Here is a 43,886-nt window from a genome sequence, read left to right as displayed (position 1 = left end):
CGAGCATGGGCTCGGCTCTACAAGGACAAGTTCCCATGACCCGCAACGTGCTCTTCCTCTGCAGCCAGAACCGCCTGCGCAGCCCGACGGCCGAGCAGGTGTTCGCCGACTGGCCGGGGATTGAAACCGCCTCGGCCGGGTTGCTGGCCGACGCGGATGAAGTGCTCAGCCCCGAGTTGCTGCAGATGGATGAACGGCAAGCGGGTGATCTGCCTGGATATTCCTGATGACTACGACTACATGGACCCGGCGCTGGTGGAGCTGCTGAAGCGCAAGGTTCCGCTGTTCCTGCGCTGAGCACGGGTGTTGTAGAGCCGAGCCCATGCTCGGCTGCTTCTGGCGGGAAAAACAGCCGAGCATGGCTATGCCGGTCGTCCTGACCGGCACCCTTCGGGCCGTCGCAAGCGACGTTGGCAGCGGCTCCTGCCGCTACCTTCGGCTCTACAATAGAAGCCACATCTTCCAGGAACGCCCCCATGACCGATCCGACCTTCAACGTCACCGTGAAGTTGAATGCGAAGCTGCAGCCGGAGCATCGCCACGAGCTGTTCGAGGATCCGCTCGATGCGCTGCTGCAGGCAGCCCAGCTCGGTGAGCTCACCGGTGGTGGCACGGCGATCTCTGACCTGGGCGAAGTCGAGTACGGCGATATCGAAGTGGCGCTGGTTGATGCGGACGGCGTGCCGAAGCTGATCGACCTGCTGGAGCAGCTGGGTGCGCCGAAGGGTTCGCAGGTGCAGCGCGCGGACGAGGCTGATCGCGCCTTCGGCGTGACCGAGGGCCTGGGCATCTACCTGGATGGCCTGAACCTGCCGGACGAGGTCTACGAACAGTGCGACTCCAACCACGTGTTCGAGCAGCTGTCCGACAACATCGATGGCCTGGGCGAGATCTGCAGCTGGTGGCAGGGGCCGACCGAGACCGCGCTGTACATGTACGGCGAATCGTTCGAGAAGATGCGTGATGCGATCGCGGAGTTCGTGGCCAGCTACCCGCTGTGCCAGAACGCGCGAATCGTGCAGATCGCCTGAGCAGGCGTAACTCGCATGTTCCGGCAGGTGCCAACCTTGGTTGGCACGATGCTGCTGGTCGCGGAGAGCAGCCGAGCATGGCTCGGCTCTACAGAAGGGCGTCAGCGGCTTGCGGCCTGCTGCGCGTTCTCGCGCAGGGCCAGCTGCTTACCCACCTGGTAGCCGCTGTAGAACAGAACGAACGCGGCGGCCACGGTCAGCAGAATGTTCCGTGGGGTGATCCATGACGTCGGCTTGCGGTCCTGCATGTGCGTGCTCCCCGCGGGCGGCGGCATGCCGCGCCACCAGCATGCGCCACCCTGGGTAACCGGGCAAGCGTGCCCCTACGCGTCGGCCTGGCGGCGCACCAGCTCCCAGTCCAGACGGAATTTCGCCAGGTACTTGCGCAGGCGGTCGGCATCGTTGGTGCTGGCGCGCTGGGTGCGCGACACCGCGAACAGCTCACGGCCCGGCGCTGACAGCGACTTCGAGCGCGCGCAGACCTGCCACGTCATCAGCGACCACCTGGCCAGCAACGCGCACCTGATCGAGAAGTTCCTGCCGGTGGAGTTCGATTGGCAACCGCACGAGGGGGGCTGGCGGGTGACCGTCGAGGCCTGAACGCGCTGCCGGCATGGCCCGGCGCTACCCGTAGGCACGGATTGATCCTGCTCAAGGCGCGGCCTGCACATCGGGTGTGCAATGGTGGTGTTCCCAACTGGCACCCCGCCAAGGAGGCCCACCATGTACACCCGCATCCTGATCGCCACCGACGGCTCCGAGCTGTCCGACAAGGGCCTGGCCAAGGGCCTGGAGCTGGCGAAGGATCTCAATGCCGAGGTCGATATCGTCACGGTCTCCGAGCCTTGGGCGGTGGGCATGTATGACGCCATGGGCTGGAGCGTGGGCTACATGAACAGCCCGGAGTACAAGGCCGACCGCGAAGAGGGCGCGCAGAAGGTGCTGCAGCCGGCGCTGGCCAAGGCCGCCGAGCAGGGCATCCGTGCCAATCCCATCCATGTGCTGGACCGCTACGCCGCCGACGGCATCATCGAGACGGCCGGCGAGCGTAACAGCGATCTAATCGTGATGACCTCGCATGGCCGCCGTGGCGTGACCCGCGTGCTGCTGGGCAGCCAGACCGCCGAAGTGCTGGCGCGCAGCACCCTGCCGGTGCTGGTCATCCGCTGATCGATACCTGCGGGCTCAAGCGTTCCCGGGGAGGGGACCCGGCGCCGGCACGCAGGACGCGTGCCGGCGCCACCTTCCCGCCCCGCCGATGGCGGCAACATGCCCGCTCAGGACAGCAGCGCCCCCCGTGCGCGCTGCCTGCAGGCGAGCCGCCAATCGGCCGGCGACATGCCGAACTGCGCCAGGAACGCGCGCTGGAACTGGCGCTCTGACGCGAATCCGACTTCATACAGCAACCAGGTGAGGCGGCAGCCCGGATCCCGGGCCAGATGGCGGTGCGCCAGCCAGGCCCGGCACTCGCGGATGTAGCGCGCGACCCCGCCGTGGGCCTGGAACAGCCGGTAGACCGTGGAGCGGGACATCCCGAAGGCCTCGCAGATCATCTGCTCGCCCAGTTCGCTCTCACCCAGGTGGTCGTCGATGTAATCAAGGATGCGCAGCAGGCGCGGGTCAGCCGTACCGTTGCGGGTGATGCGCGCGCGGGCGTTGCTGCGGCGCAGGTCGGCGGCGAGGGATGCCACCAGCGATGGGGTTGCCGGTTCAAGGTTCATGGCAGCGCGATCCCGGCCCACCTGCGGGGCCTGTCATGGGATCAACCGGAAGATCCGGCGCGGACCTATCACCTGCCTGTGGGGGTCGGCTTCCTCTCCGCGGGAAAGGGCGCCGCCCCGGGGCTGCATCACCAGCTGTACAGCTTCCAGTAGACCGGCGAGACGCCGTCCTTGTCGTTGTCCATGCGGCCATCGCCGTTCTTGTCGTACATGTAGAACGGTGCACCGCGCGACGGGGTCACCTTGACCATGCGCAGCTGGCCGGACACGCGGTACTCCTCGATGACATCGCCGTTGTCCATGGTGCGGCTGGACACTTCGGCGCCCTTCACGTCCACCGGGGGAGCGCCTGCACCACCCATGCTGGCGCAGCCAGCAAGCAGCAGCAGGGAAGCCAGCATCAGGGTCTTCATCGGCAGGGCCTTCGTATCGATCGGAGCCTGATTATGCCCCACGGATGCGTCGCCGCCGTGTCGCCGCGGTGCAGGCAGGGGCGCGTAGAATCGTCGCATGAGCAGATTAGTCCTGATCGACGGGTCCAGTTACCTGTACCGCGCGTTCCACGCGCTGCCGCCCCTGTCCAATGCACAGGGTGAGCCCACCGGCGCGCTGTTCGGCGTGGTCAACATGCTGCGCTCGACGCTGAAGGAGCGACCGGCCTACGTCGCCTTCGTCGTCGACGCACCGGGCAAGACCTTCCGCGACGACCTGTACGACCAGTACAAGGCCAACCGCCCGCCGATGCCCGATGACCTGCGCAGCCAGGTCGAGCCGATGTGCCGCATCGTCGAAGCGCTGGGCATCAGCATCCTGCGCATCCCCGGCGTGGAAGCCGACGATGTGATCGGCACGCTGGCCCTGCAGGGCGTGGCGCAGGACCTGAAGGTGACCATTTCCACCGGTGACAAGGACTTCGCCCAGCTGGTACGTCCGGGCATCGAGCTGGTCAACACCATGACCGGCAGCCGCATGGATTCCGACGCGGCGGTGATGGACAAGTTCGGCGTGCGCGCCGACCAGATCATCGACCTGCTGGCGCTGATGGGCGACACCGTGGACAACGTGCCCGGCGTGGAGAAGTGCGGCCCGAAGACCGCCGCCAAGTGGCTGGCCGAATACCAGCACCTGGATGGCGTCATCGCCGCCGCGCCGACCATGAAGGGCAAGATCGGCGAGAACCTGCGCGGGGCGCTGGAACGTCTGCCACTGAACCGCGAGCTGGTGACCATCCGCACCGATCTCGAGCTGGACGCCTCGCCGACCACCCTGGCCCTGCGCGAGCAGGACGTGCCGGCGCTGACCGAGCTGTACGCGCGCTACGGCTTCACCCAGGCGCTGAAGGAGCTTGGCGGCCCGCTGCCGGCCCCGGCCGCCGCCAGTGACGCCACACCGAGCCTGCGCGGCACCGCCGCCGGCTTCGCCCGTGGCAGCGCCGAAGCGCCGGCCGCCGGTGCTCTGGACCCGGCGCTGTCCGCGCCCGGCGAATACGAAACCGTGCTGACCAGCGAACAGCTGCAGGCGTGGGTCGAGCGTGTGCGGCAGGCCGACCTGATCAGCTTCGATACCGAGACCGATGCGCTGGACGCGATGCGTGCACGCTTGGTCGGCGTCAGCCTGGCGGTGGAGTCGGGCAAGGCGGCCTACATCCCGGTCGGCCACGATTACCCCGGCGCGCCGGCGCAGCTGCCACTGCAGCAGGTGCTGGACGCGCTGCGCCCGGTGCTGCAGGACCCGGCGAAGAAGAAGCTGGGCCAGCACGGCAAGTACGACCTGCATGTGCTGCGCCGCCATGGCGTGGACGTGCAGGGCTACCACGACGACACCATGCTCGAGAGCTTCGTGCTCAATTCCACCGCGACCCGCCACGACATGGATTCGCTGGCCCTGCGGTACCTGGGCTACACCACCATCAAATTCGAGGACGTGGCCGGCAAGGGCACCAAGCAGATTCCGTTCTCGCAGGTGGGCATCGACGAAGCCAGCCGCTATGCGGCCGAGGACGCCGACATCACCCTGCGCCTGCACCACGCGCTGCAGCCGCAGCTGCTGGCCGAGCCGGCGCTGGACAGCGTGTACCGCGACATCGAGATGCCGCTGGTGCCGGTGCTGACCCGCATCGAAGCCAACGGCGTGCGCATCGACACCGATGAGCTGCGCCGGCAGAGCCACGACCTGTCCTCGCGCATGCTGGCCGCGCAGCAGAAGGCCACCGAGCTGGCCGGGCGCAGCTTCAACCTGGATTCGCCCAAGCAGCTGCAGGCCGTGCTGTTCGACGAACTGAATCTGCCGGCGGTGGTGAAGACCCCGAAGGGCCAGCCCAGCACGAATGAAGAAGCGCTGGAGGCGATCGCCGACCAGCACGAGCTGCCACGGGTGATCCTCGAGTACCGCGGCCTGGCCAAGCTGCGCAGCACCTACACCGACAAGCTGCCGGAGATGGTCAACCCGGATACCGGCCGGGTGCACACCAGCTACCACCAGTCCGGCGCGGCCACCGGCCGGCTGTCCTCGTCCGACCCGAACCTGCAGAACATCCCGATCCGCACCGAGGATGGCCGCCGCATCCGCCGCGCCTTCGTGGCGCCGGAAGGTTTCCAGCTGCTGGCGGCCGACTATTCGCAGATCGAGCTGCGGATCATGGCCCACCTGTCCGAGGACCCGGGCCTGGTGCGCGCCTTCGAGCAGGGCGCCGACGTCCACCGTGCCACCGCCGCCGAAGTGTTCGGGCGCACGCTGGAAGAGGTGACGCCCAACGAGCGCCGCGCCGCCAAGGCCATCAACTTCGGCCTGATGTACGGCATGAGTGCCTTCGGCCTGGCCCGCAACCTGGGCATCGACCGTGGCCAGGCGCAGGATTATGTCGCGCTGTATTTCAGCCGTTATCCCGGCGTGCGCGACTTCATGGAGCGGATGCGCCAGCAGGCACGTGACCAGGGCTACGTGGAAACCCTGTTCGGCCGCCGCCTGTATCTGAATGACATCCACGCCCGCAACCAGGGCCTGCGTGCCGGTGCCGAGCGCGCGGCGATCAATGCGCCGATGCAGGGCACCGCGGCGGACATCATCAAGCGGGCGATGGTCTCGGTGGACCAGTGGCTGCATGACAGCGGCGCCCCGGCGCGGATGATCCTGCAGGTGCACGATGAACTGGTGTTCGAAAGCGAGGCCGGTTTCACCGAGGAACTGCGTAAAAACGTAATCGAGCGCATGTCGCAAGCGGCCCAATTGCGGGTGCCGCTGGAGGTCGATACCGGCATTGGGGTGAACTGGGACGAGGCGCATTGATTCGTATTCAGGCTAAAAACGGCATGAATCGTTCATTTGTGCGATTTTTCTGACTCGAACATGAATGTTTCCGGCAGGTACCTACAATTAATTGGGCCCCTTCACGAACCGTTAGTGTTCGGGGTGTTTCTATAACTCTCGACAGGCGCAACGCCTGTTGTGGATCTCTCCCATCCCCTGGAGCAGATCTCGGAACGGGGGCTCCTCCCCAAGCGCCCGTTCCCCGGCCCCGTTGACCTCCCCCTGGTCAGCGGGGCTTTTTATTTGTGCGCCGCTGCGCCACGCTGGGCCAATGCTCCGCAGGGGAAACCGCAATGCCCGATCTGTTCGCACTGGCGATGCCGTGGTGGGAATTCGTCCTTCGCGCGGTGGTGGTCTATGTCGTCGTGCTGGGCATGGTCAGGCTGGGCGGCAAGCGCGCGCTGGGGCAGATCACCCCGTTCGATGTGCTGCTGATCGTGCTGCTGGGCAACGCGGTGCAGAACGCACTGCTGGGCACCGACACGTCGCTGGGTGGCGGCCTGCTGCTGGCCGCCACGCTGATCCTGCTGAACTACGGCGTGGGCTGGCTGACCACGCGCAGCCGGCGCATGGAACGCATGATCGAAGGCGAGCCGGTGGTGATCGCCCGCGACGGGCGCCTGCTGGCGGCAGTGTTGCGTCGTGAGCTGGTCAGCACCGCGGACTTCGACGCCGCGCTGCGCCAGCAGGGCTGCCTGCGGGTGGAGGATGTCGAACTGGCGCTGCTGGAAACCACCGGCCACATCACCATCATTCCGCGGCAGAAATCCGCGTAGCGCCGAAAGCAGCCGAGCGTGGGCTCGGCTCTACGCGTGCGTAGGCTCACACCCAGTCGCGCGGTACCAGATAGTCGGCCAGGCGCGCTTCGGCGCTGCCGGCTTCCGGGCTGAACCCATACTCCCAGCGCACCCGCGGCGGCAGGCTCATCAGAATGCTCTCGCTGCGGCCGCCACTCTGCAGGCCGAACAGCGTGCCGCGGTCGTAGACCAGGTTGAACTCCACGTAGCGGCCGCGACGGTACAGCTGGAACTCGCGCTCGCGTTCGCCATGCACCGTGTCCTTGCGCTGCTGCACGATCGGCAGGTAGGCCTCGAGGAAGCCGTCGCCGACCGCGCGCAGATAGTCGAAGTCGCGCTCGAAATCGCCGTGCAGGTCATCGAAGAACAGGCCGCCGACGCCGCGCGTTTCGTTGCGGTGGCGCAGGAAGAAATACTCGTCGCACCAGCGCTTGTGCGCGGCGTAGCGCTCCTCGCCGAACGGCGCACACAGGTCATGGGCCACCTGGTGCCAGTGCTGCACGTCCTCATCGAAGGGATAGAACGGGGTCAGGTCGAAGCCACCGCCGAACCAGCTGGCCACCACTTCGCCATCGCGCTGTGCCTGGAAGAAGCGCACGTTGGCGTGGGTGGTCGGCACGTAGGGGTTGAGCGGGTGGAACACCAGCGACACGCCGGTGGCGCGCCAGGAGGCGCCGGCCAGCTCGGGCCGGTTGGCCGAAGCCGACGGCGGCAGGCGGCTGCCGGACACATCGGAAAAGCCGATGCCGGCCTGCTCGAACACCGCACCGTCGCGCAGCACGCGGGTACGCCCGCCACCGCCCTCGGCCCGCTGCCACAGGTCTTCCTGGAAGCGGGCCTGGCCGTCGGCGGCTTCAATGGCCGCACAGATACGGTCCTGCAGGTCGCTGAGGTAGGCGCGTACGCGCTCGAAATCGTTCATGGCGCGTACTTTACCGCAGCGCCCGTGTTGTTCCGCAGCACGGCGGCCGCGGCGGCCGCGCTGCTCAGCGAAAGCGCGCGCGGATGTCCGGTCGCAGCAGGCGCCAGGCCAGCCAACCCTGCAGGCCAGCAAATAGTACCGAGCTTCCCAGCAGGGTGAGGGTCAACACCCATCGCTGTGCGGTCAGTTCCTGGGCCATCGCTGGATCGTCAGCGATCAGTGCGACGACCTGCTGCAGCACCCGGTCGATCCACCACGTGATCAGGAAGTTGGCAAGGGCGCTCCACAGCAGGGCCAGGACAAACGTCCACAGGCCCCAGCGGCGCTCCTTCCACAGCCCCCAGCTGGCCAATGTCGAGGTCAGGCAGAGCAGGGCAGCCAGCGCTGATGTGGCGACCGGGTGCGCCAGCATCCAGTGCAGGCTGCGATCGAGCTGGTGCTCCCAGGCGAGCATCACCAGATGGCGCCAGATCCCGGATGAGGCCAACGGCCAGGCGAGCAGTGCCTGCAGCAGGAAATACACCGTCATCAGCAGGCACAGCCAGAACGAGCCCTGCGCCAACGGCGCTACCCAGCGGTTGCTGGACGGCAGCGGTGTGCTCGGAAGGGGGGGCACTGACATCGGGCGTCCTTTGCAGGCAAAGCCCGCCTTTTCAGCAGGCCGTCGCCAGAGCGGCGACCGCCGGCAGGATATGGTGTTCGCTCAGGGGTGCCAAGCACAGGCCGTGCGGTCGCCGCAGCGGCACCCAGGCCAGTTCGGCGATCTCGGCGCGTGCGGTCGGTGTGCCCGCGACCTGCACCCACCACGCCTGCGCCTGCACGCGGTGGCCGGGTTCGTTCACCGCCCAGTCCTCGAAACGGCCCAGGGCGACCGCGCTGGCGGCATCGAGCTGCACGCCCAGTTCCTCGTCCAGCTCGCGGGCCAGGGCCTGCAGTGGCGCTTCGCCCGTCTCGGGCTTGCCGCCTGGCTGGATGAAGCGGCCGGCACCGTGCTTGCGCACCACCAGCGCCCGGCCGCGGTCATCCAGGATGACCGCGGCCACGATCTGGATCGTGGCCGCGGCGTTGCTCACTTCAGGTTCTGCTCGAACAGCTTGAGGATGCGCTTGTACTGGTCCAGCCAGGAATCGGCACGGATGTAGCCGTGGCGTTCCAGCGGGTACGGGGCGATCGACCAGTTGTCCTTGTGCAGCTCGATCAGGCGCTGGGTCAGGTGCACCGAGTCCTGGAAGAACACGTTGTCATCCATCATGCCGTGGGCGATCAGCAGGTTGTCCTGCAGGTTCTGCGCGTACTCGATGGGCGAGGACGTGCGGTACGCCTCCGGGTCGATGTCCGGGGTGTTGAGGATGTTGCTGGTGTAGGCGTGGTTGTAGTTCTGCCAATCCAGCACCGGGCGCAGTGCGGCACCGGCCTTGAACGTGCCCGGCGAACGGAACAGCGCCATGAAGGTCATGAAGCCGCCGTAGGAACCGCCGTAGATGCCGGCGTGGTCGCGGTCACCCTGCTGGGTGTCGACCAGCCAGTCCAGGCCGTCCTTGTAGTCTTCCAGTTCCGGGTGGCCCATGTTGCGGTAGATCGCCGTACGCCAGTCGCGGCCGTAGCCCTCGCTGCCGCGGTAATCCATGTCCAGCACGATGTAGCCCTTTTCCACCAGCAGGTTGTGGAACATCTGCTCGCGGAAGTAGGCCGGGTAGCGCTGGTGCACGTTCTGCAGGTAGCCGGCTCCGTGCACGAACATCACGATCGGGTACTTCCTGCCCGGTTCCTTGTGCTCGGGCTCGTAGTACTTGGCCCAGACCACGCCGGCACCGTGCTTGGACGGCACCGCCACCAGCTTCGGCTGGATCCACTCGCGCGCCTTGTACTCGGCGGTGCGGGTGTCGGTCAGCACGCGTGCCTGGCCACCGGCGCTCGGCACCACGGCCAGCTGGGTCGGCAGGTAGGCGGCCGAATAGCGCACCAGCAGCTGCTGGCCATCGGGCGACAGCGAGAAGTCTTCCACGCCGTTGAGGCTGGTCAGCTCGCGCACCTGGCGGTTGCCGGTGTCGACCGCGCAGACTTCATAGTCGTGCGGCGCCTGCTGGTTGCACAGGAAGTAGAAGCCCTTGCCGTCGGCCGACAGCACCGGCGCGGAGGTTTCCCACTTGCCACTGGTCAGCGCCTGCGGCTTGGCCGAACCGGCCTGGGTGTACAGGTGCGAGAAGCCGGACTCTTCGGACAGCAGCCACAGGGTGCGGCCATCGGCCATCCAGCCGAAATCGTTGAAGCCCCAGTTGATCCAGGCGTTGTCGGTCAGGCGGTGGCGGTTCTGCACACGGCCGTCGCTGCCGATGCTGACGATCCAGCGGTCCTTGTTGTCGTTGGCGCGCAGCATCACCGCGGCCTGCTGGCCATCGGCGCTCCAGCGCATGCCGCCGCCCATGAAGTCGCTCATCACCTGCACGCTGCGGTCGCCCTTCAGCGGGTCCTTGCCGGCCTTGCGGCGCAGCTCGGCCAGCGGGTCGGTGCCGATGCCCGGCAGGCCCGACAGCGAGAGCTTCTCGGCCTGGCCGGTGCGCACGTCCACGTACCACAGGGTGTGCGGCTCGAAGCCGTTGCGGCCGACGCGGGTGCGGGTGTCCTCGCTTTCTTCGTAGCCGGATTCGGTCACGTACAGCGGCATCTTGCTGGTGCGGCCGTCGTCGAAGTCCTTCGGCTTGGTCACCACGATCAGGTGGCCAAGGTCCGGCGACAGCAGGCTGTCGGCGATCTCCACGTCGGCGCCCAGGTAGATCGGGGCAGCCGCGCGGGTAGGGTCGGCCTGGCGCCAGCGCTGGTCCTGGTCCTTCAGCGCTTCACGCTGGTCGCGGTCGCGGCGCAGGGTTTCCAGGGTACGCAGCTGCTGGTCGCGCAGCAGGTCGTCCTTGGGCTTGCTGGCCGGATCCTTTTCGGCCTTCAGGCTGGCCACCTGCTGCACGCCGCTGGCGGCGGTCCAGTGGAACCAGTTCTGGCCCACGCGCCAGATCACGCCGTTGTCGGCGGCGAAGTTCACGCCGGCGGCGCGCTCGTTGCTGCGGGTCAGCTGGGTCAGCGCGCCGCTGCGCAGGTCGCGCACGAACACATCACCGTTGCGGACGAAGGCGCTGCGGCTGCGGCTGCGGTCGTAGACCGGCTCGGCCACGTCCAGGGTGCCGCGCTGGTCATCGGCCACCTGCGCGGCGGCGCCACCGGCCAGCGGCTGGCGGAAGGTGTCGCGCACCGGGCTGCCGCTGCGCTTGAGCTGGTACTCGACCTGCTGGCTGTTCCAGGACCACCAGGCCTTCTCGACCGGCGGACCGATCCAGTCCGGGTCGGCCATGGCCTGTTCGATGGTGATCGGCGTCGGCGCAGCATGCGCGGCCGGTGCGGCCAGCACGGCCGACAGCAGGAGGGACAGGGGCAGCACTCGGGACATGGGCTCACGGCACCAGATGAGGAAACCGGGCAAGGGTAGCAGCCGCCCGGGCCGGGGGAGGGGGCCACAGGTCATGCAGACCGCTTGGGCAAAGGCGCTGCAGGGCCTCGCGTGGCGCATGATGGGCGCCTGATTCGGACGGAACCGACCATGTACAGCTACGACTACCGCATTTCCCTGGGGGTGCAGCACCCTGTGGTCTCCAGCGCCGACATCTCCGCCCGGCTGGGGTTGGAACGCGGGTTCTTCCGCGATGTGGGCACGGACCTGCGTGGCGCCGATGGCAGGCTGATCCGCGTACATGCATACACCTGGGTGCTGTTCGAGCTGGCCGAGGGCAAGGACGGCTGGCTGATGGACGCCTGGCCGGAGGTCGTCGGCACACTGCAGGCGCGGGCGGCCGTGATCGAGGAACTGACCAAGGAAGGGGCCGAAATCGGCCTGCGCATCGGCCTGTTCGGCAAGCAGGCCTGGGCCGGGTTCGTGCTGGACGACGCGCTGGTAAGGCTGATGGCCGACCTGCGCCTGGGCTTCCATGTGGAAACCTATTTCCCCGATCCGCCGGCCGACCCCGGGACCGACGACGACGCCTGAAATCTGCACTGCAACCGGTGGCCGGCCTCGCGCATCCAATCTCCTGAACCCGCATCATTCACCGGACAGGAGCACGACCATGCAGGAACTCATCCCCATCACCTTCTTCATCTGCATCGCCTACGCGATCCATGCCATCGCCGATGCGCGTGCGCGCAGCAAGCTGGTCGCCCCGCACGTGCCCGAGGAAGTGATCCGCTCGTTGGCGGTGCTGGAGGAAGAGCGCCGCCGCCAGGGCGCCCTGCGCTGGGGCATCAGCCTGGTCAGCCTGGCCGTGGCGCTTGGCCTGCTGGAAGCGATGGGCGCGCGCGATCTGACCTTCGGCGCCGCTGCCGCCATGGCCGGCAGTGCCGGTCTGGGCCAGCTGCTGGCATGGTTCCTCACCCGCCCCGCCGTGCGCAAGGGCTGAGCGGCGGCATGCCTGCGGCACAGGGAGCGCGCCACGCATGAGCCTGCTGGGGGGAGCACTGGCCGCACTGCGCGGGCGTCAACGCGACGCCCCCGCCGAGCCCGCAGCGGACGACGACCGTGCCTTGGTCCGGGCCATCATCGATGGCTCGCAACCGGCCTTCGCACAGCTGGTGCAGGCCCATCAACGCACCTGCGCGCACGTGATCGGGCGCATGGTCAATGACCGCGACCAGGTAGCCGACCTGCTGCAGGAAACCTTCCTGGCGGTGTTCCGCCAGCTGCATCGGTTCCGTTTCGAATCCTCGCTGCGCACCTGGGTTTCGCGGGTGGCCTATACGACGGCGCTGCAGCATCTGCGCCGCAAGCGGCTGGAAATGCAGTGGATGGTGGCGGTGGAGGTGCCGGAGGAACTGGGCATCGGCGATGAAGGCCCGGGCCCGGCCGAACTGAGCGAGGCGCTGCAGGCCGGCCGCCAGCTGGGCGCGGCGCTGGAGCGGCTCACCCCGCCGCAGCGCCTGATCGTGGGCCTGCACTACCTGGAGGATTTCGATCTGGTCGAGATTGAACAGGTGACCGGGCTGGCGCGCGGTACCATCAAGAGCCACCTGTTCCGCGCGCGGCAGATCCTGAAGCAGGAGCTGACCCGACGCGCCACCGCCGGAGAGCTGCTGTGAGCGAAGCCAACGACCCCCGCGATGCCGATGCGCGCGCGCTGTCGCAGGCGCTGCGCGAGCAGGAACAGCAGGCGCCGGCGCCGGATGTGAGCGACGCGCTTCAGCAGCGGCTGCAGGCGGAAACGCGCGACAGTGGCGCGCTGTATGTGGTGGTGCAGGTGCTGTTGTTTGGCGCGCTGCTGGCTGCGGCAGCCTGGTATTTCTGGCACTGACACCTCCCGCCGGGCATGGGGCGCGCCAATCGCTGTTGGTAGATGCCGACCTCGGTCGGCGCCTGGACGCGTGCCAACCAAGGTTGGCAGCTACCAGAGCGGTTGACCCCTGCGACATAGTGAAGCAGCGCGTCACCCGGTCGCATCCCGGCTTAACCAAATCCTCCTAAAGTGGTCCGGTATCCCACCCGTACCCGGCAGGAGGCGTCCCTTGGACGCGTTGTTGTTGTCGCGGATCCAGTTCGGATTCGTCATCAGTTTCCACGTGCTGTTCCCCGCCTTCACCATCGGCACGGCCAGCTGGCTGGCCTTCATCGAATGGCGCTGGCTGCGCACGAAACTGCCCGTGTGGCGCGACCTGTATTTCTTCTGGCAGAAGATCTTCGCCGTGTCCTTCGGCATGGGCGTGGTCAGCGGCATCGTCATGGCCTTCCAGTTCGGCACCAACTGGCCGCGGCTGAGCGAAGTGGCCGGCACGGTCATCGGCCCGCTGCTGACCTACGAAGTGCTGACCGCGTTCTTCCTCGAAGCCAGCTTCCTCGGCGTGATGATGTTCGGCTGGGGCCGGGTGTCGCCGCGCCTGCATTTCCTGTCCACCTGCATGGTGGCGCTGGGCACGCTGTTTTCCACCTTCTGGATCCTGTCGTCCAACAGCTGGCTGCACACGCCGGCCGGCTACGAAATGATCAACGGCATCGTGCAGCCGGTGGACTGGTGGCAGGTGGTGTTCAACCCGTCCTTCCCATACCGGTTGGCGCACATGGCGCTGGGTTCGTTCATCACCACCTGTTTCGTGATCGGTGGCGTCGGCGCGTGGTACCTGCGCAAGGGCACGCACGTCGAAGCGGGCCGGCGCATGCTGATCGCGGCGGTGGCGTTTGCCGCGCTGACCGTGCCGGTGCAGATCTTCGTCGGCGACATGCATGGCCTGAACACGCTGAAGCACCAGCCGATGAAGATCGCGGCGGTGGAAGCGCACTGGCATGAAAGCAAGGCCGGCGAGGGCGTGCCGCTGGTGGTGTTCGCGCTGCCCAACGAGAAGGAACAGCGCAACGATTTCGAAGTGGCCATTCCAAAGCTGGGCAGCGTGATTCTGACCCATTCGCTGGATGGCACCTTCGATCCGCTCACGTCCGTGCCGGCCAGCGAACGGCCACCGGTGACGCCGGTGTTCTTCGCCTTCCGCATCATGGTCGGGCTGGGCACGCTGATGCTGCTGCTGGCCTGGGTCTCGGCGGTGCAGCTGTGGCGGAAGAAGCTGCTCGATTCGCCGTGGCTGCTGCGTGGCTGGAACTGGATGCTGCCCAGCGGTTTCATCGCGCTGGTGTCGGGCTGGTTCGTCACCGAGATGGGGCGCCAGCCGTGGGTGGTCTACGGCGTGCTGCGCACCGCCGATGCGGTGGGCCCGCAGAGTGCGTGGATGACCGCGCTGTCGCTGGCGGTGTACGCGGTCGGCTACGCCTTCGTGTTCGGCTGGGGCATCTGGTACCTGGTGAAGATCCTGCGCCACGGCCCGCAGCCGTATGAAGAGGGGCCCTCGCTGGACCATGGCAGCCACACCCCGGCGCGGCCGCTGTCGGCCGCCGACGAACCGCTGGAGGAGCGCTGACATGGACCTGATGACCTGGCTGCCGGTGGCATGGTTCGCGGTGATCGGCTTCGGCGTGCTGATGTACGTGGTGCTGGATGGTTTCGTGCTCGGGATCGGCATCCTCGCCCCGTTCGCCGAGGACGAGGAACAGCTGGACCTGATGATGAACACCGCCGCGCCCATCTGGGACGGCAACGAGACCTGGCTGGTGCTGGGCGGTGCCGGCCTGCTGGCCGCGTTCCCCAAGGCCTATGCGGTGCTGCTGTCGGCGCTGTACCTGCCGGTGCTGCTGCTGGTGGTGGCGCTGGTGTTCCGTGGCGTGGCCTTCGAGTTCCGCTTCAAGGCGCACCGCTCGCGCCGGCTGTGGAGCGTGGCCTTCGGCCTGGGCTCGCTGCTGGCGACCTTCGCCCAGGGCGTCATCCTGGGCACGCTGGTGCAGGGCATTCCGCTGGTGGATGGCCGCTTCAGCGGCGGCGCGTTCACCTGGTTCAGCCCGTTCGCGATGCTGACCGGTGCGGCGCTGGTGGCAGGCTATGCGCTGCTGGGCAGCACCTGGCTGATCCTGAAGACCGAGGGCCGCGTTCAAGCGCTGGCGCGGCAGATGACGCGGCCGCTGGTGGCAGCGGTGATCGCGGCGATGGGTCTGGTCAGCAGCTGGCTGCCGTTCCTCGATTCGCGGTTGATGGATCGCTGGTTCAGCGACGGCAACTTCTGGTGGCTGTCGCCGGTGCCGCTGTTGACCCTGGCGGTGGCCGCCGCGCTGTGGCGAAGCGCCACCCATCCGCGCCGCGATCTGCCGCCGTTCCTGCTCAGCCTGGCTCTGTTCGTGCTCGGCTTCGCCGGCCTGGTGCTGGGCATGTGGCCGTACCTGCTGCCGCCGTCGATGACGCTGTGGCAGGCCGCGGCACCGGCCTCGTCGCTGGGCTTCACCTTGGTGGGCCTGGTGGTGCTGCTGCCGGTCATCCTTGGCTACACCGCGTGGTCGTACCGGGTGTTCCGCGGCAAGGTGCGCGCCGACGCCGGCTACCACTGACCTGGGCACCGGCGGGCCAGCAGGGGCCCGCGCCCCGCTCGACAGGCATGCTTCGCAGCGCTGGACGTGGTAGCGTTCGGACCTTCCGGCCGGCCGGAGCGCTGCCTGTGACCGCCGCGCAGGTCCGCGCCGCCGCTCGCCCCTGCAGATGTACTAGCTGATGATTGAACTGTCCATTGTCGACTGGGCCGCCTGGGCACCAGGGCTGACAGAGCGCAGCCACTGGCAGGCCTGGGCTGCGCTGCCCGTTTTGCCGCAGGGTGATGGCGCGCCTGCCCTGGTGGAAATTCCGGCCATGCAGCGTCGGCGGATCGAGCGACTCGGCCGGATGGCCATCCAGGTCGCGTGCTGGTGCGAAGAAGCGGGCGGCGTCGACAGCGAGGTTCCGCTGGTCTTCGCCAGCCGGCACGGGGACGTGGCGAGGTCCATGGAACTGCTCAACATGCTGACCGCCGATGAGCCGCTTTCGCCAACCGGCTTTGGGCTGTCCGTGCACAACGCCATCGGCGCGCTGTATTCCATCGCGCGCGGCCATCGCGGCAACTACCTGGCGCTGGCCGCGCGGCAATCCACCGTGGAAGCCGCGTGGCTGGAGGCTGCCGCGCTGCTGGCCGATGGCGCGCGTGAAGTGCGGGTAGTGATGTACGAGTCACCGATGCCGGCCGTTTTCAGCGAATTTGCCGATGAACCGGCCCCCTTTTTCGCTTGGTGCTGGCGTCTTGCCGCGCCGGGCTCCCGGGGTGCCAGCCTGCAACTGGCCTGGGAGCCGGCCGACGCCGCGGCCGACACCCCGGCGGGCGTGCTGCCGCACACGCTGGACCTGCACCGGTTCCTGTTGTCTGACGTAGCGGTGCTGGAACACGTGGCCGACGGCATGCGCTGGCGCTGGAGCCGGGGTGGTTGACCCTGTGCGCGGCTGGGACCGCCTGTGGCGGGTTGCCGCGACCGGCCTGTGCTTTGCTGTTTTTGGGCTGGGCGGCCTGCTGCTGGGCCTGTGCCTGCTGCCGCTGCTGCTGATGCGGGATGCTGCCGCCCGCCAGCAAAGCGCGCGGCGGCTGGTGCAGCGCGGTTTTGCCCTGCACCTGTGGCTGATGCAACGGCTCGGGGTCATGACTCTGCAGGTGGAAGGGCGGGAGCGGCTCCAGCGGGACGGCCTGCTGGTCCTGGCCAATCATCCCACTCTGATCGATGTGGTGTGCCTGGTAGCACTGCTGCCCAACGCTGACTGCGTCGTCAAACACGCGGTTGCGCGCAATCCGTTCATGCGCGGGCCGGTGCGCGTGGCGGGCTACCTCTCCAATCAGGAGGGCGCGGCGCTGATCGACGACTGCGTGGCAGCGATACGGGCGGGCGGCTGCCTGGTGATTTTTCCTGAAGGAACCCGTACCGTGCCGGGCCAGCGGCTGCGTCTTCAGCGAGGCGCCGCCAATATTGCCGTCAGGGGGCGGGTGGACATCACACCGGTCCGCATCACCTGCTCACCGCCCACTTTGGGCAAGGGCCAGAAGTGGTATCGTGTGCCCTCACGTCGTTTCCACGTTCGGCTGCAGGTAGGCGAGGATATCGCCATTGCACCGTTTCTCGTCGAAAATGATGCGCTGATCGGGGATGCCCTGGCAGCCCGTCGCGTGACCGACCATCTCACCCGCTATTTCGACCCGTCTGGAGACCCGACCCGTGCAAGCGCTTGAGCACGAGATCAAGGAGCTGATCATTTCCTCGCTCTCACTCGAGGACATCACCCCTGACGACATTGATCCGACCGCGCCGCTGTTCGTGGAAGGCCTGGGGCTGGATTCGATCGACGCACTGGAACTGGGCCTGGCGCTGCAGAAGAAGTACGGGGTCAGCCTGTCGGCTGATTCGGAAGAAACCCGTCGTCATTTTTCCAGCGTGCGCGCCCTCGGCGAATTCGTCGCTGCCCGCCGGTCTTGAGGCGCCAGGAACTGTCATGACCAAGAACGAACTGCTCGAGCGCATCACCAGCATCCTCAACGACAGTTTCGATATCGATCCTGCGGGCATCCGTCCGGAGTCCCGCCTGTATGAAGACCTGGATATCGACAGCATCGATGCCGTCGATCTGATCGTCCAGCTCAAGCCGCTGCTGGGCCGAAACCTTCAGCCGGAAGCCTTCAAGTCGGTACGCACCGTCCAGGACATCGTCGACGTCGTGCACGCACTTCTGCCGGGCCAGGCAGCCGCCTGACCGCAGGCCCGCCTCGACCATGGCAAAGGCCCGTGATATCGGGGTAGGGGTGGTGTCGCTGGCCTACCCGGTGCTGGTCTACCTGGCCATGGGCCGATTCGAGCCACGCTGGCTCTCGCTGCTGCTGTTCGGGCTGGCCCTGCTGCGCGCACTGGGTTCGCGGCAGCCGCTCTGGTGGTGTGCGGCCGCAGGCGCAGGCCTGCTGGCCGGGCTGGCCACGGTGCTCAACCAGGCGTTGCCGCTCAAGCTTTACCCGGCGTTGGTGAACGCAGTCATGCTGGCGGTCTTTGCCACCAGCCTGCGCTTCGGCCCGCCCCTGGTAGAGCGCCTGGCACGGCTGCAGGAGCCTGATCTGCCTGCATTCGGGGTAGCCTATACCCGCCGTGTCACCCAGGTGTGGTGCGGCTTTTTCGTTCTCAACGGAGGCCTGGCCCTGTACACCGCCCTGTACGCGTCCGACCGGGCCTGGATGGTCTACAACGGTGTCATTGCCTACATCATGATGGGTACCCTGTTTGCGGCTGAATGGGTGGTCCGCCGCCATGTCAAGGCGGCCCACGGCCATGGGTGACTGGATGGCACTGCCTGGCCTGCTGGTCACCGCACGGCCTGGACGCCCTGTGGGCGCCTGCCACGGCATCGCGCTGGACCACGCTGCCTTCCGTCAGCGTGCGGTGGCCTGGCGCGATGCGTTCGCCGCTGCGGAGGGCCGTGACTGGGCGCTGTACTTCGACGATGCCATCGCCTTCGCTGCAGCCCTGTTCGGTGCCTGGCACGCCGGCAAGCGCGTGTTCCTGGCTGCTGACAACCTGCCGGCCACGCTGCAGGCGCTGCAGTCGCAGGTCAGTGGCTTTGCGGGCGACGTTCCCGCCCATTACCTGCCGTTGGGGCCGGCTGCAGCGGCCGACGGCACGCTGCAGGAACTGGATGAGCGCGCCTGTGAGCTCTGTGTGTTCACCTCCGGCAGCACCGGCCGGCCCAGCGCGATCATCAAGCGCATGGAGCAGCTGGCACGCGAAGTCGACGCACTGCAGGCCGCCTTTGGTGTCCAGCTCGATGGCGCCCAGGTGCATGGCACCGTGTCGCACCAGCACATCTATGGCTTGCTGTTCCGGGTGCTGTGGCCGCTGGCAGCCGGTCGTGCGATCCAGCCCAGGCGTTTTTTCCATGAAGACCTGGTAGGCACCCTGGCTGCCGCCGACAGCGTGCTGGTGGCAACGCCGGCACACCTGAAGCGCCTGCCCGAGCAGCTTGACTGGGCCAGTCTGCATGGTCGCCTGCGTGCGGTGTTCTCCTCTGGCGGGCCGTTGCCGGAGGAAGCGGCGCAGCAGGTGCGGCAGTTGCTGAGCGTGCCGCCGACCGAAATATACGGCAGCAGCGAAACCGGCGGCGTGGCATGGCGGCGCTGGGAGAGCGGGACACCGTCGTGGGAGCCCTTGCCGGGTGTGCGCTGGCGCATCGAGGAGGGATGCCTGTCGGTTGCCTCGCCCCACCTGCAGAGCGAGGGCTGGTGGCGTACCCAGGACCGGGTGGAGTCTCTGCCTGGCGGGCGCTTCCGACTGCTGGGCCGTGCCGATCGCATCGTCAAGATCGAAGAGCGCCGTGTGTCGCTTGATGCGCTGGAGCGGGCGCTGCGATCACTTTCCGACGTCGAGGACGCGCGCGTGCTGGTGCTTGCCGGAGCGCGCGAACAGCTGGCTGCGGTCGTGGTACCGGCGGACGCTGCGCGGCTGGCCCACGGCGAGACCGCACGCCGCGCCTTCACCCGGCAGCTTGCTGCTGCGCTGGCGCATGGCCACGATGCGGTAACCCGCCCACGACGATGGAGGCTGGTGCAGCATCTGCCAGTGAACGCGCAGGGCAAGGTGACCGAGGCGGGCCTGGCGGCACTCTTCAAGCCCGCCATGCCTGCAGCGCGTTGGCAGCAGCGCGATGCCGCGACGGCCGTGCTGCACCTGACCCTGGACCCGGCGCTGCGGCCGTTCCAGGGGCATTTCGTACAGGCAGCCGTGTTGCCGGGCGTGGCCCAGGTCGACTGGGCCATGCGCTTTGCCCGTCAGGTGTTTGCCATGCCTGCAGGCTTCAGCCGGATGGACGCAGTGAAATTCCAGCAGCTGGCACGGCCCGGTGATGAACTGACGCTGCGGCTGGACTGGGATGCCGCGCGCAGCATCCTCAGCTTCCGTTTCACCTCCGGGCTTGGCACCCATTCCAGCGGCAGGATGGTCCTGACCGATGCGCCCTGACATGGCCTCCAGCGTGAGCTTCGTGCCTTGGGTGGTCATCCCGGTCTACGACCACGGGCACGCCATTACCGCCGTTGTCGACGGCGTGCAGGCAGCCGCGCTGCCATGCCTGCTGGTGGACGATGGCTCCGGGGCGTCCTGTGCCGGCGTCCTGCGCGGCCTCGCTGAACGCGAAGGCGTGCACCTGCTGCGCCTGGAAACGAACCAGGGAAAGGGCGGGGCGATGCTGGCCGGCTTTGCAGACGTGCATCGCCGCGGTGGCAGCCACGTGCTGCAGATCGATGCGGATGGCCAGCATGACACGGCCGACCTGCCACGCTTTGTCGCGGCCGCGCGGGCACATCCGCAGGCCATCATCTGCGGCATTCCTGTCTACGACGACAGTGTGCCGAAGATCAGGCTGTATGGGCGTTACGCCACCCATGTCTGGGTCTGGATCAACACGCTGTCGCTGCACCTGCGCGACACGATGTGCGGGTTCCGCCTGTACCCGCTGGCCCCGGTGCTGGAACTGATGCAGCAGGAGACGATCGGCCGGCGCATGGATTTCGATACCGAGGTGATCGTGCGCCTGTACTGGCGCGGCGTGCCCGTAGAGCACCTGCCCACGGCGGTGACCTACCCCAGCGATGGCGTATCCCACTTCGATGTGTGGTGGGACAATGTCCGCATTACCGGCATGCACGCCCGCTTGTTCTTCGGCATGTTGCGGCGCGCGCCGCGGCTGCTGTGGCATCGGCTGCAGGGGCGCGGCTGAGTGGCGCGCGCGCAGGATGTTCCGCACTGGGCGGACATCGGGGAATCGACATCGGTCGCCGGTGTCCTGTTCCTGTGCTGGGTGCACCGCTGGTTCGGGCGCTGGCCGTTCCGGGCGTGCGTATGGCCGGTAGTGCTCTGCCACTGGCTGGGCAATGGCGTCGGCCGCCGCGCATCGTTGGAGTATCTGCAGCGTCTGCAGGCACACACCGGCGTGCTGGGCCGTGTTCCACGCTGGCGCGACAGCCTGCGCCATTTCTTCATGTTCGCCGACACGATGCTGGACAAGCTGCTGGCCTTGGGCGGCCGCTACCCGGCGTCGCGCATCACCCTGCAGCGGGACATCGTGCTCGAGCGCATCGCCCGACGCGAGGGCGGCCTCATCCTGACCGCCCACATCGGCTGCCTGGAGCTTTGCCAGGTGCTGGCCGAGCGGGTTCCCGGGTTCCGCGTCACCGTGCTGGTACACACGGCCCATGCACAGCGGTTCAACCGCCTGCTGCAGCGGTTGGATCCGCTTGCTGCCGTGGAACTGGTGCAGGTGACCGAGATGGGCCCGGCCACCGCCATGCGCCTGGCTGACAAGGTCGCCGCCGGTGGTTTCATCGCCATCGTCGGCGATCGGGTGCCCGTCAACCATGGGCGCAGCCTGATGGCCGATTTCCTTGGCCACCGCGCGCCGTTCCCCATTGGTGCCTACGTCCTGGCCGCTGCCCTTGGGTGCCCGGTGTATACCATGTCCTGCCTGCATTACAGGCACGGCTACCGGGTGGCGTTTGACCAGTTCGCCGAACGCCTTGTGCTGCCGCGCGGCGGCCGTGAGGCCGCTCTGTCAACACTGGTCCAGCGCTACGCGCACTGGCTGGAAGCGCAGATGATCCAGTCCCCGCTGGACTGGTTCAATTTCTTCCCCTTCTGGGATCAGGCTCCTCATGAAGATTGACGCCGTACCCGTGCGCCGTTTCGGCGATGCACCGCTGACCATCGAAGACGTGGTGGCCCTGGCCCAGCGCCAGTGCGACGCCGCCCTGAGTGAGGCCCCGGCCTTCCGCGCGCACATCCAGCGCGGCGCTGATTTCCTCGACCGCCTGCTGCGCGAGGACGGGGTGATCTATGGCGTGACCACCGGCTATGGCGATTCGTGCACGGTAAACATTCCGCCGGCGCTGGTGGCCGAGCTGCCGCACCACCTCTACACCTACCATGGCTGCGGCCTGGGCCGTTACCTGGACCCGGCCGAGACCCGCGCGGTGCTGGCCGCGCGCTTGGCCTCGCTGGTGCGCGGCATGTCCGGCGTCAGCGTGCAGCTGCTGGAAGGCCTGGCCACCCTGCTGCAGTACGACGTGCTGCCGCTGATCCCGGCCGAAGGCTCGGTGGGCGCCAGTGGTGACCTGACCCCGCTGTCCTACGTGGCCGCCGTGCTGTGCGGCGAGCGCGAGGTGCTGTTCGAAGGACAGGTGCAGCCAGCCGGCCCGGTGCTGGCGAAGATCGGCATGGTCCCGCTGAAGCTGCGGCCGAAGGAAGGCCTGGCGATCATGAACGGCACCGCGGTGATGACCGGCCTGGCCTGCCTGGCCTGGCAGCGTGCCGATTACCTGGCCCGCATGGCCACCCGCCTGACCGCGTTCAACGTGCTGTCCAGTGATGGCAACGCGCACCACTTCGACGAGACCCTGTTCGCCGCCAAGCCGCACCCGGGCCAGGGCCGCATCGCCGCGCGCCTGCGCAGCGACCTGCACAGCGAGCGCCCGCCGCGCAACGAACAGCGCCTGCAGGACCGCTACTCGCTGCGCTGCGCGCCGCACGTGATCGGCGTATTGGAAGACAGCCTGCCGTTCCTGCGCCAGCTGATCGAAACCGAACTGAACAGCGCCAACGATAACCCGCTGATCGATGCCGACGGCGAGCGCATCCTGCATGGCGGCCACTTCTACGGCGGCCACATCGCGCTGGCGATGGACACCCTGAAGAACACCGTGGCCAACGTCGCCGATCTGCTCGACCGGCAGCTGGCGCTGGTGGTCGATGCCCGCTACAACCACGGCCTGCCGGCCAACCTGTCGGCGGCCACCGGCCCGCGCGCGGCCATCAACCATGGCCTGAAGGCGCTGCAGATCAGCGTCTCTGCGTGGACTGCCGAGGCGCTGAAGCAGACCATGCCGGCCAGCGTGTTCTCGCGTTCGACCGAATGCCACAACCAGGACAAGGTCAGCATGGGCACCATCGCCGCGCGCGACTGCCTGCGCGTGATCGAGCTGACCGAACAGGTGGTGGCCGCGATGCTGATCGCCGCACGCCAGGGCCTGGCCCTGCGCGAGCGGGTTGGCCTGAACGCGCAGCTGCATGGCAGTCTGGCCGACATGTACGCCGACCTGGGGCAGCGCATCGCCCTGGTTGAAGAAGACCGCGCGCTGGATCGCGAACTGCGGGAACTGCTGGTGGAGATCCGCGCACAACGCTGGGAGCTGTATGTCGGTGAATGAGGCAATCGAACTGGTCGGCGAGATTTCGCTGTCCCCGGCCTTCCATGACTGCGATCCGATGAACGTGGTCTGGCATGGCAACTACTTCAAGTACTTCGAGATCGCACGCTGCGCGCTGCTCGGCCGCTATGACTACGACTACCCGCAGATGCTCGAATCGGGCTACCTGTGGCCGGTGGTCGACGCGCGGGTGAAGTACGTGCGGCCGCTGCTGTTCAACCAGGCGCTGCGCGTGGTCTCGCGCATCGTCGAATGGGAGAACCGGCTGAAGATCGAATACGAGATCATCGATGCGGAAAGCGGCCAGGTGCTGACCCGTGCGATGACCATCCAGGTCGCGGTGGACGCGGCCAGCAAGGAAATGCTGTACCAGTGCCCGCCGGTGCTGTGGCAGCGTCTTGGAGTGCCTGCCCCGTGAATGCTTTCGTCCCGTCTCTGCGCGTGCTGCTGTGCGCGCTGCTGATTGCCGCTGCGCCGCTGGTGCAGGCTGCCGATGCCGCCGTCGATGCGATCACCCAGGCGGTGGCGCGGCCCGATGTGCTGCGCGGCCAGTTCACCCAGCAAAAGCAGGTCAGCGGCTTCAAGAACCCGCTGCGCTCGCAGGGCCAGTTCGTGGTCGCACGCCAGCATGGCGTGATCTGGACCACGCTCAAGCCCTTCCCGTCCGAAGTGGTGATCACCGCCGACCGCATCCTCAGCCGCCAGCGTGATGGCAGCACCCGCGTCGAACTGGATGCGCGGCAGCAGCCGGCGATGCGCTCGGTCAACGCCATCATGTTCGCGCTGATGAGCGGCGACGTGCAGGTGCTGTCCAGCCAGTTCAACGTGCAGGCCAGCCGCGAAGGGCAGGGCTGGCGGCTGAAGCTGACCCCGAAATCGGCGATGCTGGCCAAGGCCTTCGAGTCGCTGACTCTGCAGGGCGACCGCTACGTGCGCCAGGTGGAGATCGTGGAGGCCAACAAGGACCGCACGCAGATCCAGTTCAGCGCGCTGACCGAAGCGCCGGCCAGCCTGTCCGCCGACGAGGCACGCCGTTTTGACTGATATGTCGACTGGCACCGCAGGGAAGGGGCCGGAGCGCCTGCGCCGCTGTTGGCATTGGCTGGGCATTGCCTGGCTGCTGGTGCTGCTGGTGATGGGCATGCAGCAATGGCGCCTGTGGAGCCAGCAATCTCGAATCGACACCGACATCCTGGCCCTGCTGCCGCAGGATGCGCACGACCGCCTGCTGAGTGATGTCACCCGGCGCATCGCCGATGGCAGCTCGCGCCAGGTGGTGGTGCTGCTTGGCAGTACCGATGGCACCGCCGCCAAGCGCGCGCAGGCCGCCTTCGCCAAGGCCATGGCCAGCGATGCCGACAGCGGGCTGCTGGTGCCCAGCGGTTCGATCGAAGGCTGGTTCGATGAAGCGCGCGCGTTCTACGCGCCATACCGCGACCGCCTGCTGACCCCGGCCCAGCGCGAACAGCTGCAGCAGGCCGAACCGGGTGCCCTGGCCGAACAGGCGCTGGGCGCGCTGTATGGCCCGATGGGCGCACCGCGGCTGACCGAGTGGCGGCAGGATCCTTTGTCGCTGTGGCCGCAATGGTGGCAGCAGCAGGCCCGAGGCTCCGGCCTGCGCCTGGGCGATGACGGCCTGCTCGAAGCCGAGGGCAAGCACTGGGCCGCGCTGCAGTTCGATACGCCCGGCTCGGCCTTCCAGCTCGACGGCGAGCGCCATATCGATGGCCTGCTGGAGCGTGCCGGCCAGGCAGCCATCGCCGTTGCCCCCGATCTGGAGATCCTCCACGCCGGCGTCCCGCTGCATGCCGAAGCAGCCGCCGTGCAGGCCAGCCGCGAGATCAACACGATCGGCTGGGGATCGATGGCAGCGGTACTGCTGCTGGTGTGGCTGGCTTTCCGTTCACTGCGGCCGATCCTGCTGGTGGCCGCGTCGCTGCTGATCGGCTGCGGCGTCGCGCTGGCGGTGACGGTACTGGTGTTTGGCAAGGTGCACGTGCTGACGCTGGTGTTCGGTGCCTCACTGGTGGGCGTGGCCGAGGACTATGGCATCCACTGGTTCGCTTCGCGCCAGGGCGAGCCAGCGAACCGCCGCTGGCATCTGCTGCGGCATCTACTGCCAGGCCTGTGGCTGGCGTTGCTGACCAGTGCGCTGGCGTATCTTGCGCTCGGCCTGACGCCGTTCCCCGGCCTGCAGCAGATGGCGCTTTTCTCGGTCACCGGCCTGGCCGCCGCCTTCCTGACAGTAATCTTCTGGTTTCCGTGGCTGGACGGAGGGGAGATCCGCCCCACCCGCTTCTCGCGGTGGCTGGGCGGAACGCTCGATCATTTTCCCCGCCTGCACGGGGCGCGGTCGGTGGGCATCTTCCTGGCGGCGACGCTGCTGCTGGCGGCGCTGGGCATCGCGCGCCTGCACAGTGATGACGATCTGCGCAGCCTGCAGTCTTCCCCGCCGGCGCTGATGGAACAGCAGATCCGGCTGAGCCGCCTGCTGGGCATGCCCAGTCCAGCACAGTTCTATCTGGTGCAGGGGGCCGATGCGGAACAGCTGCTGCAGCGCGAGGAGACCTTGACTGAGCGCCTGCGCGCTCTGGCCCGCGACAGGCGTATAGGCGGCTATCGTGCCATCACCGACTGGTTGCCCTCGGTGGCGCGCCAGCGGGCAGATGCCGCGCTCACTGCCAGGGTGGAGCCCGGTGTGCTCGAGGCGGTGTCCTCCGCCGTGGGTGAAGCCCTGCCGCGGCCTGCGTTCGCGGCAACGCCACTGACCATCGACGCATTCCTCGCCGCCCCAGCATCGCAGCCGTTCCGCTACCTGTGGGCCGGGCGCGTCAACGGGCAGATGATCAGCGTGGTGATGGTGGACGACCTGTCGCGGGCCGATGCACTGGCGACCCTGCAGGGCGCGGCCGACGGCCTGCCCGGCGTGCGCTGGGTCGATCGCACGGCTGATTTCTCGCAGCTGCTTGGCCACTATCGCAAGCTGATGGGTGGGCTGCTGCTGGTCGGCATCGTGCTGGTATTCGGTGTGCTGTGGGTGCGCTACCGTCGCCAGGCCTGGCGCGTATTTGCCCCGACCCTCATTGCGGGCGCGCTGACCCTTGGCCTGCTGGGCCTGTTCGGCCAGCCCCTGCAGCTGTTCAACGTGCTGGCGCTGATGCTGCTGCTGGGCATGGGCATTGATTACGGCATCTTCCTGATCGAACACCGCGGCGATGCCAGTGCCTGGTTGGCCGTGTGCGTGGGTGCGGCCAGTACCTGGCTTTCGTTCGGCCTGCTGGGGCTGTCGCAGACACCCGCGCTGCGCGCTTTCGGGCTTACCCTGCTGTTCGGCATCGGCCTGGTCTGGCTCATTTCGCCGCTGTTCCGGCCGCCACCGCATGACGGCCCGGCGCCTGACGGCCCGACCACCTGACCCTCCCGCCCTACCGGCATCACCAAGGACGCACCGATGAATACTGCTGTGGACGCACCCGGTATCGCCCCGGCCTGTGAGCGCACCGAGATCCTGATAATCGGTGCGGGCCCCGCCGGTTCGGTAGCGGCGGCCATGCTGCGCCAGCAGGGCCGCCAGGTCCTGATGCTGGAACGCCAGCCGTTCCCGCGCTTCTCCATCGGCGAGAGCCTGCTGCCGCAGAGCATGGAGTACATCGAGGCCGCCGGCCTGCTGCAGGACGTGGTGGAAGCGGGCTTCCAGCACAAGAACGGTGCGGCCTTCGTGCACGGCCAAGCGCGTACTGCGTTTGATTTCCGGAAGAAATTCTCCCCCGGCTGGGGCACCACCTACCAGGTGCAGCGTGCCGACTTCGACGATGTTCTTGCGCGTGGTGCCCAGCGCATGGGCGCCACCCTGCGCTTTGGCGACGAGGTGCTGGCGGTCGAGCCAGGGCAACACCCATCCGTCGACGTACGCCGCGCGGACGGCAGCGAGTACCGCATTGAGGCCGATTTCATCCTCGATGCCTCCGGCTTCGCGCGCCTGCTGCCACGCCTGCTGGACCTGGAATCGCCCTCCAACTTCCCGGTGCGCGGCGCGATCTTCTGCCACGTGCGCGACCACATTCCCGCCGACGCCGAGTTTGACCGCAACAAGATCCTCATCACCACTCACCCCGAGCACATCGACGTCTGGTACTGGACCATCCCGTTCTCCAACGGCTGCTGCTCGCTGGGGGTGGTGGCCGAGCCCTCGTTCTTCGAACGCTACGAGGGCGACGATCTGGAGAAGCTGCAGGCCATCGTCGGCGAGGACCCCAATCTGAGCCACCTGCTGGCCAATGCCGAATGGGCGGTGCTGCCGGTGCGCCGCATCACCGGTTATTCGGCCAACGTCCGCTCGCTGTGGGGGCCGGGTTATGCGCTGCTGGGCAATGCCGGTGAATTCCTCGACCCGGTGTTCTCTTCCGGCGTGACCATCGCCTTCAAGTCGGCGCAGCTGGCCAGCGAGTGCCTGCGCCGCCACTACGCCGGCGGAACCGTCGATTGGGAAGCAGACTTCTCCGTGCCGCTGCGTGCGGGGGTGAAGACCTTCCGCCGTTTCGTCGAGAGCTGGTACCAGGGCGGTTTCCAGAAGATCATCTTCCACCCCCGGCAACCGACGGACATCCGCAACATGATCTGCTCCATCCTCGCAGGCTATGCCTGGGATACTGACAACCCGTACGTGGCCGACGGCAATGGCCGCCGCATGCGGGTCCTGGAGGAACTGTGCAGCGGCTGACCATCCGTCTGAGTGCAGTGCTGCTGTGCTTGCTGCTGGCCGCCTGTGCGGGCCGCGTACCGCGCGCCCTGGTTGAACTGCCGCCGCTGCGCCTGGCGCCGGCCAGTCTGCCCACACCGCTGGCGCTGCAGCAGCAGCTGCATTTCCGCTTCGGCCGTCATGAGCGCGATCTGGAGGCATTGCTGGAAGCGGATGCACAGCAGGTGCAGCTGGCCGTGCAGGCGATGGGCCAGACCGGCGTGCGCCTGCAGTGGGACGGCCGCCAGCTGAGCCAGCAGCGCGCCCCTTGGCTGCCGCAGCAGGTGCGTGCCGAACGCGTGCTGGACGATCTGCAGTTCGCGCTGTGGCCGACCCAGGCCATCGCCGCCGTACTGCCGGCGGGCTGGCAGGTCACCGATGATGGCCATCTGCGCAGCCTCTCCCGTGATGGCCAGGTCTGGCTGCAGCTGCAGCGCAGGGAAGGTGGCAGCCTGGAGCTGGACAACCGCGCTGAGGGCTACAGCCTGCGCATCGAGTCGATTACCGCCGACGGCCCGACCCCATGAGCGATGAGATCTATCTCAACGATCTGGGTGTGGTGTGCGCACTTGGCGAGGGCCGGGCGGCAATGGCCGCAGCGCTGTTTGCCCAGACGCCCGGCGGGCTCAGCGAGAACCACACGCTTCTGCCTGGGCAGACCCTGGCATTGGGCGAAGTGCGCACGCCGCTGTCGACGCTGGAGGACCTTCCGGTGGCCCTGCGCGGGCGCAACAACGCACTGCTGGAGGTAGCGCTTGGCCAGATCGCGCCGACGGTACAGGCCGTCATTGCCCGGCACGGCGCGCACCGGGTCGCCGTCGTGCTGGGCACCAGTACCTCCGGCATCGGTGAATCAGAACATGCCCTGCGCGCCCACGCCGAAACAGGTGCGTGGCCGGCAGGCTTCGCGTACGCGCAACAGGAGATGGGCACCGCAGCGCACTTCGTGCGCGAACGCAGCGGCGCCCGTGGTCCTGCCTGGAGCCTGTCCACGGCCTGCTCGTCCAGCGCCAAGGCGCTGGCGTCGGCAGCGCGCCTGCTGCGTGCCGGCATCGCCGACGCCGTCATCGCCGGTGGCGCCGACTCACTCTGCCGCTTCACCGTTGCCGGGTTCAGCGCACTGGAGTCGGTCTCAGCGACGCGCTGCAACCCGTTTTCGCGCAACCGGTGCGGCATCAACATCGGTGAAGGCGCTGCGCTGTTCGTGCTCAGCCGCGACGCAGGCCCGGTCAGGCTCGCTGGCTGGGGCGAATCGTCCGATGCCCACCACATGTCCGCGCCGGAACCGGCGGGCCGGGGCGCCATCGACGCTCTGCGGCAGGCACTGCAGCGTGCGCGCTGGAGCGCAGGTGAGGTGGACTACGTCAACCTGCACGGCACCGCGACCGCTCACAACGATGCGATGGAAAGCCTCGCTGTCGCGCAGGTCCTGGGCACCACCGTAGCGGCCAGTTCGACCAAGCCGTTGACCGGCCACACGCTGGGCGCCTCTGGTGCGATCGAGGCCGCTGTGTGCTGGATCGTGCTGGCTGAAAACCCGGCGCAGCAGCTGCCACCGCACTGGTGGGATGGCGAGGCTGATCCAGCCCTGCCCGCACTTTCGCTGGTTGCGCCGGGTGACAACCTCGGGCGCATGCCCGCCCGCGCGCTGAGCAATTCGTTTGCCTTCGGCGGCAGCAACGCTGTACTGGCGATGGAAGGGGTACGGCGGTGAGTGCACCCATGCCTGCGGTAGAGGATGTGGTGCCGCACCGCTTCGACATGTGCCTGCTGGATCGCATCGTCCGGTGGGACGACACCACGGTCGAGGCTGAACTGGTGGTTCCGGCAGACGGCGTATTCGTGGAAGGGAACGCCATCCCGGCATGGATCGGCATCGAGTACATGGCGCAGGCCATCGCGGCATGGGCCGGTTGCCGGGCGCGGCAGGCCGGCACCCCGGTGCAGCTGGGGTTTCTGCTGGGTACTCGGCGCTACACCGCCGCCCGCAGCGGGTTCCCGGTCGGCACGCGGCTGCGGGTGCAGGCGCGCTGCGAACTGACCGGCGACAACGGTCTGGGAATGTTCGCCTGTCGCATCCTGGCAGGCGATGAAGAATGGGCCAACGCCAACGTATCGGTCTTCGAGCCCACCGACGCAAAGGCATATCTGGAGAGTGGAAAGCATGACAGCAGACCGTAGCGTGCTGGTGACCGGCGCCAGCCGGGGCATCGGTCGGGCCATCGCGCTGCGCATCGCGCGCGACGGCTTCGACGTAGCGGTGCACTGCCGCAGCCGCGTGGACGAAGCACAGGCCGTGGCGGCCGAGATCCAGGCACTGGGCCAGCAGGCCCGCGTGCTGGTTTTCGACGTGGCCGACCGGGCAGCCGCGCGTGCGGTACTGGACGCGGACGTGGAAGCGCATGGTGCCTACTACGGCGTGGTCTGCAACGCTGGCATCGCCCGCGACGGCGCCTTCCCGGCGCTGTCCGAGGACGACTGGGACCAGGTCATCCACACCAACCTGGGTGGCTTCTACAACGTGCTGCACCCGCTGATCATGCCGATGGTGCGGCGGCGCAAGCCGGGCCGCATCGTCACCCTGTCTTCGGTGTCCGGCGTGGCCGGCAACCGCGGCCAGGTCAATTACAGTGCCGCCAAGGCCGGCATCATCGGTGCCACCAAGGCGCTGGCGCTGGAACTGGCCAGCCGCCAGATCACCGTCAACTGCGTGGCCCCCGGCCTGATCGAGACCGACATGCTGAACGAAGAAGTGGTCGACCATGCGCTGAAGCTGATCCCCGCCGGCCGTGTCGGCCGTCCGGAGGAAGTGGCCGCCACCGTCGCGTTCCTGCTGTCCGAGCCGGCCGGCTACATCACCCGCCAGGTGATCTCGGTGAACGGGGGCATGATCTGATGGCCGCCGATCGACGCGTGGTGGTCACCGGCGCCGCCGCCATCAGTCCGCTTGGCCATGACTGGCCGACCATCGAGGCGCACCTGCGCAGCTGCCGCAACGCGGTGCGCACCATGCCGGAGTGGGACGTCTACGACGGTCTCAACACACGCCTGGCAGCGCCCGCAGACGCATTCGAGCTGCCCGCCCACTACAACCGCAAGACCACGCGGTCGATGGGCCGGGTCGCGCTGATGTCGGTACGCGCCACCGAGCTGGCGCTGGCCGCCTCAGGACTGCTGCAGCACGAAGTACTGCGCAGCGGTCGCACCGGGGTCGCCTATGGTTCATCGTCGGGCAGTCATGAAGCAACGGGTGACTTCAGCCGCATGCTGCACGACTTCAGCACGGCCGGCATCAGTGCCACGACCTACCTAAAGATGATGAGCCATACCGCCCCGGTCAACATCGGTGTGTTCTTCGGCCTGAGCGGCCGGGTCTACACCACCTCCAGTGCCTGCACGTCGGGCAGCCAGGGCGTGGGTGCCGGCTATGAAGCGATCCGCAGCGGCAAGCAGACGGTGATGGTGACCGGCGGTGCGGAGCAGCTGGACGCGACTGCCGCTGCAGTGTTCGACACCCTGTATGCCACCAGCACACGCAACGATGCGCCGCAGTCCACCCCGCGCCCGTTCGATGCCGGCCGCGATGGCCTGGTGCTGGGCGAGGGGGCGTGCACGCTGATCCTGGAAGACCTGGAACATGCGCAGGCGCGCGGCGCCCCCATCCTTGCCGAGGTCGTCGGCTACGGCACCAACAGCGACGGGCAGCATGTCACCCAGCCCAGCGCAGGCACGATGGCCCACGCCATGCGCCTTGCGCTCGAGGACGCCGGGCTGGGCGCCGACCGCATCGACTACGTCAATGCCCACGGCACCGCGACCGACCAGGGTGACATCGCTGAAGCGGAGGCAACGGCCCAGGTGTTCGGCAGCCGCATGCCGGTCAGCTCGCTGAAAAGTTATGTCGGCCACATGCTGGGCGCCTGCGGCGCGTTCGAGGCGTGGGTGACGATCGAGATGATGCGTGCGGGCTGGTTTGCGCCCACGCTCAATCTGGAGCATGCCGACCCCCGTTGCGCCGCGCTCGATCACATCACCGGGGCAGGGCGCCGGCTGCAGGCGACCCACGTCATGAGCAACAACTTCGCCTTCGGCGGTATCAATACGTCGCTCATCTTCAGAAAGTGGGGCGGGTAGGCTCGCGCGGCCAAGGCCGGTTTCCAACCGCATGCCACGTGAACGCCATCGCCACATTGCTGAACCCCGTCGGGGAAACGCCGCTGATCGCGGCGTCATCGTCGCGCGACGGCTTTCCCCGGTGTCGCCTTTCCGACACAATCAATGCTCTTCCCGGGTTATCGTCCCGCGGACATGCACGCCTACGTCTATAAAAGCCAACTCAAGCCGGACACCTACGTCTATCTCGCCCGTCGTGATGATTTCAGCGCGCTGCCTGCGCCGCTGGTCACCTCGCTGGGTGCGCTGTCGTTCGTCCTCGACGTGACCCTGGATGCGCAGCGACGTCTGGCCCAGGCCGACCCGGACAAGGTCCGCAGCGAGCTGACCGAGCGCGGTTTCTACCTGCAGGTGCCGCCGTCGGTGACCAGCATGATGCGGCGCCACTATGACTGAGCTGTCGCGCCCACGCGCACTGTCGATTGCCTTCGTCCTCGGCGCTGTCCTGGCGCTGGCCTCGGTCGTGGGTGGGCTGCCCGGTGCCGTGTTTGCCGCACTGGCGCAGCCGGCGTTCGCGCTGGGCGTGTCGTGGTGGCGGCGCAGCCGCACGCTGCAGGCTCCGAAACTGATCGCGCGGCAGGAGCTGCCGGCGCTGGCGGTGTTGTGGGCCGCGGCCCCGGCAGGCCTGGCGCTGCTGCTGGCGTGGCCGCTGGCGGCGCTGCGCGACAGCGGCAGCCTGGCCGCCGTGCTTGGCCTGAGCGTGCTGGTCAGTGCCGGCCTGCTGGCCGCGTGGCGCACCTGGCCGTTGTGGAACGATGTCGAACGCCTCGATGGCAGCCTCGCCCAGCATTGGCATGCCCTGGCCGGGCGTGACCTGACCGCCTGGCGTGGCCTGCTGGTGGCGGCGATCGTGGTCGCACTGGCCGCGCTGATCGTGCTGCCGGCCTGGCCGGGCCTGTTGCCGGAAGGCGCCGGTTGGCCCGCCCCACTGGCCACGCTGGTGCTGTCGCCGGTCCTGCACCTGCTGCTTCAGTGGGTGGCACCGGCACCGATGGTCAGCCTGCGCAGCACCGCCCAGGACCTGCCCAGCGGCGATGCCGAAGCCCTGTTCAACGCTGCCGCCGAAAGCACGCCGCTGGAAGCGATGGCACCGCAGGAACTGACCCCGGCGCTGTACGAAGCTGCGCGCCACGGTCGCATCGACCGCGCGCTGCAGCTGCTGCAGGCCGGTGCCGATCCGCACGCGCTGCCGGACCCGAACTGGCGCGACCAGCGCAGCTTGGCCGTGCTAGCCGCCGTGCTGCCCGACCTGCGCCTGCTGCGCGAGCTGATCGGTCGCGGCGTTGACGTGAATGCCCCGCACCGTGGCATGACCCCGCTGCTGGCCGCCACCCGCGACAGCTGGCATGGCCGCCCCGAAGCGGTGATGACCCTGCTGGCCAACGGCGCCGATTCGCGCGCCATGGACAGCGATGGCAACACCCCGCTGCATCACGCCGCGCGCAGTTCCGACCCGGGCGTGGCCGCGCTGCTGCGCGATGCCGCCGCCGAGGTGGATGCGCTCAACACTGAAGGCTGGTCGCCGCTGGCGGTGGCCTGCCAGGTCGGCAACTGGCGCCTGGCCCGCTTCCTGCTCGAACGCGGTGCGCGCAGCGAACCCAGCGAAGGCACCCCGGTGCTGCTGGCCGCTGCCGCGACCGAGGACGACGATCCGGCCGGCGTGCAGCTGCTGCTCAAGCACAAGGCGCGCGCCGATGCGCGCGACCGCCAGCGCCGCAGCGCACTGCACGAAGCCGCCCTGGCCGGCCATGTCGAGATCATCGGCGTACTGCTGGCTGCTGGCGCCAACCTCGAAGCGCGCGATGCGCTGGGCCGCACGCCGTGGCTGGAAGCGGCCCGTGCCGGTCGCGCCGCCGTCATCGAACACCTGCTGCCGCACAAGCCGGACCTGGTGGCGGTCGATGGCGAAGGCCGCAACGCCGTGCTGCTGGCCGCCATGGCCGAGGATGTGTCGCCGCTGCTGGTCAAGCGCCTCGTCGATCTCGGTATCGCCGCCGATGCCAGCGATCCGCTCGGCCGTCGTGCGGTGGACTACGCCGCCGAAGCGGGGCGCTGGGCGATCGTGGCCCTGCTGGACCCGTCCTATCCGTTGCCGGCCGCGGTCAGCGATGGCCTGGCCGAACGCGGCGAAGCCGCAAGCGCCAGCGGCCTGCTGCCCGACCGTCCGCCGCTGACCCTGCTGCGCGAAGCGCTGGGCTTCGGCAATACCGAAGGCATGGCCGCGCTGGCCAAGCTGTGCCAGCCGGAAGAGCTGGGCGGCCTGCTGCTGGACCCGGAACTGGCGCTGGAACCGCGCGCGGTCGACTGGCTGCTGGGCCATGGCGCCGACCCGTACGTGCGCGATGCCTGTGCCGATACCCCCATGTTCGCCCTGCTGTCGCGTGGCATCGACGCGGTGCCGGCGTTGCAGGTGATGCTGCAGCGTGGCCTGTCGCCGGCCGGCCGCGGTGGCCTGGCGCGCTTCCTTGCCGCCTGCGCGCAGCACGACCAGGCCGCGCGCGGCCTGGAACAGCTGGCGCTGGAACTGCTTGAACGCGGCGCCGATCCATTCGCCGCTTCGCCGGCCGGTGATCCGCCGCTGTCGCTGGCGGTGCGCCTGGGCTGGCTGCGCCTGCAGCAGGCCCTGCTCAATGCTGGTGTCGATCGCGAAGCCCGCGACAGCCACGGCATGACCGCCCTGCACCTGGCCACCGCGCTGGCCCGCGAAGGCGCGCTTAAGCTGCTGGTGCAGCACGGTGCATCGCCGGAAGCGCGTGCTGCCGATGGCCAGACCCCGCTGGGCGTGGCGCTGTCGATCGGCCGCCGCGACCTGGCCGACTGGCTCGATTGGCGGGTGTGGCCGCTGCCGCGCCGCACCCTGCGCGAAAGCGACCTGCCGGCTGCGGCCATGGCCGGCGATGTCGATGCCGTGCGCCGCTTGAACGACCTCGGCTTTGCCATCGACGCCGTCGATGCGCAGGGCTGCACCGCGCTGCTGCGTGCGGCCGGTGGTGGCCACCTGGCGGTGGTCGACCTGCTGCTGGCGCGTGGCGCCGATCCGCAGCATGGCGCCGCCAGTGGCGCGACCCCGCTGTCGGCGGCGGTCAGCATGCGCCAGGTGGATATTGTCTCGGCCCTGCTCGATGCCGGTGCCCAGCTGGAACACCGCCTGCCGGGCGGCGTGACCGTGCTGATGCTGGCCTCGGCGCTGGGCCTGCCGGACATTGCCGCTCGCCTGCTCACTGCCGGTGCCGACGTGCATGCCGGCGATGCGCAGCAGCTGGGCCCGCTGCACTGCGCGGCGCTGTATGGCTTCAGCGCCCGTGATCGTTCGCGCCTGCTGGCCCTGCTGGATACGCTGCTGCTGGCCGGCGCCGAGCCCGACCTGGCCGCAGCCGGTTCGGTCACGCCGTTGCTGCTGCTGCTGGGTGCACGCGCCGAGCCAGGCACCGCCTGCGACGAGCAGGTGGTGATGGCTGCAGTAGAGCGCCTGCTGGATGAGGACGTGAGCCTGGACGTGCGTGACCCGCGCGGCTTCGGCCCGCTGCACCTGGCCGCCCTGCACGGGCTGCCGCTGCTGGTGCAGCGCCTGCTGCGCGCCGGTGCCGATCCGGAAGTACGCGACAGCCTCAACCGCAGCCCGCGCGAGATCGCGGTCATGCGCGGCTTCATCGACGTGGCCGGCGAATTCGAACCGCGCGTGCCCGGCGTATCCTCGATGGCCCGGTTCCTGCGCGACAACGGTTGAGAGCCGCCGGGCATGGCCCGGCGCTATCCCTGCGGGTGGCGATGTCCGGTAGCGCCGGGCCATGCCCGGCGGCCTGAAGGTGGATGCCGACCGTTGGTCGGCACGCCTACTTCTCGTCGCTTTCCGCGTCGGCCTCGAACAGATGCATCAGGTCGTTGCGCGCATCGCGCGAAGTCTGGATCACCGCAGCTTCGTCGTCGTAGACCAGGTACTGGTCGCGCAGCAGCTGTTCGTCATGCTCGCGGAAGCGCTGCACGTGGCGCTGCGCCACGTCCGCCGCCACGCCCAGCGCGGTCAGCACGCGCCCGCTCATTTCGAGGCTGGTGCCGAACACTTCGCGGAACGGCTCGGCCGACATGTCCATCAACCGCCACGCGTGCTGGCGGTTGCGCGCACGTGCCAGCACCTTCGCATCCGGGTACAGGCGGCGCACCATGCGCACCGCGCGCAGGTTGGTTTCCGGGTCGTCCACGGTGATCACGAACACGTCGATATGCTCGCCGCCCGCAGCGCGCAGCATCTCCGGCCGGGTCGGGTCGCCGTAGTAGAGCTGGTTGCCGAAGCGGCGCAGGTCGGCCACGGTGTCCGGGTTCGCCTCCAGTGCCACGAACGGCACCTTCTGCGCGGTCAGCAGGCGCGCGATCACTTGGCCGAAGCGGCCCATGCCGGCGATCAGCACCTTGGGCTGGTTGTCCGGCGCCACTTTGTCGGCCGGTGCGGCATCGCGCGGCGCCGGCTTTTCCCGGCCCAGCAGCTTCAGCAGCACCAGCATCAGCAGCGGCGTGATCGCCATCGACAGGCCGACGATGGCCACCAGCCGGTCATGGTTGGCGTCGCCCAGCAGGTGCGCGCGCTGTGCTTCATTGAACACCACGAAGGCGAACTCGCCGCCCAGCCACAGCACGCTGCCCAGCAGCAGCGACTGCCGCGACCCCAGCTTGGCGATGCGGCCGATCAGGTACAGCAGGCTGAACTTCACCACCAGCAACGCGGCCACGCCGGTGGCGATCAGCCACGGCTCGGCGGTGATGCGGTCGAGGTCGATGCCCATGCCCACGGCGATGAAGAACAGGCCCAGCAGCAGGCCCTTGAACGGCTCGATCTGCGCTTCCAGTTCGTGGCGGAATTCCGAGTCGGACAACAGCACGCCGGCCAGGAACGCGCCCAGGCTGGGGCTGAGGCCGGCCTCCTGCATGAACCACGCAGTGCCCAGCACCACCAGCAGCGCGGTGGCGGTGAACACTTCCGGGCTGCGGGTACGGGCGATGATGCCGAACACCTTGCGCAGTACCGGGCGCCCGCACAGGATCACCACCGCCAACGCACCCAGCGCCACGGCCGCGTCTTCCCAGCGCAGCGTCTCGTTCTTCGCCCCGCCCAGCAGCGGGATGGCGGCCAGCAGGGGGATCGCGATCAGGTCCTGGAACAGCAGGATGGCAAAGCCCAGCCGGCCGTGGTCGCTGTTGATCGCCTTATGCTCGGACAGCAGCTGCAGGCCCACCGCGGTGGAGGACAGGGCCAGCGCGATGCCGACCACCAGCGCACTCTTCCACTGAAAATGGTCGAGCAGCAGCAGGCCACCCAGCAGCAGGCCGGACAACGCCACCTGCGCCGCACCCGCGCCGAACACCGAGCGCCGCATCACCTTCAGGCGGGCGGGCGACAGTTCCAGACCGATGACGAACAGCAGCATCACCACGCCGATCTCGGCCGCGCCGAGGATACGGTCGGCATCCTGCACGAAGCCCAGCCCGTCCGGACCCAGCACCACGCCAGCGGCGAGGTAGCCCAGCACCGCGCCGAAGCCGAACTTCTTGAACACCGGCACCGCGATCACCGCGGCCAGCAGCAGCACCAGCGCCAGTTCCAGACCACCGCTATGCATGGGAATTCCTGGTCATCGCGGAGGCCTGTGCTGCGTGGGTTCGGCGGGGGGAGCGCGGCCGTGCAGGCCACCCCGTCATTATGCGCGCCCGCCTGTGCACGGACGACAACGGCCACGGAAGGCCGGGTCAGATCCCTTCGCGCCGCAAAGGGCTCTGACCCCAGTGACACCTGACTACCCGCCCAAGCCAGGGTTGACCGGGCGTGTCGGCAGGTCCAGACTGCCCGCCGCTGCCACTCCCGCCGTTGTCGAGCGTGTCAGGCAGTACACCCATCCGGAGTCCCCAACCCATGTCCAGCGACAGTAGAAGTCGACCTCGTTCGACGCCAGCGATGGCTACCGCCTGATATCGGGTCGGTTTGCCTGCGTTGGCGTTGCGCGAGGTCGCATCCCCACAAGGCAAGCCCATGAACCAGAAGCAACTGCTGCGCCCGGTGGCCGACGCCGCTGCCCTCGCCGCACCCCTGGCCAACTACAACACCGCCGATGCGGTGGAATTCCTCAACACGCTCGACCTGGAACGCGCCGCCGAAACGCTGGCCGCGCTGTCGCTGCCGCGCGCGGTGAAGATGCTCGAAGCGCCCGAACTGCACCGCAGTGGCGAGCTGGTGGCCGCGCTGCCGCCCGCCCGCGCCGCCGCGCTGCTGGGGTTGATGGCCGATGACCGCGCCACCGACATCGTCCACGAGCTGGACGAGGAAGAACGCGCGCGGCTGATCCCGCTGCTGGGCAGCGATGCCCGCCAGGCCATCCAGACGCTGCTGAGCTACCCGGCAAACACCGCCGGCGCGCTGATGACCACCGAGTTCGTCGCCGTGCCCGCCACGTGGACGGTGGCCCAGACCCTGCAGCACATCCGCCAGGTCGAGCGCACCCGCGAGACCGTGTACGCGATCTACGTGCTCGATCCGGCCAGCCAGCAGCTGCAGCAGGTGGTGACCATGCGCCGGCTGATCACCGGCCTGCCGGAGGAATCGATCCTCGACGTGGCCCAGGTCAATCCGCCGGTCACCGTCGATGCCCTGCTGGACCAGGAAGAAGTGGCGCGGCTGATCCGCCGCCACGACCTGCTGGCCATTCCGGTGGTGGACGCGCAGCAGCACCTGCTGGGCATCGTCACCGTCGACGACGTGCTCGATGCGCTCATCGAGGAATCGACCGAGGACGCGCACAAGTTCGGCGGCATGGAAGCGCTGGACAAGCCGTACATGCAGATCGGATTCTTCGAGATGCTGCGCAAGCGCGCCGGCTGGCTGAGCGTGCTGTTCCTCGGCGAGATGCTCACCGCCAGCGCGATGCAGCACTACGAGGACGAACTGGCGCGCGCGGTGGTGCTGACCCTGTTCATTCCGCTCATCATGAGTTCTGGCGGCAACTCCGGTTCTCAGGCCACCTCGCTGCTGATCCGCAGCCTGGCCCTGCGCGAGCTGCGGTTGAGCGACTGGTGGAAGGTGGCGCTGCGCGAAGTGCCGACCGGCATGGTGCTGGGCGCCATCCTCGGCTGCCTGGCCATCGTGCGCATCGTCATCTGGCAGCTGGGTGGCCTGCACGACTACGGCGAGCACTGGATCCTGCTGGCCATCACCATCGGCGCGGCCCTGGTGGGCATCGTCACGTTCGGCTCGCTGTCCGGCTCGATGCTGCCCTTCATCCTCAAGCGCCTGGGCTTCGACCCGGCCAGCGCCTCGGCCCCGTTCGTGGCCACCCTCGTGGACGTGACCGGCCTGGTGATCTACTTCAGCATCGCCGCCCTCATCCTGCACGGCACCCTGCTGTAACAAAAACGTGTGGCCTGGGATCGGATCCCCGTGGTCTGCTAGGTGCCCACCTTGGTGGGCACGCAAGGGTCATGCGGGGGTCATGCAGGGGTCAGAGCCCTTTCCTGCGGAAAGGGATCCGACCCCGTCCTCAACCCCATCGCCACGGAATTTGGGTACCGTAGGCGCATGAGTACCTACCACCTGCAGTCCGTGTTCCGTCCTCAGTCGGTCGCGGTGATCGGCGGCAGCCCGCGTGAGCGCTCCGCCGGCCGTGCGGTGATGCGCAACCTGCGTGGCACCGGCTTTCCCGGCAAGGTGGCGTGGATCAACCCGCGCCACGCCGAGATCGATGGCATCCGCACGGTCAAGCGACTGAAGGATCTCGACTGGGTCCCCGACCTGGTGGTCATCACCGCCCCCGCAGCGATCGTGCCGCAAGTGGTGCGTACCGCCGCCGAGCGCGGCGTGCAGGCGGCGATCATCCTCACCGCGCACCTCGGCGAAGGCCCGGGGTCGCTGTCCGAACAGGTGGAAACGGTGGCGCGCAAGCACGGCCTGCGCATCCTCGGCCCACACTGCCTGGGCGTCATCGCGCCGCATGCGCGGCTCAATGCCAGCATCGCCGCACACTTTCCACAGGCCGGTGACCTCGCGCTGGTCTCCGAATCCTCGGCGATTGCCGCCGCGCTGGTAGAGTGGGGCGTGGCACGTTCGGTGGGTTTTTCCGCCGTGGTTTCGCTGGGCGACACCATGGACGTCGACTTCGGTGACCTGCTCGATTACTTCGCCACCGACTACCGCACCCGCGCCATCCTGCTCTACGTCGAACACATCAAGGACGCGCGCAAGTTCATGTCGGCCGCGCGTGCCGCCGCGCGCGCCAAGCCCGTGGTAGTGGTCAAATCCGGCCGCGCCGAGCGCGTGCAGCCCGGCAGCGCCGACACCCACGTGCAGGCGCTGGCCCGCGCCGATGATGTCTACGGCGCCGCCTTCAACCGTGCTGGCCTGCTGCGCGTGAATGCACTGGACGAGCTGTTCACCGCAGCGGAGACGTTGGGCCGCTTGGGCACCTTCCCCGGCCGCCGCCTGGCCGTGCTCAGCAACGGAGGTGGCGTCGGCCGCCTGGCGGTGGACCAGCTGGTGGCGCTGCGCGGCACCCTGGCGCAGCTGTCCGACAGCACGGTGGAAACGCTGGACAAGGTGCTGCCGCAGGGCTGGTCGCGCAGCAACCCGGTCGACATCGTGGTCGACGCCGATGGTGATCGCTACGCAGCTGCCATCGAGGCGCTGCTGGCCGACAACGAGAACGATGCGGTGATGGTGGTCAACGTGCCCACCGCGTTCACCTCATCGGCCGATGCCGCGCAGGCCCTGACCCGCACGCTGGGCCTGCGCCCGCGCCACCACCGCGACAAGCCGGTGTTCGCGGTCTGGCTGGGCAACGATGACCAGGCCACCGCCACGCTCAACGCCGCGCGGGTGCCGACCTATCCGACCGAGGCCGAAGCCGTGCGCGGCTTCCAGCATCTGGTGCGTTACCGCGAAGCGCAGAACGCGCTGATGGAAACGCCGCCCAGCCTGCCGCAGGATTTCAGCGTGGATACCGCCCGTGCGCGTGCGCTGGTCGACGCCGCACTGGCCAATGGCCAGCAGTGGTTGGACCCGCTGGCCACCCACGATCTGCTCAAGGCCTACGGCATTCCGTCGGCGCCGGTGATGCATGCGCGTGATGCACACGAAGCGATGGACCTGGCGCAGCCGCTGCTGGAGCGCGGTGCCACGGTCGCGCTGAAGATCCTGTCGCCGGACATCCCGCACAAATCCGAAGTGGACGGCGTGCGCCTGAACCTGGCGACGCTGCCGGCGGTGCAGAGCGCGGCCAACGCCATCCTCGAACGCGCCCGCCAGCTACGCCCGGATGCGCGCATCGACGGCCTGCTGGTGCAGCCGACCATCATCCGCCCGAAGGCGCGCGAGATCATCGTCGGCATCGCCGATGACGCCACGTTCGGCCCGGTCATCGTGGTCGGCCGCGGCGGCACCGCGGTGGAAGTGATCAACGACAAGGCGCTGGCGCTGCCGCCGCTGGATCTGCGCCTGGCCCACGAACTGATCGGCCAGACCCGTGCCTCGCGCATCCTCAAGGCCTACGGTGATGTGCCGGCCGCCGATGAGCGCGCGCTGGCGCTGGCGCTGGTGAAGCTGGCGCAGCTGGCGGCCGACATTCCCGAGGTGCGCACGCTGGACATCAACCCGCTGCTGGTGGACGGCAAAGGCATCCTCGCCCTCGACGCACGCGTGGCCATCGCGCCGTCGCGCATCCTGCACAAGGGCCGCGGCCATCCGCGCTTCTCGGTGTTCCCGTACCCGAAGGAGTGGGAGCGCACCCTCGAGCTGTCCGATGGCGGCCGCGCCTTCGTGCGCCCGGTGCGGCCGGAGGACGATGCGCTGTTCCGCGCGTTCTTCGCCCGCGTCAGCGATGAAGACCTGCGCCTGCGTTTCTTCCAGTCGGTGAAGCACTTCAGCCACGAGTTCATCGCGCGGCTGACCCAGCTCGACTACGCGCGCTCGATCGCGCTGGTGGCGATCGACCCGCGCAACGGCGACATGCTCGGTGCGGTGCGCCTGCATGCCGACGCCGACTACCATCGCGGCGAGTACGGCATCCTCATCCGCTCCGACCTGAAGGGCCACGGCATCGGCTGGCGCCTGATGGCGATCATGATCGAGTACGCCAAGTGGCTGGGGCTGGACGTGGTGGAAGGTCAGGTGCTGCGTGAGAACAGCACCATGCTGGCGATGTGCCAGAGCCTGGGCTTCAAGACCCGGCTGGATCCGGACGACCCGACGGTGATGATGGTGACCCTGCCGGTGCAGCAGGTCGAAGTGCCTGCACCCCCGCCGGTGGCGTGACCGTCACCACCTCGGTAGCGCCGGGCCATGCCCGGCGGAACGTCGGATTCAGCGCAGCGGCTCCACCACCACCGCCGTGCCATAGCACAGCACTTCGGTCAGCCCGGTCATCACATCGGTGGCGTCGTAGCGCATGCCGATGATGGCGTTCGCCCCCAGCTGCCGCGCGTGCTTGACCACGTCGCGGTAGGTTTCCTCGCGGGCCTGTTCGCACAGCTCGGTGTAGATGGTGATGTTGCCGCCGAAGATCGTCTGGAGGCCGCCGAGGAAGTTGCCGACGATCGAGCGCGAGCGCACGGTGATGCCGCGCACCACGCCCAGGTTGCGGGCCACGCGGTAGCCGGGCAGCTCGAAGGCGGTGGTGACCAGGGAATCCTCGAAGCGCAGGGCCGGAGGGGAGGGGATGCCGCTGTTATAGGGGTCTGCCATGCTGCTGCCTTCTGTAGAGTCGAGCCATGCTCGACTGGCCGTGTGGCAGTCGAGCAGGCTCGACTCTACAGCCCAACAGCCCGTTACGGCATGGCCGGACCCACCCCGCCGCGCGACAATACCGCCATGATCGAACGCATTCCCTTGCTGCTGCTCCCCGGCCTGCTCAACGACGCCGAGCTCTGGCGCGCGCAGCTGGCCGACCTGGCCGACATCGCCGACTGCACCGTGGGCGACCAGACCCGTGGCGAGACCCTGCAGGCGGTGGCCGACGACGTGCTGGCGCAGGCCCCCGAGCGCTTCGCTCTGGCCGGTTTCTCGCTGGGCGGCTTCGTCGCCCAGCAGATCCTGCGCACCGCGCCCGAGCGCGTGCTGCAGCTGGCGCTGGTCGACACCTCGATCCACGCCGATTCACCCGAGCGCGCCGAGCAGCGCCGCAGCCAGCGCGCCAGCGTTCGCCTGCCCGGCAAGTTCCACGGTTTCGGTGATGCGTTGATGCGCAGCTACATCGATGCGTCGCGGCTGGACGACTACGTGCTGGTGCAGCGCGTGCGGGACATGACCGCACGCTTGGGTGCGGAAGTATTCATGCGGCAGAGCGGGCTGGAACGCCGCGATGGGCACGAGGTGCTGGCCGCGTACCGCGATCCGCTGCTGATCGTCTGCGGTGCGAACGACCGCATCACGCCGCTGGCGGTGAGCGAGGAAATGCACGCGCTGGTGCCGCATTCGCAGCTGGTGGTGGTGCCCGACTGCGGGCACCTGGCCCCGATGGAGAAGCCGGACGAAGTGAGCGCGGCGATGCGCGGCTGGCTGTTGCAGGGCTGATGGATCCGCCG

Annotated in this window: 43 protein-coding genes and 1 pseudogene; 35 read left to right on the top strand and 9 right to left on the bottom strand. The window is 68.3% G+C overall.

Annotated elements, in window-relative coordinates; translation table 11 throughout:
* The first annotated feature begins 35 nt into the window (after positions 1 to 35).
* Positions 36 to 297, top strand: a pseudogene (locus DCO49_RS07780) (phosphotyrosine protein phosphatase).
* Positions 298 to 476: 179 nt separating this feature from the next.
* Positions 477 to 1,031: a hypothetical protein gene (locus tag DCO49_RS07775; protein ID WP_116863545.1), complete on the top strand. Its 555-nt coding sequence runs from the start codon at positions 477 to 479 to the stop codon at positions 1,029 to 1,031.
* A 101-nt stretch (positions 1,032 to 1,132) separates the two neighbouring features.
* Here DCO49_RS07775 and DCO49_RS20330 read toward each other — a convergent pair whose 3' ends face one another.
* The gene (locus tag DCO49_RS20330) at positions 1,133 to 1,279 is read right to left on the bottom strand and encodes a hypothetical protein (RefSeq protein WP_165835701.1); all 147 of its coding nucleotides are present in this window, start codon (positions 1,277 to 1,279) and stop codon (positions 1,133 to 1,135) included.
* 172 nt (positions 1,280 to 1,451) lie between these two features.
* Between DCO49_RS20330 and DCO49_RS20325 the strand changes: the two genes are divergently transcribed.
* Positions 1,452 to 1,631 carry a hypothetical protein gene (locus DCO49_RS20325; protein ID WP_165835700.1) on the top strand — a complete coding sequence of 60 codons (180 nt, stop codon included), beginning with the start codon at positions 1,452 to 1,454 and terminating at the stop codon, positions 1,629 to 1,631.
* Positions 1,632 to 1,754: 123 nt separating this feature from the next.
* A complete protein-coding gene (locus DCO49_RS07765) occupies positions 1,755 to 2,201 on the top strand; it encodes a universal stress protein (protein WP_079224261.1) in 447 nt (148 codons plus the stop codon).
* Positions 2,202 to 2,308: 107 nt separating this feature from the next.
* Here DCO49_RS07765 and DCO49_RS07760 read toward each other — a convergent pair whose 3' ends face one another.
* A complete protein-coding gene (locus DCO49_RS07760; RefSeq protein ID WP_116863543.1) occupies positions 2,309 to 2,752 on the bottom strand; it encodes an AraC family transcriptional regulator in 444 nt (147 codons plus the stop codon).
* 128 nt (positions 2,753 to 2,880) lie between these two features.
* Positions 2,881 to 3,165 carry a DUF2782 domain-containing protein gene (locus tag DCO49_RS07755; RefSeq protein WP_108770467.1) on the bottom strand — a complete coding sequence of 95 codons (285 nt, stop codon included), beginning with the start codon at positions 3,163 to 3,165 and terminating at the stop codon, positions 2,881 to 2,883.
* A 97-nt stretch (positions 3,166 to 3,262) separates the two neighbouring features.
* Between DCO49_RS07755 and polA the strand changes: the two genes are divergently transcribed.
* Both polA and DCO49_RS07745 read left to right on the top strand, forming a co-directional pair.
* Complete coding sequence (gene polA, locus DCO49_RS07750; RefSeq protein WP_116863542.1) at positions 3,263 to 6,037, top strand: DNA polymerase I; 2,775 nt, start codon at positions 3,263 to 3,265, stop codon at positions 6,035 to 6,037.
* A 314-nt stretch (positions 6,038 to 6,351) separates the two neighbouring features.
* Complete coding sequence (locus DCO49_RS07745; RefSeq protein WP_108770465.1) at positions 6,352 to 6,834, top strand: YetF domain-containing protein; 483 nt, start codon at positions 6,352 to 6,354, stop codon at positions 6,832 to 6,834.
* 46 nt (positions 6,835 to 6,880) lie between these two features.
* Here DCO49_RS07745 and hemF read toward each other — a convergent pair whose 3' ends face one another.
* From hemF to DCO49_RS07725, 4 genes are all read right to left on the bottom strand, one after another.
* Positions 6,881 to 7,777 (bottom strand): oxygen-dependent coproporphyrinogen oxidase, encoded by an 897-nt coding sequence (gene hemF, locus DCO49_RS07740; protein WP_116863541.1) that lies wholly within the window; start codon positions 7,775 to 7,777, stop codon positions 6,881 to 6,883.
* Between the two features lie 64 nt (positions 7,778 to 7,841).
* The gene (locus DCO49_RS07735; protein WP_116863540.1) at positions 7,842 to 8,399 is read right to left on the bottom strand and encodes a hypothetical protein; all 558 of its coding nucleotides are present in this window, start codon (positions 8,397 to 8,399) and stop codon (positions 7,842 to 7,844) included.
* A gap of 31 nt (positions 8,400 to 8,430) precedes the next feature.
* Positions 8,431 to 8,850, bottom strand: coding sequence for an NUDIX domain-containing protein (locus DCO49_RS07730; RefSeq protein WP_116863539.1), 420 nt, complete (start codon positions 8,848 to 8,850; stop codon positions 8,431 to 8,433).
* Complete coding sequence (locus tag DCO49_RS07725) at positions 8,847 to 11,213, bottom strand: S9 family peptidase (RefSeq protein WP_116863538.1); 2,367 nt, start codon at positions 11,211 to 11,213, stop codon at positions 8,847 to 8,849. Before DCO49_RS07725 ends, DCO49_RS07730 begins: the two co-directional genes overlap by 4 nt.
* A 150-nt stretch (positions 11,214 to 11,363) precedes the next feature.
* Between DCO49_RS07725 and DCO49_RS07720 the strand changes: the two genes are divergently transcribed.
* The 26 genes from DCO49_RS07720 to DCO49_RS07595 all read left to right on the top strand — a co-directional run bounded on the left by DCO49_RS07720 (position 11,364) and on the right by DCO49_RS07595 (position 36,060).
* Positions 11,364 to 11,807, top strand: a complete 444-nt coding sequence (locus DCO49_RS07720; RefSeq protein ID WP_116863537.1) for a hypothetical protein — start codon at positions 11,364 to 11,366, stop codon at positions 11,805 to 11,807.
* 79 nt (positions 11,808 to 11,886) lie between these two features.
* Positions 11,887 to 12,216: a hypothetical protein gene (locus DCO49_RS07715; protein WP_116863536.1), complete on the top strand. Its 330-nt coding sequence runs from the start codon at positions 11,887 to 11,889 to the stop codon at positions 12,214 to 12,216.
* A 37-nt stretch (positions 12,217 to 12,253) separates the two neighbouring features.
* Positions 12,254 to 12,892 (top strand): sigma-70 family RNA polymerase sigma factor, encoded by a 639-nt coding sequence (locus DCO49_RS07710; RefSeq protein ID WP_116863535.1) that lies wholly within the window; start codon positions 12,254 to 12,256, stop codon positions 12,890 to 12,892.
* A complete protein-coding gene (locus tag DCO49_RS07705) occupies positions 12,889 to 13,104 on the top strand; it encodes a hypothetical protein (protein ID WP_116863534.1) in 216 nt (71 codons plus the stop codon). Before DCO49_RS07710 ends, DCO49_RS07705 begins: the two co-directional genes overlap by 4 nt.
* A gap of 211 nt (positions 13,105 to 13,315) precedes the next feature.
* On the top strand, positions 13,316 to 14,713 hold the full coding sequence (locus DCO49_RS07700) for a cytochrome ubiquinol oxidase subunit I (protein ID WP_116863533.1): 1,398 nt from the start codon (positions 13,316 to 13,318) through the stop codon (positions 14,711 to 14,713).
* A 1-nt stretch (position 14,714) separates the two neighbouring features.
* Positions 14,715 to 15,728, top strand: a complete 1,014-nt coding sequence (gene cydB, locus DCO49_RS07695; protein ID WP_108770455.1) for a cytochrome d ubiquinol oxidase subunit II — start codon at positions 14,715 to 14,717, stop codon at positions 15,726 to 15,728.
* A gap of 160 nt (positions 15,729 to 15,888) precedes the next feature.
* Positions 15,889 to 16,632, top strand: coding sequence for a beta-ketoacyl synthase chain length factor (locus DCO49_RS07690; RefSeq protein WP_116863532.1), 744 nt, complete (start codon positions 15,889 to 15,891; stop codon positions 16,630 to 16,632).
* Positions 16,625 to 17,419: a lysophospholipid acyltransferase family protein gene (locus DCO49_RS07685; RefSeq protein WP_243402690.1), complete on the top strand. Its 795-nt coding sequence runs from the start codon at positions 16,625 to 16,627 to the stop codon at positions 17,417 to 17,419. Before DCO49_RS07690 ends, DCO49_RS07685 begins: the two co-directional genes overlap by 8 nt.
* Positions 17,406 to 17,663, top strand: coding sequence for a phosphopantetheine-binding protein (locus tag DCO49_RS07680; protein WP_116863531.1), 258 nt, complete (start codon positions 17,406 to 17,408; stop codon positions 17,661 to 17,663). The genes DCO49_RS07685 and DCO49_RS07680 overlap by 14 nt, the downstream gene beginning before the upstream one ends.
* A 16-nt stretch (positions 17,664 to 17,679) precedes the next feature.
* Complete coding sequence (locus tag DCO49_RS07675; RefSeq protein ID WP_116863530.1) at positions 17,680 to 17,937, top strand: acyl carrier protein; 258 nt, start codon at positions 17,680 to 17,682, stop codon at positions 17,935 to 17,937.
* 19 nt (positions 17,938 to 17,956) lie between these two features.
* On the top strand, positions 17,957 to 18,508 hold the full coding sequence (locus DCO49_RS07670; RefSeq protein WP_116863529.1) for a hypothetical protein: 552 nt from the start codon (positions 17,957 to 17,959) through the stop codon (positions 18,506 to 18,508).
* Entirely contained in the window at positions 18,501 to 20,183 is a 1,683-nt protein-coding gene (locus DCO49_RS07665) for an AMP-binding protein (RefSeq protein ID WP_116863528.1), read from the top strand. Before DCO49_RS07670 ends, DCO49_RS07665 begins: the two co-directional genes overlap by 8 nt.
* Positions 20,173 to 20,940 (top strand): glycosyltransferase family 2 protein, encoded by a 768-nt coding sequence (locus tag DCO49_RS07660; protein ID WP_116863527.1) that lies wholly within the window; start codon positions 20,173 to 20,175, stop codon positions 20,938 to 20,940. Before DCO49_RS07665 ends, DCO49_RS07660 begins: the two co-directional genes overlap by 11 nt.
* Complete coding sequence (locus DCO49_RS07655; RefSeq protein ID WP_116863526.1) at positions 20,941 to 21,882, top strand: acyltransferase; 942 nt, start codon at positions 20,941 to 20,943, stop codon at positions 21,880 to 21,882.
* Positions 21,872 to 23,422 (top strand): aromatic amino acid ammonia-lyase, encoded by a 1,551-nt coding sequence (locus DCO49_RS07650; RefSeq protein WP_116863525.1) that lies wholly within the window; start codon positions 21,872 to 21,874, stop codon positions 23,420 to 23,422. Before DCO49_RS07655 ends, DCO49_RS07650 begins: the two co-directional genes overlap by 11 nt.
* Positions 23,409 to 23,840, top strand: a complete 432-nt coding sequence (locus DCO49_RS07645) for an acyl-CoA thioesterase (protein ID WP_116863524.1) — start codon at positions 23,409 to 23,411, stop codon at positions 23,838 to 23,840. The genes DCO49_RS07650 and DCO49_RS07645 overlap by 14 nt, the downstream gene beginning before the upstream one ends.
* Entirely contained in the window at positions 23,837 to 24,466 is a 630-nt protein-coding gene (locus DCO49_RS07640; RefSeq protein ID WP_116863523.1) for an outer membrane lipoprotein carrier protein LolA, read from the top strand. The genes DCO49_RS07645 and DCO49_RS07640 overlap by 4 nt, the downstream gene beginning before the upstream one ends.
* Position 24,467: 1 nt before the next feature.
* Positions 24,468 to 26,837 carry a hypothetical protein gene (locus DCO49_RS07635; RefSeq protein ID WP_116863522.1) on the top strand — a complete coding sequence of 790 codons (2,370 nt, stop codon included), beginning with the start codon at positions 24,468 to 24,470 and terminating at the stop codon, positions 26,835 to 26,837.
* A 36-nt stretch (positions 26,838 to 26,873) separates the two neighbouring features.
* Positions 26,874 to 28,142: an NAD(P)/FAD-dependent oxidoreductase gene (locus tag DCO49_RS07630; RefSeq protein WP_116863521.1), complete on the top strand. Its 1,269-nt coding sequence runs from the start codon at positions 26,874 to 26,876 to the stop codon at positions 28,140 to 28,142.
* Positions 28,130 to 28,687: a DUF3261 domain-containing protein gene (locus DCO49_RS07625; protein ID WP_116863520.1), complete on the top strand. Its 558-nt coding sequence runs from the start codon at positions 28,130 to 28,132 to the stop codon at positions 28,685 to 28,687. The genes DCO49_RS07630 and DCO49_RS07625 overlap by 13 nt, the downstream gene beginning before the upstream one ends.
* Complete coding sequence (locus tag DCO49_RS07620) at positions 28,684 to 29,874, top strand: beta-ketoacyl-ACP synthase (RefSeq protein WP_116863519.1); 1,191 nt, start codon at positions 28,684 to 28,686, stop codon at positions 29,872 to 29,874. Before DCO49_RS07625 ends, DCO49_RS07620 begins: the two co-directional genes overlap by 4 nt.
* Positions 29,875 to 29,882: 8 nt before the next feature.
* Complete coding sequence (locus DCO49_RS07615) at positions 29,883 to 30,341, top strand: hotdog family protein (protein WP_116863518.1); 459 nt, start codon at positions 29,883 to 29,885, stop codon at positions 30,339 to 30,341.
* Positions 30,325 to 31,056 (top strand): 3-ketoacyl-ACP reductase FabG2, encoded by a 732-nt coding sequence (locus DCO49_RS07610; RefSeq protein WP_116863517.1) that lies wholly within the window; start codon positions 30,325 to 30,327, stop codon positions 31,054 to 31,056. Before DCO49_RS07615 ends, DCO49_RS07610 begins: the two co-directional genes overlap by 17 nt.
* Positions 31,056 to 32,294: a beta-ketoacyl-ACP synthase gene (locus DCO49_RS07605; RefSeq protein WP_116863516.1), complete on the top strand. Its 1,239-nt coding sequence runs from the start codon at positions 31,056 to 31,058 to the stop codon at positions 32,292 to 32,294. The genes DCO49_RS07610 and DCO49_RS07605 overlap by 1 nt, the downstream gene beginning before the upstream one ends.
* Before the next feature lie 174 nt (positions 32,295 to 32,468).
* Positions 32,469 to 32,729, top strand: a complete 261-nt coding sequence (locus tag DCO49_RS07600; protein ID WP_116863515.1) for a YcgL domain-containing protein — start codon at positions 32,469 to 32,471, stop codon at positions 32,727 to 32,729.
* The gene (locus tag DCO49_RS07595; RefSeq protein WP_116863514.1) at positions 32,722 to 36,060 is read left to right on the top strand and encodes an ankyrin repeat domain-containing protein; all 3,339 of its coding nucleotides are present in this window, start codon (positions 32,722 to 32,724) and stop codon (positions 36,058 to 36,060) included. The genes DCO49_RS07600 and DCO49_RS07595 overlap by 8 nt, the downstream gene beginning before the upstream one ends.
* Before the next feature lie 106 nt (positions 36,061 to 36,166).
* On the opposite strand, the gene DCO49_RS07590 is transcribed toward DCO49_RS07595, so the two are convergent.
* Positions 36,167 to 37,945: a monovalent cation:proton antiporter-2 (CPA2) family protein gene (locus tag DCO49_RS07590; protein ID WP_116863513.1), complete on the bottom strand. Its 1,779-nt coding sequence runs from the start codon at positions 37,943 to 37,945 to the stop codon at positions 36,167 to 36,169.
* Positions 37,946 to 38,352: 407 nt separating this feature from the next.
* Between DCO49_RS07590 and mgtE the strand changes: the two genes are divergently transcribed.
* The gene (gene mgtE, locus DCO49_RS07585; protein WP_116863512.1) at positions 38,353 to 39,723 is read left to right on the top strand and encodes a magnesium transporter; all 1,371 of its coding nucleotides are present in this window, start codon (positions 38,353 to 38,355) and stop codon (positions 39,721 to 39,723) included.
* A gap of 168 nt (positions 39,724 to 39,891) precedes the next feature.
* Complete coding sequence (locus tag DCO49_RS07580; RefSeq protein ID WP_116863511.1) at positions 39,892 to 42,618, top strand: bifunctional acetate--CoA ligase family protein/GNAT family N-acetyltransferase; 2,727 nt, start codon at positions 39,892 to 39,894, stop codon at positions 42,616 to 42,618.
* Positions 42,619 to 42,666: 48 nt separating this feature from the next.
* On the opposite strand, the gene DCO49_RS07575 is transcribed toward DCO49_RS07580, so the two are convergent.
* Complete coding sequence (locus tag DCO49_RS07575) at positions 42,667 to 43,047, bottom strand: YbjQ family protein (protein ID WP_116863510.1); 381 nt, start codon at positions 43,045 to 43,047, stop codon at positions 42,667 to 42,669.
* Between the two features lie 126 nt (positions 43,048 to 43,173).
* On the opposite strand from DCO49_RS07575, the gene DCO49_RS07570 reads away from it, so the two are divergent.
* A complete protein-coding gene (locus DCO49_RS07570) occupies positions 43,174 to 43,875 on the top strand; it encodes an alpha/beta hydrolase (RefSeq protein WP_116863546.1) in 702 nt (233 codons plus the stop codon).
* Positions 43,876 to 43,886: the final 11 nt, after the last annotated feature.

Source organism: Stenotrophomonas sp. SPM (assembly GCF_003105135.1).
Taxonomy (GTDB): Bacteria; Pseudomonadota; Gammaproteobacteria; order Xanthomonadales; family Xanthomonadaceae; genus Stenotrophomonas.
This window is presented reverse-complemented; position numbering and strand designations above follow the sequence as displayed.

What these genes read in the sequence shown, in the direction of transcription:
- mgtE (WP_116863512.1), top strand. Translation starts at nt 38,353, where the DNA reads ATGAACCAGAAGCAACTGCTGCGCCCGGTGGCCGACGCCGCTGCCCTC.
- DCO49_RS07570 (WP_116863546.1), top strand. Translation starts at nt 43,174, where the DNA reads ATGATCGAACGCATTCCCTTGCTGCTGCTCCCCGGCCTGCTCAACGAC.
- DCO49_RS07650 (WP_116863525.1), top strand. Translation starts at nt 21,872, where the DNA reads ATGAAGATTGACGCCGTACCCGTGCGCCGTTTCGGCGATGCACCGCTG.
- hemF (WP_116863541.1), bottom strand. Translation starts at nt 7,777, where the DNA reads ATGAACGATTTCGAGCGCGTACGCGCCTACCTCAGCGACCTGCAGGAC.
- DCO49_RS07645 (WP_116863524.1), top strand. Translation starts at nt 23,409, where the DNA reads ATGTCGGTGAATGAGGCAATCGAACTGGTCGGCGAGATTTCGCTGTCC.
- DCO49_RS07710 (WP_116863535.1), top strand. Translation starts at nt 12,254, where the DNA reads ATGAGCCTGCTGGGGGGAGCACTGGCCGCACTGCGCGGGCGTCAACGC.
- DCO49_RS07580 (WP_116863511.1), top strand. Translation starts at nt 39,892, where the DNA reads ATGAGTACCTACCACCTGCAGTCCGTGTTCCGTCCTCAGTCGGTCGCG.
- DCO49_RS07745 (WP_108770465.1), top strand. Translation starts at nt 6,352, where the DNA reads ATGCCCGATCTGTTCGCACTGGCGATGCCGTGGTGGGAATTCGTCCTT.
- DCO49_RS07765 (WP_079224261.1), top strand. Translation starts at nt 1,755, where the DNA reads ATGTACACCCGCATCCTGATCGCCACCGACGGCTCCGAGCTGTCCGAC.
- DCO49_RS07660 (WP_116863527.1), top strand. Translation starts at nt 20,173, where the DNA reads ATGCGCCCTGACATGGCCTCCAGCGTGAGCTTCGTGCCTTGGGTGGTC.
- DCO49_RS07635 (WP_116863522.1), top strand. Translation starts at nt 24,468, where the DNA reads ATGTCGACTGGCACCGCAGGGAAGGGGCCGGAGCGCCTGCGCCGCTGT.
- DCO49_RS07610 (WP_116863517.1), top strand. Translation starts at nt 30,325, where the DNA reads ATGACAGCAGACCGTAGCGTGCTGGTGACCGGCGCCAGCCGGGGCATC.
- DCO49_RS07575 (WP_116863510.1), bottom strand. Translation starts at nt 43,047, where the DNA reads ATGGCAGACCCCTATAACAGCGGCATCCCCTCCCCTCCGGCCCTGCGC.
- DCO49_RS07725 (WP_116863538.1), bottom strand. Translation starts at nt 11,213, where the DNA reads ATGTCCCGAGTGCTGCCCCTGTCCCTCCTGCTGTCGGCCGTGCTGGCC.
- polA (WP_116863542.1), top strand. Translation starts at nt 3,263, where the DNA reads ATGAGCAGATTAGTCCTGATCGACGGGTCCAGTTACCTGTACCGCGCG.
- cydB (WP_108770455.1), top strand. Translation starts at nt 14,715, where the DNA reads ATGGACCTGATGACCTGGCTGCCGGTGGCATGGTTCGCGGTGATCGGC.
- DCO49_RS07755 (WP_108770467.1), bottom strand. Translation starts at nt 3,165, where the DNA reads ATGAAGACCCTGATGCTGGCTTCCCTGCTGCTGCTTGCTGGCTGCGCC.
- DCO49_RS07775 (WP_116863545.1), top strand. Translation starts at nt 477, where the DNA reads ATGACCGATCCGACCTTCAACGTCACCGTGAAGTTGAATGCGAAGCTG.
- DCO49_RS07735 (WP_116863540.1), bottom strand. Translation starts at nt 8,399, where the DNA reads ATGTCAGTGCCCCCCCTTCCGAGCACACCGCTGCCGTCCAGCAACCGC.
- DCO49_RS07595 (WP_116863514.1), top strand. Translation starts at nt 32,722, where the DNA reads ATGACTGAGCTGTCGCGCCCACGCGCACTGTCGATTGCCTTCGTCCTC.
- DCO49_RS20330 (WP_165835701.1), bottom strand. Translation starts at nt 1,279, where the DNA reads ATGCAGGACCGCAAGCCGACGTCATGGATCACCCCACGGAACATTCTG.
- DCO49_RS07615 (WP_116863518.1), top strand. Translation starts at nt 29,883, where the DNA reads ATGCCTGCGGTAGAGGATGTGGTGCCGCACCGCTTCGACATGTGCCTG.
- DCO49_RS07600 (WP_116863515.1), top strand. Translation starts at nt 32,469, where the DNA reads ATGCACGCCTACGTCTATAAAAGCCAACTCAAGCCGGACACCTACGTC.
- DCO49_RS07760 (WP_116863543.1), bottom strand. Translation starts at nt 2,752, where the DNA reads ATGAACCTTGAACCGGCAACCCCATCGCTGGTGGCATCCCTCGCCGCC.
- DCO49_RS07715 (WP_116863536.1), top strand. Translation starts at nt 11,887, where the DNA reads ATGCAGGAACTCATCCCCATCACCTTCTTCATCTGCATCGCCTACGCG.
- DCO49_RS07620 (WP_116863519.1), top strand. Translation starts at nt 28,684, where the DNA reads ATGAGCGATGAGATCTATCTCAACGATCTGGGTGTGGTGTGCGCACTT.
- DCO49_RS07720 (WP_116863537.1), top strand. Translation starts at nt 11,364, where the DNA reads ATGTACAGCTACGACTACCGCATTTCCCTGGGGGTGCAGCACCCTGTG.
- DCO49_RS07630 (WP_116863521.1), top strand. Translation starts at nt 26,874, where the DNA reads ATGAATACTGCTGTGGACGCACCCGGTATCGCCCCGGCCTGTGAGCGC.
- DCO49_RS07605 (WP_116863516.1), top strand. Translation starts at nt 31,056, where the DNA reads ATGGCCGCCGATCGACGCGTGGTGGTCACCGGCGCCGCCGCCATCAGT.
- DCO49_RS07590 (WP_116863513.1), bottom strand. Translation starts at nt 37,945, where the DNA reads ATGCATAGCGGTGGTCTGGAACTGGCGCTGGTGCTGCTGCTGGCCGCG.
- DCO49_RS07690 (WP_116863532.1), top strand. Translation starts at nt 15,889, where the DNA reads ATGATTGAACTGTCCATTGTCGACTGGGCCGCCTGGGCACCAGGGCTG.
- DCO49_RS07675 (WP_116863530.1), top strand. Translation starts at nt 17,680, where the DNA reads ATGACCAAGAACGAACTGCTCGAGCGCATCACCAGCATCCTCAACGAC.
- DCO49_RS07670 (WP_116863529.1), top strand. Translation starts at nt 17,957, where the DNA reads ATGGCAAAGGCCCGTGATATCGGGGTAGGGGTGGTGTCGCTGGCCTAC.
- DCO49_RS07665 (WP_116863528.1), top strand. Translation starts at nt 18,501, where the DNA reads ATGGGTGACTGGATGGCACTGCCTGGCCTGCTGGTCACCGCACGGCCT.